The following is a 57,671-nucleotide window of genomic DNA, read 5'->3' on the forward strand; positions in this document are numbered from 1 at the left end:
AAGTAATTACGGTATCTAATTTTTCTAAAAATGAGCTGAGCAAATACACCAGCATTCCTCGGGAGGTGTTTACGGTTGTTTATCCTGGTATTGATACGAAACTATTCAAGAAGCATGACAAAGAGCAGGCCAAGCATCTGCTACAAACTGTATACCCAGGCTTACCCGAGAATTTTATCCTTTACGTAGGTAACGTAAAGCCTCATAAAAATCTTATCACCCTTCTACAGGCTTACACTTTGTTACAGCAGGAATATAAATCGCCATTTGGATTGGTAATAGTTGGAAAAAGAGAAGGTTTTATAACTGGTGATGATAAAATTGCCGCCAAGCTAAAAGAAGATGACTTTCTAAAGGATAATGTATATTTTACTGGATTTGTCGAAAATGAGTATTTGCCCTTAATTTATAATTCTGCATCTTTGTTTGTTTTTCCTTCGATTTATGAAGGTTTTGGCACGCCTCCCCTTGAAGCCATGGCGTGTGGGTGCCCTGTTATTGCATCGAATGCAGCCAGTATCCCTGAAATAAGTGGTCCTGCTGCATTGCTGTTTAATCCTACTGATGCAGTTGATCTTAAGGAGAAATTGCATGCGCTATTAACAAACAAAAATAAACTTGAGGAACTGCGCCAGAGTGGTCAGGAACACGTGCGCAAATTTCCTTGGAAGACCACAGCAGAGAAGCATATTCAGATTGTCGAAGAGTTGATAAGTTCCTGACCGGAACCTGAGTATGCTAGATTTTAAGGACACTACCAAAAGAACTTATTCAACAGAAAACAAACCTACTCCGCCACAAAACAGCTTAATGCACTGCATGGCGGCAGCAGAAACAACAAGTTAAGTGTGAAAGTAGCGATTGTACATGAATGGTTTGTAGATTATTCCGGCTCTGAAAGAGTGGTTGAACAGTTGCTGCATCTGTACCCTGATGCGAGGTTGTTTGCCGTGATCGACTTTATGCCCGAACACCTGAAGCAGCACATTCTGCACAAGGAGGTAACCACCACGTTTATACAGAAACTACCTTTTGCCCGGAAACACTATCGGAATTACCTGGCGCTCATGCCCCTGGCCATCGAGCAACTGGACCTGTCTGGGTTTGACCTGGTGCTCTCCAGCAGCCATGCCGTTGCCAAGGGCATTCTTACCCATGCGAACCAGGTCCATATCTGCTATTGCCACTCCCCCATCCGCTATGCCTGGGATTTGTATCACCAGTACCTGCAGGAGTCCGGGCTGGCAAAAGGCTTGAAAGGCTTTATCGCCAAATCGATGCTGCACTACATCCGGATGTGGGATTACACAACTGCCAATCGCGTGGATCATTTTGTGGCCAACTCAGCTTATATTGCCAGGCGCATCAAAAAAGTATACCAGCGCGATGCAGAAGTTATTTACCCACCGGTAGCAGTAGAAAGCTTTCAGGTGGAGCCGGTAAAAGAAAACTTTTACCTGACTGCCTCCCGCATGGTCCCCTATAAAAAAGTGGACCTGATCGTGGAGGCTTTTGCCGGTCAGCCCGATAAAAAGCTGGTGGTGATAGGCGAAGGACCGGATTTTAATAAGATAAAAGCCAAAGCTACTAAAAATGTTACGCTGCTGGGCTATCAGCGCTTCGACGTTCTCCGGCAGCATTTACAAAAGGCAAAAGCATTTATCTTTGCAGCCGAAGAAGACTTTGGTATTGTTCCGGTAGAAGCCCAGGCTTGCGGAACCCCGGTGATAGCCTTTGGAAGAGGTGGCGCCTGCGAAACAGTAATACATGGAAAAACAGGAATTTTGTTTAAAAATCAGACTGTTGCCGCATTAACCGATGCCTTGGAGCAGTTCGAAGCCCAGGCAGCCCGCTTTGATCCGTATGCCATCAGGGAAAATGCCGAAAGATTCAGCATTAATGTTTTTAAGGAAAACATAACAACTTATATCCAACAGAAGCTGGCTGCCACGCTTTATCCGCAGAGTGGATCTTTATATGTTCAAAAGTAAACCTGACAGAAATTCAGTCTTAAAGATGGCATTGTTCGGCTTTGTGCTGTCAATGCCTTTTGCCATTAAAATCAATTCATTATTTGTTATCCTTACCGCTGTAATCTGGCTCAGCAAACTTACCCCCGTACAGGATTTAAAGCTTGTTCTGAAGCAACGCACGTTCCTGCTGCTTTACATTTTTTATGGCCTGTATATCATCGGGCTCCTTTACAGTGCCAACACCAAAGCAGCTGGTGCTGAACTGGAACTGAAAAGTACCTTTATCCTTTTGCCGCTTGCTTTTACATCCGCCCAGCTAACACGAAGAGACTGCAACAACTACCTGAAAGCCTTTATTGCGGGTAACGTTGCAGCCTCACTGATAAGTACAGGCATGTTGCTCCATAAAATTTTTATACTGGACCAGTACCGTGCCCAGGGAAGCTTTCTGAACGTGGATTGGGTGTATTTCTCCTATTTTCTGCCCAAGCAACTCGATTTTCACTCTCCCTACTTCAGCATGTATACCATCATGAGCGCTATTATTGCGGCTTATTTTTGTGTGATGTATACCTTTGAAAAAAGCAGGCCAGCCAAAAGCATACTGTATGCCGTGCTGTTGTTTTACCTGCTGGCCTTTACGGTAATGCTTTCCTCCCGTACAGCGCTCATTGCCGGTTTGATTATCCTTACCTCCGGTTTTATGGCTTATTTGCTCTACCGCCGGAAATTCCTGCTTTCCGTAGGGGTGCTGTTTGCTGTTCTCGTAGCCTCGTATGTGGTTATTACCAACACCCCTTACCTGAAACAGAAAATAAGCGAGGGAACCGGCTTTGACCAGCGCAGGCAAATGTGGCAGGGCAGTTTTAACCTTATTTCGGAAAACCCGCTGGCCGGCGTTGGCCCCGGCGACGTGAAAGACAGGCTGACCCGGGAATATTACCGCATAGGCTATTCCGAAGGCGTAGAAAATCATCTGGACCCGCACAACCAGTACATACAGCTGTTGGTTGCGCTGGGTATTGTGGGACTTCTTGTTTTCCTGGCTTATTTGCTCCAGTTGCTCTACCTTTCCCTTACGTTAAAAATTTACCTGCTAACCGCTTTTACCCTGCTCATCATGCTGTGCAGCATGACCGAAAGTGTCCTGGGCTCGCAGAAAGGGCTGGTGTTTTTTACATTTTTTTCAGCGCTCTTTGTTTCACCCAAAAAGGATTACGTCCCTAAAACCCATGCATAGCACACAAAGCAATATCATTTAAACCTATATTTGCAGATATTTGTGTGCTGAATACCCTATGCCCAGATTATATATCAAATACATCAAGTTAGTTCACTCTGTTGGAGATATCGCTGCCGTAGTGATTTCATCCATTACTGCATTTGGTATTGTAAATGGAACTATAAGCGGTTTCTCCGGATCGGGCTATCTGAATATTTTACTCTACTCACTTGTAGCCTGGGTTGTTTGTGCCTTACTGCTGGGAACGTACAGGTATTACCGCATAGCCCGCACGCTGCAGGTCCTGCTCGATGCCGTGAAGGTAGTGCTGCTTTACGTGCTTTTACTGGAGGCTGCTTTTAACATCATCAATGTACAGATTTTTTCCAGGACTTTCCTGATCTTACATTACATCATCCTGTTGGGCCTGGTGTTGTTCTGGCGTCTTTTTGTAACCTATACCATCCGGTACTTCCGCAAAAAAGGCTACAACTCCCGCAAAGTAATTATTGTCGGCTACGGCGATGCCGGGCAGGAGCTTCGGCGCTTCTTTAACATGCACCCCGAATATGCCTACCGCTTTATCGGTTTTTTCGATGATCAGGCCGTCGGGCAGCCCCATGTGGTGGGCAAAGTTGAAGACATCGAACGGTTTGTGCTCGAGAATGAAGTAGACGAAATTTACTGCTCGCCTTATGAGTTATCCAAGGAGCAGGTTATCCGGCTGCTGGATTTCGTGGATAAAAACCTCGTCCGGATGAAGTTTCTGCCGGAACCGGGCAACTTCGAGTTCAAGAAATTTAAGATAGATTTCTACGACATGATCCCGGTGCTCATTCTCCGTTCTATTCCCCTGGATGATGCCATCAATAAAATGCTGAAGCGTATATTCGATATCGGTTTTTCACTCTTTGTGATTGTTTTCATTTTATCCTGGCTGCTTCCTGTTCTAGCCATCCTCATCAAGCTGGATTCCAAGGGGCCTGTGTTCTTTATACAGGACCGGATGGGAATGGACAATAAAGTGTTTAGGTGCTTTAAGCTCCGCTCCATGTACACTCATTCAGACAACAGCGTAAAAGGCACGGCCCGCGGAGATGCCCGGATAACCCGGATCGGCGATTTTCTTCGGAAGTCCAGCCTAGACGAGTTTCCGCAGTTCTTTAATGTTTTTTTAGGACATATGTCTATAGTAGGTCCGCGCCCGCACATGTTAAAGCTGAACGAGGAGTATGCCATGATTGTAGATAAATACATGGTACGGCATTTTATTAAACCCGGCATTACGGGCTTATCGCAGGTCAGGGGCTACCGCGGCGACACCAGCGAAGTCTACCAGATCCGGGGCAGGGTAAAACTCGACATCTTTTACCTGGAAAACTGGACCTTCCTGCTCGATCTCAAAATAATTTTCTTTACCGTTTATAACATGCTGCGGGGCGACGACAAGGCTTTTTAAAGCCCCCTCTCTCCTGTTAAAACTTCTCTCGTTCCTTCACAATGCCAGGGAGCGTAATTTCCTCCTGCTGCACAATTCGGCCTTCCCTTTGCGCTTGCAGCAGGTGCAGCGGGAATGGTGGCAGCTGCAGCAAATAGTTTATCGCCGAAAAAGTCTGCTGCCGCTGTTACCACAGCCTCTGCACATCTTCTCCTGATTCTGCAGCATTAGCTCCCGAAGCCGCCAGCTAAATTTCCTGCATTTGCGCCGATTTTGTAACTTCGCAGGCAAACTCAGAACACATGAGCAAAGAAAAACCATCTATACCAAAAGGAACACGCGACTTTGGCCCCGCCGTGGTGGTCAAGCGAAACTATATTTTCAGCGTTATCAAACGCACTTTTCAGAAATTCGGATACCTGCCCCTCGAAACGCCCGCCATGGAGCAACTGTCGGTACTGACCGGCAAGTACGGGGAAGAAGGCGACCAGCTGATGTTCAAAATCCTGAATAACGGGCTGCACGAAAAGAAGGAGGCCGAAAAGGAAAAACTGCAGGAGCACTGGAACAAGCTGCTGAGCCAGCCTTACTCAACTCCGGCCATCACCGAACGTGCCCTTCGCTACGACTTAACCGTGCCTTTTGCCCGCTTTGTGGTGATGCACCGCAACGACATTACCTTCCCGTTCAAGCGCTACCAGATACAGCCGGTGTGGCGGGCCGACCGTCCGCAGAAGGGGCGCTACCGTGAATTTTACCAGTGCGACGCCGATGTGGTAGGCACTAACTCGCTGCTGTGCGAGGCGGAGATTGTGCAGATGATCGACGAAGTGCTCACGACCCTGGGCCTGACCGACTTCACGATCAAAATAAACCACCGCGGCATATTAGCTGGCATGGCTGAATCCATCGGCGCGAAAGGAAAAGAAGGCGAGATTTGCGTAGCTATCGATAAACTGGATAAAGTTGGTCAAGCAGGCGTGCGTAAGGAATTACTAGAAAAAGGTTATTTAGATAGCCGAATTGATCAACTGTTTGAAATATTAAAAGTTTCTGGAACATTTGATGAAAAGCTCCTTTCACTGGCGAATAAAATTAAAAGTCCAATTGGTGAAATCGATGATACTTTTGAATTGAATGAACAAAAAATAACAATTAACGATTTAAACAATCCGGATAACATAACAGACTGGAAACACAAAAAAGCTATCACTGATTTAAAAGGTGTGGAAACTTACTTGAAAGGGTTTAAATTTAATCACTTTGAAAGATTAGAATTCGATCCAACCTTGGCTAGGGGCCTCTCCTACTATACCGGATGCATTTTTGAAGTAAAGGTAAACAACGTAAGCATGGGCAGCATCAGTGGTGGCGGCCGCTATGATAACCTGACGGGCATGTTCGGGCTTCCGGGCGTATCGGGCGTGGGTTTTTCGTTTGGCGTAGACCGCATTTACGATGTGCTGGAAGAGCTGCAGCTGTTCCCGGAAAGCAGCCAGGTGGGTACGCGGGTGCTGCTGGTGCAGTTCGATAAGGAGTCGGAGTTGTACGCGCTGCCGTTGTTGCAGGCTCTGCGCGATGCAGGCATTTCGGCAGAGCTTTACCCGGAAGCCACCAAACTGAAAAAGCAGATGAACTACGCCGACCAAAAGAAAATCCCGTTTGTGATTTTGATCGGGTCGGAAGAAATGGCCTCAGGTAAGCTGAAGCTGCGCAACATGCAGTCGGGCGAGCAGCAGGACATGACCTTGCCGGAAATCATCACGCAGTTACTTACACCAGAAGCCTGATGAGCACGGTACACAGCATTTCCGCAGATCACCTGAGCCTGGAGCAGCTGGAAACTATTATCAGCCAGAAATATAGCCTCGCGCTTTCGCCGGAGGCCGAAGACCGGATTGTGCGCTGCCATGTGTACCTGCACCAGAAACTAAAAGGGACCCACACCAACCTGTACGGCATCAACACCGGGTTTGGGGCGCTGTACGATACTAAAATTTCAGACAAAGACCTGGAGTTGCTGCAGCTCAACCTCCTCAAGTCGCATGCCTGCGGTACCGGCGGCGAGGTGCCGGCAGAAATAATAAAACTCATGCTGCTGCTGAAGGTACAGGCGCTGGCATACGGCCATAGCGGTGTGCAGCTGAAAACCGTGAAGCGGCTGGTCGATTTTTATAACCGCGATGTTTACCCGGTGGTGTACCAGCTTGGTTCGCTGGGCGCCAGCGGCGACCTGGTGCCGCTCGCACACCTGAGCCTCCCGCTGCTGGGCCTGGGCGAAGTGTATTTCCAGGATTTTAAGCTCGACAGCAAACACGTGCTGGAAATGTTCGGCTGGGAGCCTGTCAAGCTGATGGCAAAAGAAGGACTGGCCCTGCTCAATGGCACGCAGTTCATGACCGCCTATGGCACCTGGAGCCTGCTGAAAGCCCGTAAACTGGTAAAGCTGGCGGATGTGATCGGGGCGTTGTCGCTGGAGGCTTTCGACGGACGTTTGGAGCCTTTCAGTCCGCAGCTGCACCGTGTGCGGCCGCACCACGGCCATACCGAAACCGCCACCACCATCAGCAACCTGCTGGCAGGAAGTGAACTGATTTCCCGGGAAAAAACGCATTTGCAGGACCCTTACTCCTTCCGGTGCATACCGCAGGTGCATGGCGCCACGAAAGACGCGTTAACTTATGCCCTGGCAGCTTTTACAACAGAACTCAACGCCGTTACCGACAACCCGGTTATTTTTCCGGAGGAAGACGAGATAATTACAGGCGGTAATTTTCATGGGCAACCGCTGGCCCTGGCCCTCGATTTCCTGGCGATTGCCCTGGCGGAGCTCGGCAGTATTTCGGAGCGGCGCACGTTCCAGCTTATTTCCGGCGCCCGCGGGCTTCCCCGCTTCCTGGTAGCGGAACCGGGCCTGAATTCCGGGTTTATGATCAGCCAGTACACGGCCGCTTCTATCGTAAGCCAGAATAAGCAGCTCTGCACCCCTGCATCCGTCGACACCATACCTTCTTCCAACGGCCAGGAAGACCATGTAAGCATGGGCGCCAATGCCGCCACCAAACTCTACAAAGTGGTGCAGAACGTGGAACGGCTGCTGGCCATCGAGCTCATGAATGCGGTGCAGGCGCTGGAATTCCGCCGTCCGGCTAAAACCTCCCTGCAACTGGAGCAGCTGGTGGCGGCGTTTCGGAAAAATGTGCCCTTTGTTGCTGCAGACCGGGAACTGCACCAGGACCTGAAAACAAGCATCCGGTTTCTGAATGAGTATACGCTGTAGCTGACACTGTTATAAATACTACCATTGGCTTTCCTGCGTTTGCAGGAAAGAGGCATGCTCCTGCATGAGGAGGTGCAGTGGCTGTGGTGGCAGCTGCAGAAAACCTTTTGGCACCCAAAAATGGCAGGCTGAAGAAAGTTTCTGCCTGGCGGGAGTTGCAATCCGGCTTCCGTCATGTTTATCAAACCAACTAAACAAGTAATTTTGAAGTACCTCCTGATCCTGTTTCCGCTCCTTTACCAAACAGCAGCTCTGGCGCAGGACACCCCGCCGCGGTGTTTTAAAGCCTATGACGCGCCTGTGGGAGGTAACGAGGTAAGCGTGTTTTGTGTAGGGCAGCAGGTGTACTTCCGGGACTGTGCCGGCATAGATGCCGACAAGGAATACTACGACTACGACAGCAGCAACGGCCTCGACTTTAACACGCCCGAAGCCAGGGCAAAATCATTTACCTTTACCCGTCCCGGCACCTACACTGTTACCCAATTCGGTAACCTGGATGGCGAAAACGCCACCTACGCGCGCCAGTTTGTAGTAAAGGCCATAGCCGCACCTGCTTTTACAGCTGAAGTTTGCTCTGGTCAAACGGTAAAGGTTACGGTTACCGACCAGACCTATGCACGCTACAGCCTTTCCTTTGGCGACGGCACATCTGCGGTCGAGATAACATCCGGGCAGGAAACGCCTCACACCTACGCAATCAACGGCACCTACACCCTTACCCTGACCGGCAGGCATAATCAGGCTAACTGCGAAACAACTCCCGCAACGAAATCCATTACAACGCTTCCGGCTTTACCCGAACCGCAACTCGCAGAGCTGACGCTGGTAAGCAAAGGAACCACCGACGGAGTTGCTCAATTTGTGTTTAACCAGCTTGATCCGAACTTTACCTATTTCCTGGAAGAAATCAGCAGCAGCCAGGCGCTAATCTCCAGTGAGCCTGTCCAGGGTGTGCAGCAGGCAGGAACCATGACACTGACCAAGCAGCATCTAAACACGAACCAACCCCGCTGCTACCGTATCCGTGCTACCGATGCCTGCGGAACCGAACAAGTCAGCCCAACGGTGTGTACTGTTGTTCTCACGGCTTCAGCACTTGCTGAAGAACAGATTCTGTTAGAATGGTTAACGGCAGTTGGTGCACCAGGTAGTGCCAATCAGTTTATAGTGGAAGTGCTCGGCCTGCAAAACAATGTCATTTCAACAATTCCCGTTACCGGCAATACCTACACCCATAACCCTGCTGCTCTAAACGAACCTGTTCTGCGCTACCGCATCAAAGCCACCTCCGGCAACGGGAATTACGTATCTTATTCAAATACCGAAGTGGTGCCGCAACCTGTGCGGCTGTATGTCCCCAGTGGCTTCACGCCAAACGGCGACGGACTGAACGACGTTTTTGAAGTAAAAGGGAAATTCTACCAGGATTTCAGTATCCGGATTTACAACCACCTGGGCCAGGTGGTATACACTTCTGCCGATGCCACAACAGGCTGGGACGGAACCTACCGGGGAAAACCCTTACCGCAAGCCGCCTACGTGTACGAAATAAACGTAAAAGCAGCAGACGGCACCTCCCGTACACGCACAGGAACAGTTACGTTAATTAGATAAGGCATTTTGGTGCCATTTTGTATATTTGTTTCACAAAACAGGCTGTTGCCAAAAAACAGCCTTACATAAAACTATAGAAATCATGTTCGACATGTATGGAATGCTGGGCAAAATGAAAGAAGTCCAGGCAAAAATGAAGGAAGCGCAGGATAACCTGCAGCATATAACCGTTACCGCGGAGTCAGGTGCAGGACTGGTAAAGGCAACTGTAAACGGGCAGCGTAAATTGTTAAAAATAGAAATAGACGACTCTATTCTCAATACCAACGACCGCGACATGGTAAACGACCTGGTAGTGGCTGCCGTGAACAACGCGATGGAAAAAGCCGGCGAAAGAGCCCAGGAAGAAATGAAAAAACAAACGGAAGGCCTGCTTCCAAACATCCCCGGATTAGATTTAGGAAACTTTGGCCTATAATACCCGGCACACAGCCATTGTTATTCTTAACTGGAACGGCCTGCGTTTTCTGCAGGAGTTCCTCCCCTTGGTAGTAGCGCATAGTACCGGCTGCGAGGTGATCGTGGCCGACAATGCCTCTACCGATACCTCGGTACAATTCCTGCAGGAGCATTTCCCGACTGTGCGCATTATTCGGCACGAAACAAATTTAGGCTTCTGCGAGGGCTATAACCAGGCCCTGAAACAGGTGGAAGCTACCTATTATGTGCTGCTAAATTCGGATGTGGCAGTCACACCAAACTGGATCGGGCCTGTCGTAAGCCTGATGGATGCCGACCGCCGGATTGCTGTCAGTCAGCCTAAAATAAAGGCTCAACTCCAACCCGACTTATTCGAATACGCTGGTGCGGCCGGTGGCCTGCTCGATTCGTTGGGTTACCCCTATTGCCGCGGCCGCCTGTTCGAGCACATCGAAAAAGACACAGGGCAGTACAATGATATTAAAGAAGTTTTCTGGGCCACGGGCGCCTGCATGTTCGTCCGGGCTTCTGTGTATCATGCCTTGGGCGGACTGGAGCCTGCTTTTTTTGCGCACATGGAAGAGATAGATTTTTGCTGGCGCGCTAAAAATGCCGGGTATAAAATAATGTATAACGGCCACAGCCAGGTGTATCATGTGGGTGGCGGTACGCTGCACAAGTCCAACCCCCGTAAAACGTACCTGAATTTCCGGAACGGTCTGGCCCTGCTTTATAAAAACCTGCCCGGCTCACAGCTGGTGGCAACGCTGGTAACGCGGGTGCTGCTGGATTGGTTAGCGGCAGGACGTATGCTGGCATATGGGCAGACAAAAGATGCGCAGGCCGTGCTCAATGCACACGTCGACCTGATCCGAAACGGGCGCTACTGGCACCGGCGCAGAAAAGCGCAGCTTCACAAAGGCACTTTCCCCGATATGGTGGGCGTATTTAAAGGCAGTATTGTATGGGAATATTTTATCCGGCGGAAAAAATCTGTTCAGGAACTATAGATCCCAGATCGTGCTGCGCTCCCGTCTGAAATGTTTCTGCACATTCATCCAAAAAGCAAGCATCAGGTATATTAAAACCGGCGATCCGAACGTTAGGAAGGACAAATAAATAAAGGATAAACGGATACTGCCGGAAGCAATTCCAAACTTTTCACCGAGCATGGTGCAGACACCAAACGCCTGAGACTGAATAAAAAACTGGAGCTGTTTCATCTTGTACTTCTAATTTAACTTTAAAAATATCCGTTTTCCCGCTTACTTCAAAATTTTAAATAAAAAAGCCACACCACTACACGTAAAAAGCAACATATTCCTGTATTTTTACGGTTAATTTATAATCCGGATATGCTCTCTTACAAGAAAGAATTATACCCTTTACTTTTACTCCTGCTGGTTACGTTTTGTTTAGGCTCCGCCGGCTGCAGCTCTTCCCGCATGAGCCGCCTGGCAAAAAAACAAAAGGTTCTGGTTACTCCTAATCCGCTGACTACCAGCGGCGATCAGGTTGAATTCGAATTAAAAGCTACTGTACCTGCCCGGCTTATTCAGGAGAAGTACGCCTACAAACTTGATATTTATTACGAATACGGTGATCAGCAGCGCGAAGATATTGTCACCTATAACTTCAGGTTTGGCGAGTTTATTTACGAACGCGGTAAGCCCACCATGACCCGCCAACTGGCATTTCCGTACAGTCCGAAGAAAAATAATGGGCGGCTGATGGCACAGGGGCGTATCATTAATGCCAAAACAAAGGAAATTAAACACACTGCACCGTTACAGGTTGCCACAGGCATTGTTACTACGCCGCAGGCTGTAGTCCGCAACAACACCATTACCTTTATCCCGGATAATTATGACGCGGAAGCAAAACCTGCCCTGCTGGAATTCTTTTTTGAGCAGGACAAGGCGGAGCTGCGAAACTACGTTGGCTCTAACCTGGACATCCTGAACCAGTACATCCTGGATAATGCCGATGCCCAGCACGTAAAAGTATATGCCACCCAGTCACCCGACGAAAAAGATAAAACCCTTGCTGAAGACCGGGCCAAAGCCATTGAAGAATATTACCGCGAACGACTGGCCATGCTCGATTATACCGGCAAAAAGGTTAACATCCGGACCAGGTTTACCCGCGATATCCGGGATGTGCTGACCCAGAAAGTACAGCGTTCGGCTCTGCCGAAAGAGCAGGTAGACGAGTTGCTCAGCATTATTAACCAGGAAACCGATCCGGATAAGCTGGACAAGGCCCTGCAGAAAGCGGAAGCCTACAACTACCTGCAGTTGTACATCTATCCCAGCATGCGTGCTGCCACCGTGGAAATTAACTACCAGCTAAACCGCCGCTCCGACTATGAAATTTACCTGCTGGCCAAACGTATTGCGCAGCAAAAAGTTAAAGCTGATGAACTGACGGAAGACGAGCTGCACTATGCCGCCACCCTCACGCCGTTGCTGGCCGAAAAAAGGGAACTGTACGAAGCCGCCGTAAAATCGACAAATAAATGGCCTGCCTATTATAACCTCGGTACCGTGTATATCGAAATGGCCCAGAAAGAGTACCGCCCGGCCGTAAAGCTGGCGCTGCTGAAAAAAGCCATTCATAACCTGACCTTTGCAGGCTACCGCAACCCCAGTTCTTCTGTTTTCTACAGCCTTGCCAGCGCCTACCACCTGAGCAACCAGAAACAGGAAGCCCTCGAAAATTATAAATATGCCATCAAACTGGGCGGCAAGGAAGAAGTGCTGAACAAAATTTTTGCAGACAAGGCCGCCCTCGAAATTGAAATGGGCCTTTATAACGAAGCCATCGAAAGCCTCCGTTATGCCGGCGATAACTACCAGACCAACATGAACATGGGCCTGATTTACATGCTGAAAGAAAATTACGAAGGAGCTGCCCGTTACTACAACCGCGCCCTTACCCATAAACCCGAAGATGCACATGCCAATTACAGTATGGCAGTGGTAGGCGCCCGAAGCAATAACGAGCAAATGCTGACGGAGCACCTGCGCAAGGCGGTAAAAAGTGACCCGGAACTTATCCGGAAAGCAGTAGAGGATATCGAATTCAGGGCGTGGCACAGGAAACCATCCTTTGAGGAGGCGCTGCTCCGGTAAAGGCAGCACATAGCCGGGTGAAGCTAAATTTTTCTGTTGATGCCTTCTTTAAGGCAAGGGTGAAACGAATAAAAAAGCCCTGGCCAGCAGTTGTTCCCCCTCCTGAAAAGTATAAATAGCAGGAAGCCATTGTAAATTGCCCGAGTTATTTTAATTTTACCTGCAGAACAGAGAAATTAACATCATATATGCGAAGTATACAGTTTAGAGAAGCCCTGCGCGAAGCCATGAGCGAGGAAATGCGCCGCGACAAAAGTGTATTCCTGATGGGTGAAGAAGTGGCTGAGTACAATGGCGCTTACAAAGTGAGCCAGGGTATGTTAGACGAGTTTGGCCCGGAGCGGGTACTGGACACGCCAATTGCAGAACTTGGATTTGCCGGTATAGGCGTTGGCGCTGCCATGAACGGCCTGCGTCCCATTGTAGAGTTCATGACCTTCAACTTCTCGTTGGTGGCTATTGACCAGATTATCAACTCTGCTGCTAAAATCATGTCTATGTCAGGTGGCCAGTACAGTGCTCCGATGGTTTTCCGCGGTCCAACTGGTAGCGCCGGTATGCTGTCTTCTCAGCACTCTCAGAACTTTGAGAACTGGTTTGCCAACACGCCTGGTTTAAAGGTGGTAGTTCCGTCTAACCCTTACGATGCGAAAGGCCTGCTGAAGTCGTCTATCCGCGACAACGATCCGGTTATCTTTATGGAGTCGGAGCAGATGTATGGCGACAAAGGCGAAGTGCCTGAAGAAGAATACCTGATCCCGATTGGTGTTGCCGACATCAAACGCGAAGGTTCTGATGTAACTATCGTATCATTCGGTAAAATGATGAAAGTAGTTTTAGCTGCTGCCGAAGAACTTGCCAAAGACGGTATAAATGCTGAAGTAATTGACCTGCGTACCGTTCGTCCGATCGATTACAAAACACTGATTGAGTCGGTGAAGAAAACCAACCGCATGGTGGTAGTAGAAGAAGCCTGGCCGTTATCGTCCATCTCTTCGGAACTGGCGTACCACATCCAGAGCAACGCCTTCGATTACATGGATGCTCCGGTTAAACGCGTAACCTGCCGCGATGTGCCGCTTCCGTATGCGCCAACGCTTATCGAAGCATCGCTTCCAAACGTAGAGCGTACCATTCAGGCTGTTAAACAGGTAATGTACAAAGAAGCTTAATCAAAAGGCTTTTACATAATTAAAGATGGCGGGGCTTTTCATTTTTGGAAGTCTCGCCATCTTCATTTTCTGCGTCATCTTCCAGGTCCTCCGGGTTCTCCGACTCTATTTCTTTTACTTTCACTTTCACGGCATTATCCTTGGGCTTGATGCCCCGGTCATGTTCGCGGGAATAAACCTGCGTAAACTCTGCCCCAAACAGGAAAATAATGGAGGTGTAATACACCCACACCAGGATGAGCACCAGCGAACCGGCAGCGCCATAGGTGTCGGCCAGCGGGTCGTGCTGAAAGTAAATGTTAAGCACCGATTTCCCTATTGCAAAAAGTATAGCTGTAACGACGGCTCCTATCCATACATTTTTCCACTTTACCCTGGCATCGGGTAACACTTTAAAGATGACGGCGAAAATAAGCGAGTTAATAAGGATCGATAAAAGTATGTTGGCAACCGTCATCACATAAACGGCAATTCCGGACAATTCCGCTTTCAGGTAATTGTTTAACAAGCCCAGTATCACATCGAGCGACAAGGAAACGAGGAGCAGGAAGCCCATGCTAACTACCATCGCCAAAGAAAGGAACCGGGCCATTACCAGTTTTACCCAGCCTTTTTCCGGTTTCGCTTTCACCTCCCACATGGCGTTAATAGAATCCTGCAAAGCCACGAATACGGTTGTGGCTGTAAAAATCATGGTTGCCACTCCCACAATGGTCCCCACGGTTCCGGCATCCGACTGCCAGGCATTTTCTATGATGCTTTGTATCTGTTCGGCACTGCTGCGCCCTACAATGCCCCCCACCTGGGCAACCACCTCCCCCCGGACTGCATCCAGCCCGAACACAGAACCGGCAATCCGAATGACGATAATGAGCACTGCCGGAAGTGAAAAGATGGTATAAAACCCGATGATGGCGGCATAATCTAGGGGATTGTCGTTTATAAACTCCTTAAAGGTTTCTTTTGTAACCTGCCAGTTCGTTTTTAAGCCTTTGTACATGTTTTTCTCTTTTCCTTAGCGCCTTTGTACTGCAACTATTACAATACTAAAACTGCCTTATGATACGGAGAAAACGCTCACATGATGCTGTACACCTACACTACAGGCACAGGCCGGCCCTTTTCAGCCTCAATTTATTTGCTGCACCAGCCACCACAGCCGCTGCTGCTGGTTACAAAGCCCTGAAAGGAACCGGCGGTTGAAAAAGCTACAGCGACAGGCGGGCCAGGTAATTGCCGTATTCGCCTTCATATACCAGCTCAAAGGTGTAGCCCCCGGCTTCGGCATAATCCTGAAGGATAGCAGGATCGATAAACAACCAGTTAAACCAGCCGCTCTCGTGCCCGTTGTAGCGCATGTTGTATTTCACTTCGCCATAGTAGCCCGCATTCAGATCGAGAAGCACGCCTCCTTCCTCGTCTTCGTACATGTACAGGATGTCGGAAGATTCCAGCAGGATCTGGCCCTGCGGCTTCAGCAGTTTTTTGGCGTGCTGCAGCAACTGCGTCAGGCCATGCAAACTGCCGGCGATGCCAATGCCATTCATCAGCAGCAAAAGCGTGTCGAACTGCGGCCCCTGCAGTTTAAAAATATCTTCCTGCACTACGTGCTTCACGCCTCTTGCAGCCATGGTCTTCACAGCCCCTTCCGAAATATCGAGCGCCGTAACCGCAACACCTCTTTTCTGCAGCTCCAGGCTATGGCTACCAGCACCGGCCCCCACATCCAGCACAGCACCCCTACATTCATCCAGCGCTAGCTGCTCCAGCTCCGGCATCTCGTTCAGGTTCCGGAAAAGGTAATCCACTGCAATCACATCGTCATCTGCAATGTTACTCTCTACTATTATCTCGGCCCCGGCAGCACCCTGCAACCTGTCAGTCAGGGCGGCACCCATTGGGTCAGTTCTGTTTTCCATTGGTTTTTAGAAAAGCACAAAGTTCGGTACAAATGCGCTATTATAAAATCAGACATTTGAATAAACTTCAGACACGCCAGGCGCAACTCAAATAAAATTTTTACCGGATCAGTTGATTTTATCAAAAATATATAGTAACTACAATATTGTTAAACACCAGCAATGTTGCACGGCCAAGCTCTTTTCAAGAAACACTGCTTATGAATCTTAAACTTGAAGCCAGGTACCTGCAATTAGAAAAATCAAGAAACAAGCTCCTCAATGAGCTGTCGAAGCTGGATGACACCCTGCTGAACACCGCACCGGAACCCGGCAAATGGTCCATCAACCAGATTGTGGCTCACCTGGTACTTACAGATGAAGTGACCGTAAACTACATACAACGGAAAATGCAGCAACCCGAAAAGCTGCAAACCTCTACGCTCACCAACACCATTAAATCGCTGCTGCTAAAGTTCGTATTGAAGTCGTGGATAAAATTTAAAGCACCTGCTGTTGTAGCTGCCGTACCCGAAACAGCATCCCTTCCTGCCTTGAGCAAACAATGGGACAGTATCCGGTTCAGGCTTGAAGATGTGTTAACTGAACTCCCGGAAGCAGCCCTGGATAAATGCCCTTTCAAACATCCTGCTGCCGGTCCTTTAACCATTTTGCAAACGCTAACGTTTTTGCAGGACCACTTCCACCACCACCAGCAGCAAATACAGCAACTAAAAAAACGCCTCCTCGTGAAAGCCTGAAACAAATTTCAGCTGCTTGTTTCCTTTTTGTCTTAGGGCAGTTTACAGGCACACGGTCGCCGATCCTTCAGCTTCGCAACGGAACCGGCAGCAACACGAACTGCGATTCAAAAAACAAAAAATCAATCCGGCTCACCCCCCTTTCTCTTCACCGGGTACTTGTTAAGGAACAATGCAGGAACACACCATGCTGCCAGATAAACCAAATACAATTTTGGCAGTTTTTGCGGATTATCCGCGGCAGGCATTTCGTGTTTTTTTGACGAATTTTATTTTATCCTATTTATTTTAACCAACCCACCAACACGTCAGCAGCCTGCAACAGCATCACCAGTTCAAAACAAATTCAATTATCCAGTACAATTAATCCGCTGCACATTATTTAATAAGTGCAATTAATAAAAATTTATTATAAAAATAACAGAACCTTTATATAGTATTTTCTTCATGCAAAATTTGATATTTTTGCAATTTTTATTACTTTACAAGCTATTTTTTCAAGAATTTTAGCTCTTTGTAAAAAAAACATGAACAAGCATTCGCTTTTTAAAAATAACGCTTGTTACCTTTGCATATCACTTATAACGAAATAGTTAAACAAGGATAAATTTTTAGTTCTACGTTTTTTTCTAATCAAACCGGAACCAACAACTGCAAAAACCGGTTACAAAAGCGAAACAAAAAACTTAGAACAACCACAAAAACCCCTACTACGGCACTTCAGTTAAAACTGAAGTTTTCAACCTGACGATCAATTTTTATTCTATTATTTTTAATTGAATAATACAATTCAAAAACAAACTTTTCAACTTTTAGCCAAAAAAAGATGAACTTCAAATTTCGTAATGTTTTAACACCTTTCTTATTAGGATTAGCAGTAGTAGCTTGTGAGCAAAAAGAAATGGAGCAAATGTCTCCTAACGCAGCCATCACGGCACAGTCAACCAACGCAGCAACAACGGCCAACCTGCTTTATGAAGAGACATTTGAAGGAAGCTCTTATTTCCCGCTTTCCGGCTCTACCCTTAATAAAACCCATAATGTCGAAAACTGCGAAACAGACTGGACACTCTCCTCTGTAAGCAGCCCGGTTTTCCAGGGTTCTAAAGCTGCCCGCTTCGAGATCAGGCAAGGACAGCCGTTGGTAGGATCCGGTGAGAAAATCCGTTCTGAAGTAACGATTATCAAAGGAACAGAAGATTCCCGCTTCACCAAAGATATCTGGTACTCGTTCGCGGTGTATTTCCCTTCCGTTGGTTTTGAGTACGACGACGAAAGAGACTGCCTGAACCAGTGGTACGAAGACGGAAGCGACGAAACAACTATCCGTGCCGAGAAAGACAAAGTGTTCCTGGAAGTAACGCCAAAAGAAGGATCTTCTTCTTTAATGAAGTACGACCTGTTCGGCTCTAACTCAGGATCCAGCTCCAGCGCACTTTCTACCTTCAACAACATCCCGAAAAACCAGTGGAACGAATTTACTTTCCACTTCATCCACTCGGAAGGCTCTGACGGTCTGATTGAGGTATTCCGCAACGGGGTAAAAATCCACCACATTACCGGACGTAACATGCACCTGGAATATCCAAAATGGAAACTGGGTCTGTACAAGTCGTCATTCCTGGATGGTTCTTCCAAGCACCAGTCACGCGTGGTTTACTTCGACAATATCCGTGTAGGTAAAACTGCTGCCACTCTGGTAGACATGGTTTCAGGCGAAGCAACCGGTTCTAACACTGGCTCTACTAGCGAAACAGGAACAGGCACTACCACAGACACCAACACAGGGTCTACCACTGAAACAGAAACTGGTACTACTACTGAAACGGAAACTGGTTCTACAACCGAAACTGAAACTGGCTCGACTACCGAGACTGAAACTGGCTCGACTACCGAGACTGAAACAGAAACGACTACCGATTCCAACACTGGCTCTGAGACTGAGACAACTGTAGATTCACCTACAGATACAGACGCTGGTTCAGAAACAAAAATAAAAGGACCAAAAGGCAAAGGCCAAACCAAAGGAAAAGCTTACGGCCGAACAAATAAAGCTGCCTGATTTTTAGAGCACAGGTAAAGGTTTACCTGTGCAGCTAAGCAAAGCTTACCCACAAAAAAAGGATACCAAGCCAGGTATCCTTTTTTTGTGGGCATACTAATTCCAACTTCCCGCTCTTCAGCAACACAAACAACTGCCACCACTTTCCTGCTTTAAACCAGGCGCACCACAGCTTAAAATTAAACCCTGTATGCCGGGCAGCACAAAAGACGCAATAGCTACATCTTAGCCCCTTTTACGCCAACCACCTTTAATTCGCTCTTGTTTAATAAGCAGCAGAGGCGCTGGTAGCAGGCACAGCAGCATAAAACAGCAGAAGCCACCAACCTTAAACTGGCAGAAGATAATGCCATGTACTGTTTCAGTACCTCAACTTACCGCTGCCAGGAGAACAGATTCAGCACCTGATCCAGCAGAAGCCTCCCCTCAGGACAATCGGAAGAGTTTTCCTTTTACAGACCAATGCTACGCAAACAACATTCACCCTGCTACAGCCAATCTTACAAAAAAAATTTAGCTGCAGCTACCACCATTGCCTTTGCTCCTGCAACAACTACTTCATAGCTTCAAATTGGCCATATCTAGCACATCCTGACGTCAACCGGCAAGCGGTACACAGCACGAGAAGAACCATAGCTTGTGTCGCCACAGCGCTTCACAAGCCTGCTGCTGCACCTCCAACAGGCACCTTTATGCCGACCTGGCTATACCACACAATATCATCAGCAAACAACACCCATCCCCTACCCGGGAACCACCCACACACCCAGCTGCACACCAGATAAATCAAATACAATTTCACCCAAACACACAAACTTACTTCCGCAGGCAATTCGTGTTTTTCTGACAAATTTTATTTTTTACAATTTAAGGATAGAAAATTTTTTATTTCACAGCACACAATACACCATAACTTTATAGCGTTATGTGCAATTTAAAAATACAATAAAATAGATCTTGTTTATGGAAATTGTTATAATTTAAAAATACTGCTAAAAATATTAGAAACATTTAATATATATTTTCGCCCGATAAAAACTTGCTATTTTTGTAATTTTTTACACTAGTTACGCTAATTTTTAAAGAATTTTGCAGTTTTACGAAAAATTTATTGACAAACATTATTCTGTTTTAAATAACACTTGTCACCTTTGCATATCAACTTTAACGAAAAAGTTAAAATTGATACCAATCACAGTTTCTGTGTTTTTTTATAACGTTGTGTGAACTTTAACTTTATTACATCGGTTACACAATCAGAAAACAAAACATAGACAACCACAAAAACCCCTACTACGGCACTTCAGACAAAACTGAAGATTTCAACCTGACGATCAATTTTTATTCTATTATTTTTAATTGAATAATACAATTCAAAAACAAACTTTTCAACTTTTAGCCAAAAAAAGATGAACTTTAAATTTCGTAATGTTTTAACCCCTTTCTTATTAGGATTTGCAGTAGTTGCATGTGAGCAAAATGAAATGGAGCAAATGACTCCAAATGCAGCCATCACGGCACAGTCAACCAACGCAGCAACAACGGCCAACCTGCTTTATGAAGAGACGTTTGAAGGAAGCTCTTATTTCCCGCTTTCCGGCTCTACTCTTAACAAAACCCACAACATCGAAAACTGCGAAACAGACTGGACACTTTCCTCTGTAAGCAGCCCGGTTTTCCAGGGTTCTAAAGCTGCCCGCTTCGAGATCAGGCAAGGACAACCACTGGTAGGATCCGGTGAGAAAATCCGCTCTGAAGTAACGATTATTAAAGGAACGGAAGATTCCCGCTTCACCAAAGACATCTGGTACTCATTCGCGGTGTATTTCCCTTCTGTAGGCTTTGAGGCTGACAGTGAAAGAGACTGCCTGAACCAGTGGTATGAAGACGGAAGTGATGAGACTACAATCCGTGCACAGGATGATAAAGTGTTCCTGGAAGTAACGCCAAAAGAAGGTTCTTCTAGCCTGTTGAAATACGACCTGTTCAGCTCAAACCCAGGTTCAACTTCGCATTCTTCCTTCAATAATATCCCGAAAAACCAGTGGAACGAGTTTACTTTCCACTTTATTCACTCTGAAGGTTCTGACGGCCTGATCGAGGTATTCCGCAACGGTGTGAAAATCCACCACATTACCGGACGCAACATGCACCTGGAGTATCCAAAATGGAAAGTGGGTCTGTACAAGTCGTCATTCCTGGATGGTTCTTCCAAGCACCAGTCACGTGTGGTTTACTTTGATAACATCCGTGTAGGTAAAACTGCCGCTACCTTAGTAGATATGATTTCCGGTGAGGCTACTGGTTCTAACACTGGCTCTACTACCGAAACTGAAGTAGGTACTACAACTGATACTGAAGTAGGTACTACAACTGAAACAGAAACTGGCACAACTACCGAAACGGAAACTGGTACTACTACCGAAACAGAAACCGGTACTACTACCGAGACTGAAACAGAAGTAGGCACTACCACCGAGACGGGAACAGGTACTACGACTGAAACGGAAACTGGTACTTCTACCGGTTCAACTACAACTGGTGCTCAAGTAGTAAGCTTCACCCTGATCGATGCTTCTAAAGACAGGGAAATCATGACGATTACGAACGGCGCTGTAATTGACCTGAAAAAGCTGGATGTTGATAAAATTAATATCCGCGCTAACACAAACGGTTCTGCAGTTGTAGAATTCAAGTTGAGCGGCGAAGAAAGCGATTACAGAGTTGACGATGTAGCGCCTTATGCACTGGCTGGCGACGATAGAAACGGGAACTACTATTCCTGGTCTCCTGACGAAGGCGATTACACGCTGCAGGCTACGCCACGTGCCGGTACCAAGAAGGATATGGGAGCACCAACTGGTCCTACCTATAAAATCAACTTCAAAATTGTTGACTAATTACACCAACCTTTAAATAAAAAAAGAGGCTGCCAGAATTGGCAGCCTCTTTTTTTGCTTTTAATTGTTCTTTCGGTTGAAACAGCGATTCAGCTTGCGTTGTGTTCGGCTTATCGCAGTTCCGTGATTTTACGGATATCCATGTCGCCGTAGTCCAGGTTTTCGCCAGCCATACCCCAGATAAAGGTGTAGTTGGAAGTACCGGAACCGGAGTGGATGGACCATGGTGGCGAAATAACCGCCTGCTCGTTCTGCATCCAGATGTGGCGTGTTTCGGTTGGTTCACCCATGAAGTGGCAAACAGCCTGCTCGGCCGGCACATCAAAGTACAGGTAAACCTCCATCCTGCGGTCGTGCGCGTGCGCCGGCATGGTGTTCCATACGCTGCCGCTCTTCAGCTCCGTCATCCCCATCTGCAGCTGGCAGGTCTCGATAACGCCGGCAATCAGCAGCTTGGTAATGGTACGGGCATTGGCAGTTTCTGCCGAACCCAGCTCTACTACCTCTGCCTCGTTGCGTGTTACTTTTTTGGCAGGATAGGCATGGTGCGCAGGGGCCGAGTTGATGTAGAACTTAGCAGGAGCATCTGCACTGGCACTGGCAAAAGAAACTTCTCTTGTTCCGCGGCCCAGGTATAAGGCCTCTTTCGTATTCAGTTCATAAGTAGTGCCATCGGCCGTTACTGTACCGGCTCCGCCAATGTTTACAATGCCCATCTCCCTTCTTTCCAGAAAGAAAGAAGCTTTGAGCGGATCAATGGTTTCAAGGTTTACGGTTGTGTTAACAGGCATGGCGCCACCAGCAATGTAGCGGTCGTAATGGGTGTAGGTCAGCAGCACCTCATCAGCCCTGAATAGTTCTTCAATCAGGAAGTTTTTACGTAAAGCCGTGGTGTCCATTCGTTTGGTTTCTTCCGGACCAACGGCATAGCGCGATTCAAAACGTGTACTCATCGTTTGTGTTTATAGGTAAACAATATCTTTAACCCGCTGCAACCTGCTTTTTTCAGAAGCTGCGCAGGTGTTTCTTCCTGCATACAGCTGCAGCGGCAGTAGTTTCAGAGGTTAATTTCTTAATTTTTTCTTGAATCGCAATAATAAGTTTAGGATTTAGGCGCGCCTGACATGAACAACAGGCACTAATTTGCTCCTGCTCCGGCAGGATTACTGCCTGGTCTTCCTAAAAATTCTGCTGCAGCTGCCACCACAGCCGCTGCTCCTCAAACACCCGGATACAATACAAAAACCAGCGCTGCATCCGGCCAAAAACAGCAACGCCCTCAACCCCGGATTTACTCCGGGATTGAGGGCGTTGCCTCTACAGGTAAGCTTACAGTTTATTCTGCTTTCGCGCTGCTAGTACCGGCTGCGCCTTTTTCTTTTACGTTAGCTACAATGTACACATACTTGGCTCCGTCGGCACTGTTGGAAACAACGGTAATGGCTTTTTTCTGGGTTCCTACTCGGCCGGCGCTGTTATATTTAGCTGTAATGGAGCCTGACTTTCCGGGCATTACCGGCTCTTTTGTCCAGGCGGGCGTCGTACAGCCGCAGCTTGCCGTTACGCGCTCTATTACCAGCGGTTGCGTACCGGTGTTTGTAAACTTGAATACGTGCTCCACCACATCCCCCTGGGTAATGTCGCCGAAGTTGTATTCCGTTTCTGCAAAGGTCATAACCGGACCGGTTACTGCCTGCTCCTGTGGAGCGGTTGCAGGGGCTTTAGGAGCTACCTGGGCCATGGCGCCTCCGGCCATAACGGTAGCAAATGCGAATGAAAGTAATATCTTTTTCATGAATTTGTAGGTTTTAGGTGATTATACCCGGGCAATAATAGTTAATATATCAGTTACAACTACGAATAACATGGCCTGCCTGTTCTTAATTAACCAGTAACTGCGGGTTAAAGTTCAGCAGGAACAGCTCTTCTGAGGAGCGGGTCAGGGCGGTGTAGAGCCAGCGGGCAAATTCTTCGTTTATCATCTCCTCCTTCAGAAAACCCTGGTCCACGAACACCGCTTTCCACTGGCCACCCTGCGCTTTGTGGCAGGTAAGGGCATAGGCAAACTTCACCTGCAGCGCGTTCAGGTACGGGTTCTTTTTCAGTTCCTTGCTCCGCTCCCGCTTGTTCGGGATGTCGAGGTAATCCTGCAGCACCGCCTCGTACAGCTTCTTGTTCTGGTCAGGGGGCAAAGCAGGCGAATCGGAGGTAAGCGTATCGAGCATAATTTTTACCTCCTGCTCTTCTGCCTCCGGGTAATCCACGAACCGCAGCCGCACATCGGCAAACCGGAAGCCGTACATGTCTTCGAAGTTAATAATTTTGGTTATTTCCACAAAATCGCCGTTGGCCATAAAACCGATATCGGAATCTTTGGGCAGCCAGAAGTAGTTGTTGCGCACCACCATCAGGTAATCGCCCACGCCTATCTCGTCTTCGGCAAAAAAGATGCGCCGGCGGATGTGCTGGTTGTACAGGTTCGCCGACTTGTTGGACCTGCAAATCACAATCGTATTCTCTACCCCGAATTTATCGTAGGCATAGCGCAGCCCGTCTTCCAGCTTCTCGCCTGTCATTTTATACATGTCGCGCCAGCCACGGGTGGTCAGCTGTATCTCCAGCTTTTCCTTGCCCAGCTGGTTCCGGAGATTGGTGGCGTTCATCAGGATACCCGATGCTTCGGCCTGCCGCATCACCTGCTTCAGTTCCAGTTCATGCACATGGCACTTGAAGTTGTGTTTCAGGTAAGATGCCTCGAGCGACGGGCTCATAGCCTGGTTGACGGGTGGCAGCTGTGCCGTATCGCCAATGAGCAGCAGCTTGTTGTTCTTCTTTTCGAATACATAGCGCAGCAGATCCTGCAGCAGCCCGTTTTCGCCGAAACCGCTCTCATCCGATATCATCGATGCCTCGTCTACGATAAAAAACGTGTTATCCGACTTGTTTGGCTGCATCTTAAACGACAGGCCTTCGGAATAAGGATTGGCTGTCTGGCGGTAGATCTTTTTATGAATCGTGAAAGCAGGCTTGCCGCTGTAAGAGGCCATTACTTTGGCAGCCCGGCCCGTTGGGGCCAGCAGCACGTATTTGTAGCCAAAACGGTTGAGGATCTTCACCAGCGACGTTACGACCGTGGTTTTACCGGTACCGGCATAGCCCTTCAGCAGAAAAACAGGCCTGTCTTCTTCTTTTTCAAGAATAAATGCATCGAGTTTGGCAAAGAGCCGGGCCTGGTCTTCGGTGGGTTCAAAAGGAAAACTTGTTCGTAAGGCTTCTACCGGTCGCATCTTTTTACTTTTATATTTATTAATTCCCGCGCTCAAACATCGAGGGTAGCCATGGTAGCAGAGGCTTTGGCAATGAGTAAAGGCGGCTCCTCTCCTGCTACTACATACACTTCGGCTTCGCAAAAGTTAAGCTTCCTTCCCTGCTTCAGCACCCAACCTTTCGCCGTCAGTTTTTCGCCGACACCCGGGTGCAGGTAAGACACTTTGAGTTCGGCCGTTACCACCTGCTGCCCCTTCGGCACCAGGCTTACGGCCGCAAAGCCGGCCACGATATCGGCCAGGGTGGCAATAAGGCCGCCATGGGCAAAGCCTTTGTGCTGGCGGTGCTTTTGCTCCAAAATCAACTCCCCGGCTATGCAGCCTTCCTCAATTTTTGTAACTTGAAAGCCCAGGTGCTTCATAAACTCCTGGCGCCCGATTTTTTCGCGGATGTCTTTTTCAAAATCGGGATTCAATGTTTTTATCATGACTCTGTAAAGCTACCACCATTAAACCTTCTTCGCAAAACATGACCACATTAAACCCCAATGCCGCCATTTATGCTGAAAAAGTACGGGTGCGGGTATGCGGTATCTGTATTCAACACGAAAAACTGCTCCTGGTACGGCACCAGGCTACCATCGGCAACTCAGCCTTCTGGTCTCCCCCCGGCGGCGGACTGACTTACGACGAAACCATACAGGAGTGCCTGGTCCGGGAGTTTAAGGAAGAAACCGGTCTGGACGTACAAGTAACCCGGTTCCTGTTTGTGAACGAGTTTTTGCAGCAGCCTTTGCACGCCGTAGAGCTTTTCTTTGAAGTGCAGCTAACCGGCGGAACCCTTTCAACCGGCACCGACCCCGAAGCTGCGCCTGAGGAGCAACTCATCGAAAACGTGGCGTTTCTAAGCCGGGAAGAAATAAACCAGCTGCCTACCCAGGACAAGCACCGCATCCTGCACTACCTGTTCTCCCTCGACGACCTGCTGGGCCTGCCGCACCATTTTCTGAACCGTTGATGGTAGTGATTTTATATTTGTCTGAACCTTTGATTTACGCTGATTTAATTGATTTACTTGATTAGTTTTCAGAATCAGGATTTACAGAATTAAATTGTCTGAACACGATTAAGAAGATTAATAGATTACCAGGAGCAGAGGCAATGGTGGCTGGAGCTGCAGAGCCAGACTACCATCAGACTTGAGTGAAATATCTCACCAATTTTGAAAATTCTAAAAAATCTGTAAATCCTGATTCAGAAAAAAAAATCAAGTAAATCAATTGAATCAGCGAAAATCAAAGGTTCAGACAAATAATCCTGTTAATCCATTAATCATTCAATCGTGTTCAGACAAACATAAAATCACAAACATCATTTCATCACTACCATCAACGGTTCAGAAAAATATAACATCACAGCAATCAATTAAATCAGCGTAAATCAAAGGTTCAGACAGGAATAGCAGAGGGTGTGGTGGCAGCTGCAGAACAAAATAGCACACCTTTTTTGCCAATTGATTTAGCAAAAAAAACTCTTATTTGGCTAAAATATTTAGCACCTATATTGCCTTTGCCCCGCCAGCTGCGTATGTTTGGATATGATAAAAGCAGCTGATTTTTTAAAAGGGCGCGGTGCGCAGTTCAATCCCAACAACCCCTACCTGAAGCAGGAGTATGTGGTAGAACACATAGAGGGACTCGACGAGGAGATGCTTTCCAACTCCAGAACTGAGTTTTTCATGGAGCATCCCAAAAAGATTGTTAACAAGGTGGAGAGCCCTGACCTGGGCCTGTCGTACTCGCTCAACCCCTACCAGGGCTGTGAGCATGGCTGCATTTACTGCTATGCCCGCAACACCCACCAGTACTGGGGCTATGGAGCCGGCCTTGATTTTGAGCGCAAAATCATTGTAAAGGAAAATGCGCCGGAAGTGCTGGCGGCCCAGTTCGAAAGTCCTTCCTGGCAGGTGATGCCCCTCATGCTGGCGGGCAACACCGACTGCTACCAACCCATCGAAGCCAAAAAACAGCTCACACGCCGCATTCTGCAGGTGCTGCTGCAGTACCGCCACCCTGTGAGTATCATCACCAAAAACGCGCTCATCCTCCGCGACCTGGACCTGCTGCAGGAGTTAAATAAACTGGACCTGGTGCACATCAACATCAGCATCACGACACTCGATGAAAAGCTGCGCCAGAAACTCGAGCCACGCACGACTTCCGGGGTAAAACGGCTGCAGGTAGTAAAGACATTGGCAGATGCCGGTTTGCCTGTAAATGTGATGGTTGCCCCGGTTATTCCCGGCCTGAACGATTCGGAAATACCTGAGATTATAAAACGTGCGGCAGATGCTGGCGCCTGCAATGCTGCCTATACCATCGTGCGCCTGAACGGGAGCATTGGCCCGATTTTCGAAGACTGGATCCGGCAGGCCTACCCCGACCGGGCTGACAAAGTGCTGCACCAGGTAGCGGCCTGCCACGGCGGCAAACTCAGCGACAGCCGCTTTGGGGTGCGCATGCGGGGCGAAGGACAGTTCGCCGACATAATTGCCCGGCTCTTTAAAATCAGCAAGCAGAAGTACATGAGCGGGCGCAGCACCAAACCATTCAACTACACCCACTTCTGCACCAGGGCCGGGAAACAGTTAGGGCTATTTTAGCAGGCACGGCACCTCCACCCTTTCCTGCTGCACTTTGTAACCTCCCCTCCTAAAACCAGTACTATCCCAGTAGTCCCCCCCGGAATCAAACGATAAAAAATGAAAGCAGAAAAAGACATCGTGGTAAACAGTTGGGAAGAAGCGCAACAAGCCTTGTTTGGCCATAGCTGGAACGAAAGCATTCAACGTTACCGCTCTAACTTTATCTACAGGGGCTCCTGGAACAGCAAGTACAACCTGGATACAAGCATCAGCAGGCTCGGTCCGCAGTACGCCAGCCTGGAACAGCACGTGCTGCGAAATTTTAAAAAGTATGCCCACAGCAATGCCTCCCCCGGAAATTCCGTCTGGAACTGGCTGGCGGTGGCCCAACACCACGGGCTGCCCACCCGCCTGCTCGACTGGACTTACTCTCCGCTGGTGGCGCTGCACTTTGCTACCCTGAACCTATCCAAATACAACGAGGAAGGAACCGTGTGGTGCATCAATTATGTAAAAGCAAAAGAATTTTTACCCATGCCGCTGAAGGTGGCACTGGAGGCGGAAGGCTCCAATGTGTTCACGCCCGAAGTGCTGGAGCCTGTCTGCGAATCGTTAAAAACCCTGGCCAACCTGCAACAGGAGCCCTTCGTGCTGTTCCTCGAGCCCCCTTCGCTCGACGAGCGCATCGTGCACCAGTATGCGCTTTTCTCGCTGATGTCGGACGTGAAAGCAGAGCTAAGCGTGTGGCTGAAGGAACACGAGGAGCTCTACTTCAGGGTCATTATCCCGCCTGAACTGAAGTGGGAAATACGGGATAAACTGGACCAGGCAAACATTACAGAACGGGTGCTGATGCCCGGGCTTTCGGGACTGAGTGCGTGGCTGAAGCGGCATTATACCCATACCCACCTAAAAAATCCGGACGAAATGAATATTTAACAGGCTAATTCAAACCGGAATGCGTAAATTTAAACAGCCTAGTGCTATACCTGTTTCTATAGAGCTTACCGTTATAGTATAAAAACCAATATGTCTGAAGTACGAATCCCGTTGCGCGTAGCATCTTTCCTTGCTGATTTTAAACTGACCCGACTTACGCGCAGAACCGCGTTTGTACTTTGCCTGCTTTTGGTTGGTAGCTCCTGCCAGCAGGAGCAGCAGGCCGCCGAACAGCAACAGGTAACAGAACATCCTGCCTTCGCCTCAACCAACAGCGCCCTGGCCACACCTGTGAAGCTATCCATCGAAAAAAAGGATACCACCAATGCCGATTCCACCAAAGCAGATACTGTAACAACAGAAAATATTAGCCCGGAAGCGAACACTTCCGGTTCGGAATGGAATTATCCCGGTCCTAAACCCTTGCCAGGCGCTATACTGCCACAAAAACGTATTGTTGCTTTTTACGGGAACCTGCTCTCGAAGCGGATGGGCATTTTAGGCGAGCTTCCGCCGGACGAGATGCTGCAAAAGCTGGATAGCGAAGTAGCAGGCTGGGAAGAAGCAGACCCGGACACCCCTGTGCAGCCCGCCCTGCATGCCATTGTCGTAACAGCCCAGGGCCAGCCCGGGAGCGGCAGCAAATACCGCTTGCGCATGACCGACAAGTTTATTCATGATGTACTGGAAATTGCGAAAAAGCGCGATGCCATTGTTTTCCTGGATGTGCAGGTAGGGCAAAGCACGCTGCAGGAAGAGTTGCCGCGCTTAAAACCTTTTTTACAGCTTCCGAACGTGCACCTCGGGATAGACGCCGAATTTTCGATGAAAAACGGCGGCGTACCCGGTAAGCGTATCGGCACCTACGATGCCGCCGACATAAACTATGCGACTGGCTTGCTGGCTGATCTGGTAACAGAGCATAATATTCCGCCAAAGATCCTGGTGGTACATCGCTTTACGCAACGCATGATTACCAATGCTTCCAAAATAAAACTGGACGAGCGGGTACAGGTGGTTATGCACATGGACGGCTGGGGACATCCCGTCCTGAAGAAAGATACCTACAGAAGCTATATTGCCAAAGAGCCGGTGCAGTTTACAGGCTTTAAGCTGTTTTATAAAAACGACACCAAAAATGGCTCCCGCCTCATGACCAGGAAAGAAATCCTGGCGCTAAAGCCAAAGCCGCTGTACATTCAGTATCAGTAATAACAGTACTGAATTTGATCTGTTTTGTAAAATAAACTGGGAAAGAAGAGCAGCAGAAGCTGTGGTGGCAGGTGCAGCAGAACAAAAAAAGCTAAAGAAGCACTTGGGAAGGAAATTTGAATCAGGCAGCAGCAATTCCTTTTAAGACTGAACGGTTACAGGTTTATTCGCCCATTTTTTAAGCAAAGTAATCAACTCATTCTGTTCAAAAGGTTTGCACAAGTGGTCATTCATACCCGATTCCAGGCTTTTCCGGATATCATCTTTATAGGCATTGGCAGAAAAGGCAATAATCGGATTGTTGAAATCAGACTGGCGGAGCAGGTTGGCAGCTTCCAGCCCGTTCATGTCCGGCATCTGAACATCCATAAACACCAGGTCGAATTTATCTGATTTTGCTTTTACCAATGCTTCTTCGCCGCTTTTGGCTGTGGTAACGGTTGCTCCGTAATTTTCGAGCACATTCTCCATCAGCATCACATTCATCTCGTTATCGTCTACCACCAGTATTTTTACGCCCTCACTCAACGCAAACGAATCGTAACTTTCAGTAGTAACATCCGGGTACTCGTGCTCCTGTACGCGCTTTAGCGTTACCGAAAATGTAAAACAAGTGCCATGGAGCAGGCCCGGCAGCGGACTTGTAACTTTTATGTCGCCCTGCATCAGCTCCACCAATCGTTTACTGATAGCCAGGCCCAGCCCGAACCCACCAAATTTGCGCGTAGTGGAATGGTCGGATTGGGTAAATGACTCGAATATCAGCGCCTGCTTGCCGGCAGGAATTCCTGCACCCGTATCGGTTACTGTACAGGTAAGCTGCAACGCATCTGCTTCACCGGCAACATCACCGGCACTGAAATGAACATGCACACTACCTGATTCGGTAAACTTAATGGCATTGCTCACCAGGTTGATGAGTACCTGGCCAAAACGGGTAGGGTCACCCTTTACCAGATGCGGAACCTGTTCCTCAAAATCGTAGGAAAAAGCAAGGTTTTTACTTTGGGCCAGGAGCCGGTAAGGTTCCAGGTTGGCCGTTATATTATCCCTGAAATTATACGGGATAATTTCAATGGAGATTTTGTCCTGCTCAATCCGGTGCAGGTCAAGTATATCGCTGAGCAGTTTTGTTAAGGTAGAGCCGGAGGTTTTAATCAGGTGCACATAATTGGCCTGTACTTCATTCAGTTCGGTAGCCAGCAGCAGGTTGGTAAAACCCATGATACCGTTAAGCGGCGTCCGGATTTCATGGCTCATGCTCGACAAAAAGCTGCTCTTTGCCTCGTTGGCTGCTTCCGCCCTGTTTTTTGCCTCCTTCAGCTCGCGCTCTGTCTGTTTTAGTGCCGTAATATCTTTAGCGATGATCAGTATACCATCTATGTTCTGCCTGCTGTCCAGCAGATAAGAAAAGGAACAGGAAACAGGAATTGTCTGCCCTTGCCTGGTGCTCACCAACAGCTCCGCGTTCAGGCATTTGCCTTCGGTTTTTAACTGTTGCAGGAGCGCATCCAGCGCAGTATTGTTGGCTAATTGAAACAGCTCCGTCAGCTCAACCTCTTGCAGCTCATCTTCCTGGTATCCCAGTAAATCGGCACAGGCTTCGTTTACATTGCGGATCGTGAAATCTGTGTTCAGCACCAGCAGCATATCGACCACCCCCTGGTAAATGCTCTGCATAAAATCCCTGGACACGGTAGAACTTTTCAGTTCCTGCCCAAGCATACTGATCCCTGAGATGATGGCATCTAATTCATCACCTGTGGAAGAGGCCTCAATTTCATAGTCGAAATTCCCGTTTGCTACTTCAGCAATCAGTGTGATAATTTCCTCTATTCTTTCCTTCAGTACTTTCACGTAAAACTAAAATAAGTGTAACTGGACCAAACTACTTTTACTTCATGCTAACAGCCTTCCTGAAACCAGAAAGTCGAACTATGCTAAAAAAAGCAAAACCTGCTACGACACTAAAACTATACAATAACTACTCCTTTTCTATGGCGATGGTCGCACGCATCATTTCCATCGCAAAATTATCTTTTGCCTGATAATAACCTACTTTCGGGTAAAGTGTTGCCCCAAGTTTCCGTTTTTCAAGGGAAGCAGACACCCCCAGGTTCATTTTTTTACAGTTCAGGGCATTGGCTCTTTTTACAACCTGGTAAAGCGATTGCCTGTAAACGCCGTACTCCTTCAGGTAATCATAATCCATACCAACAAACATAGGGCTATACACCTTGTCGGCATTTTTATAGCAGAACCCGACTGAAACAGGCTTCCTGTTATCGGAAAATTCTTCTTTCAGGTAGAGCACCACAAATTCCCAGTTCCCGCTTTCGTTCATCAGGTGGAAAAGCTTTTCAGGTAGCGAAAAGTGATTGATAGCCATGTTGTTCTTCCGCACATTCTCGAAAAGGAACATGGCATGCTGTAACTCATCCTCCGGTAACTGCTCTTTTATCTGCACATCGTAGCAGTGCTCAAACCTTTTGATCTTCTGCATCAGGTGCGCTCTGCTCTTGGCAGACAGCGTTTTCTTGTATTCTTCTTCCGTTTTCCAGGATAAGTTCTCCACCACACACGACTCCGGTAAATCAATTTTGACGAAATCATGCTCGATCATAAACTCATCCATTTCCTTATCGTTGGCATCGAGGTCACGCAGCAGTATGTTACTGGCGCCATGGCGCTCCTGCTCCCTGTAAAATTCTCCTATCAACGCTTTCAGGGCTTTTTTCCAGTAAGGGCTTTCCCTGTCGAGGTACAGGTGGTTTCCTTCTGTAAACAGGCTACCCATAATAATAGCTGTGGAGGTCAGGTAATACGGGTTAAGCATACGCTCCAGCTCAATTGCTTTAGAGATCGAAGCCTCTAAAAACATGTCTTCTTTGTGCAGCCCGACAATGGCAAAAGTCATAAGGACAATTTTGCCCTGCGGGTCTTTTACCACATAATACCGGAAGTCCCAGTTGTTTTCTCTTTCTTCATTGCCCTTAAATGCCTGCTCCAGGAATTTTAGCCCGTTCCAGTCGAACATTGCGCGGTTACCCAGGCAGTGGTTCCATTCCGTTTCCGCTATATCCACGATAGTAGTGAAGCGATCAACAGTAAGCGCCTGGAGAACGGCAGGCTTCTGAACTGTTTTGGTATCAGCCAGTACCGGCATTTTAAAAGCTTTCCGGATCTTTTCATTCGTCTGGCTCGTTTCCTGCAGCGCTCCTTTAAAATGGATTTTTAACTTATCCACCAGTTCCTCTATGGCCTCGTAGGAGTTACGCAGCGATATGGTAATCCGGATACCGATGTTTTTGGCGGGCACTGCCGGAAAAGTTGCCAGGTTCACATAAATACCATCGTTTAGCAGCTCCTGAACAAGATGATTGCCCATATCCATGGTACCAGTACCAATAAAAAAGATCGGGCTTTTGCTCTCGTGCACCAGCGGCAGATCTGTTTTTTCCAGCAGGGCATTGAAATACGCGATTTTGTTCTGCAGTTCCTGCTGATAATCATAGATTTCGTCGCTCATATGGATCCTGGCAGAGGCCAGTGCAGCTCCTAAGGTAGCAGGTTCAATCTGCACGGAGAAGGTCAGGGGTCCTCCGAAATTGTTCACCTTGTTATACCACTCCTCATTCGGGAAAAGCGACAAACCGCCACAGGCCCCAAAACCTTTACCTAGGTTGGCTGTCAGTATCATTTTACGGTACAGCCCTTCCGGCATCTGGCTCATGACGTAGCCGGTGCCATGCTTGCCTGCCCAGCTCATGCCGTGGGCATCGTCCACATACAAGTGCAGCTGCTCGTATTTTTCTGCCAGGGCAATCATTTCCTGGATGGGAGCAAAATCGCCATACATCGAATACACCCCGTCGGCCATATACCAGATCCTTTCGTATTTGCTTCTTACCTTCAGGATGCGATCTTCGAGCATTTCGAGGTTATTGTGCCGGATCATTTCGACAGTTATCCCTTGGCTCAAAAGTTTCTTCACGGCCTCCTGCACACTGGCATGCACCTGGTGGTCCAGGATAACCAGGTCCGACTGACGGATAATGCTTGGAATGGTAGTTAAATGCGAGAGGGTACAGTTTTTGGAAATAACAACAGGCGCATTATACATCGCCTGAATTCTTTCCTCGAGTTCACGGTACAGCGGGTTCGAAACATAGGTTCTGGACATCGGGAACTGGGTTCCGTACCGCTCTATGGCTTCTATGGCACCACGCTTTACTTCCGGATGATGCTCCAGCCCAAGGTACCCGCAGGTACCGAAGTGCAACACCTTACGTCCTTTTAAGGTAAGTGTCTGCCCATCCAAAGCATCATCTTCTGCGTGCAGGTGAATAATACCCTTCTTCTTAGATACAGATAGCACAGAATCTACCGTATCCAGGATATTATTATGCCTTATTTTTGCCATTTTGTTTTATATTTGTCAGTGTTCTATTCAACAAACATAGCGTAAATAAATTCATTTTTATATGGAAGATAATGGTAAAAAAAACACTGTTAAATCGAAAGAAACGAAATATTCAATTACTTTCATAGAAAATGATATTGCGCAATGTATTTATAAGGAGATTGAGGAGGTAGATCTGAATAATGCCAAAATTAATGTTAAAGACCGGGTAGAATTTTTTGATGGTGTAGCCTATCCCTGCCTGTTCGATATCACTAAAATCAAGCATTCCACCAAAGAAGCCCGCGACTACCTGGCTAACGAAGGAAGTGAGTTGATAGTAGCCAGTGCCATTGTCGTAAATTCTCCTGTTATTAAAATGATGGCGAATTTTTACATCACGGTAAACAAACCCCAAATTCCTACCCGCATGTTCACCGACAGGGAGAGTGCGATGGAATGGCTCAGCCAGTTTAAGAAGAAAGCCTGACCTGCTACCACTGCTTCACAACGCCGCCAGGGCAACAGTTCTTTTTCACACAGATTTACCTGTCCTTTCAGGAATCCCCCTTCCCTTTATTTGCACATCAGCTTCTTTTACTTTTACTTTACATATTACTGGAACAGGTTCCTTTCTATATGGCAAAGCAAGATTCCCGGATACCGAAAACAGCAAAACCTATCCGCAAATCGACTCTACGAAAATCCGGGAGAAAAAAGAAAAGGACGCGAAGCCTCTGGCCGCTGGCCCTCTTCTTCTTTTTTGCTGTGCTGGCCATTGCCACTTACGGAATCTACCGAAAGCTAAACCCGGTGTGGTACAACATCGACAAGCGCGAATTCCCGATCTCCGGCATCGACGTTTCCAAACACTCCGGTAAAATAGACTGGCTGAAAGTGAGCCGGCAGCAGATCGATTTCGCTTATATCAAATCCACAGAAGGCGTCAGCTACCTCGACCCGAAATACAAGGTAAACTACGAGGGGGCAAAGGAGCATGGGCTGAAAACGGGCGTCTACCATTTCTTCCGCTTCAACAAGCCGGGCAAAGAGCAGGCAGATAACTTTCTGAAGCATTCTTCGATCCGGGAAGAGGACCTGCCGCCGGTGATCGACGTGGAAGATTGGGGCAACAAAAACCACAGGAAAACCCGCCTCGAAATTACCGGGGAGATCCGGCAGTTTATTGAGCTGGTAGAAAAGCGCACCGGTCGCGAGGTCGTGATCTACACCAACGAGAGCTCCTACAAAAGCTACATAGAGGGCCACTTCGACAGCAACCTGATCTGGATCTGCACCTTCCGGAAAAAGCCGCTGCTGGAGCAGGATATGTGGGTGTTCTGGCAGCACGCCCACGACAAGCGCCTGGACGGCGTGGAAGGCTATGTAGACTGGAACACCTTTAACGGGGGGGCGGAAGACTGGATGCACTTTGCCCGCAAGCAGGTTCCGGGCTTGTAACAGCCGTTGTTATACTGCTGCAGCTGCCACCACAACCACTGCTCCTTTGACTGAACTGTGATTCAGGTGATGTGATGCTTCACCTGATTTAAAAAATGCTGGAAAGCCATCTCCCACACCCAACTTCCTGCGTCACCAAATCCTGTTAGTCCTGTACATCAGAAAAACCAGCGGAATCAGTGGCTCAGAAGGCAACTGCACCTGCCACTACAGCCACTGCACAGGCTGCTGCTCCCCTTTTTCCGGTAGCAGGATTTCCAACGCTTCAGGACCGCCGCTTTTATTGTTCTAAACATTTGTTACTCAGCAAATAATCCCTTACTTTCGAGAATTATCATATATAAATAAAAAATTTACATATAAACACATCCAGATAACCGTATATGAAAAACACTTTACAGTTGTTATACAAACGTTTGTTCCTGAACCGCAGAAGCAACCAGTGCCTGGCACTGCTGCTTCTGCTGGCTTCAACAACCGCTGCGCTGGCACAGCAACCGGTGGTGAAGGTGGATTTTAACCAGTATGGCCGACAGGAGGCAGAGGTGCATGAGCAGGGGTACGAACCCTGGACATTTCCTGCCTCCAGCTCCGTTAGCCGTACCTTTGGCGCCGTTACCATAACCTTTAAAGCCGCGGGCTCATCTACCTTCAGCACCGACTGGTACAAAGCCGGCATACAGGCTCCTTACTACGCCCGGCTCGTCAACGACGGGCTTAGCGCCGAAAAGGTTGAAATGCACATCAGTGGGTTGCCCGAAGGAACGCATACGCTCCTCAGTTTCCACAACACCTTCGCCAACCCGCTTACGAACACCTTCAGCCCCATCGATATTTCCGTGGACGGCACACAGGTAGTGAACAACCTGGTACCCAGCAACCGCGTCAGCACCACATCGGAAGCAGCTACCGCTTACCTGACCTTTACGGCCCGTGCCGGCCAGGATGTGGTGGTGCTGTTTTCGCCGGAAATGTCTTCTACTGCCAACCTGAAGCAGGTAACCATCAGCGGCTTTGAACTAAACACGCCCAATGCACAGCACCAGTCCCGCCTGCCCCTGCCAGCCGACGGCGACGAACATGCCGATGCCGATGCAAAAAACATCACCCTGAAATGGACTGCAGCCACCGGCGCCGTGTCGCATGATGTGTATTTCGGTACTGAAGCTGCCACCATTGCCACTGCCGATCGCAGCTCCGGCCTGTACCGCGGAAACCAGGCTGCCACAGAGCACCAGGTAAACGGCCTCTACAGCATGGAAACCTACTACTGGCGTGTAGATGAGGTGGATGCCGCAGGCAACATTACGAAAGGCAACGTCTGGTACTTCCGGCCCCGCCAGCTGGCGTTTGCCGGTGCCGAAGGCTATGGCCGCTATGCCCGCGGCGGCCGCGGTGGCAAGGTAGTGGAAGTGACCAACCTCAACGACAGCGGACCGGGCAGCCTGCGCGAAGCCGTAACCAATGACATTGGCCCGCGCACCATTGTGTTTGCAGTTTCGGGCATTATCGAGCTGCAGTCGCGCCTGGTGCTCAACCAGCCTTACGTAACCGTAGCCGGACAAACGGCTCCGGGTAAAGGCATCACCATCCGCAGCGCCCCCTTCGGCGTTACCGGAAACGATGCCGTGCTCCGCCACCTGCGGGTGCGGCTGGGCGCCGGCACTACCTACGACGGCATGGGCCTGACTGGCGCCGACCACAGCATCATCGACCACAGCTCCATCTCCTGGACCATCGACGAGGCTTTCAGCTCGCGGGGCGGGAAAAACATCACGCTGCAGCGCACGCTCATTTCGGAGGCGCTCAATATTGCCGGGCACAAGAACTACCCCGCCGGAAGCCAGCATGGCTATGCGGCCACCATCGGGGGCGATATCGGCAGCTTCCACCATAACCTGCTGGCCCATTGCTATGGCCGTAACTGGAGCCTGGGCGGCGGCCTGGACGGCAACGGCGCCTATGCCGGCAGGCTCGACATCCGCAACAACGTGGTGTACAACTGGGGCGCCCGCACCACCGACGGCGGCGCCCATGAGGTGAACTTCGTGAACAATTACTACAAACCCGGATCTGCCTCTACCTACTTCTACGCCCTGAACGCACAGCACGAGGCAGTAGGCACCGGCACGCAACGCTACTTCTTTGACGGCAACGTGATGCCGGGCCGTTTCGACGAGAGCAACCAGGCTGCCGGCCGCCGCATCAGCGGCTCCGCCTCCTACGAAACGTTTGTAAATCAGCCTTTCTTCCCCTCCTATGTTACCACCCAGTCGGCAGGCGATGCCTACAAGCTGGTGCTGTCGGATGTGGGATGTACGCAGCCGGTGTTCGACGACCACGACATCCGCATCATCACCGAAACCCTGGGCGGAACCTTTACCTACCGGGGCAGCGTGAGCGGCAAAGCGGGTCTGCCGGACTCGCACCTGGATGTGGGCGGCTACGAAGATTACCCGCTAGTGCAGCGTCCGGCCACCTGGGACAGCGACCACGACGGCCTGCCCGACTGGTGGGAAAATGCGCACGGCCTCAATCCGAACTCCGGCCAGGGCGACTTCTCCGACGCCAACGCCGACCCCGACCGCGACGGCTACACGCAACTCGATAACTACCTCGGCTGGATGGCTGCCCCGCACTTTGCCACTACCCAGGGGCAGCAACTGGTGGTAGACCTGCAGAAGCTCTCCCGCGGCTTTACGGACCAGCCCACCTACACCGTATCGGGAGCAGAAAACGGCACCGTAACCGTAGAACCCAACAGCAGCGTGGCCTTGTTTACCTCCGCCAACCCCGGCCTGGCCTCTTTCCGCTTCACCGTTACCGACGCCTCCGGCAGCTCCATGACACGTACAGTGGGCATTTACGCAGCTGGAAATCCGCTGGGGCTGGAAGAAGAGCTAAGGCCGTTCCAGGTGCAGTGCTACCCAAACCCTGCTTCGGGGAACGAACTGGCTGTTGCCGTATTTATGGAGAAAGCTGCTCCTGCCTCCATTACAGTTACCAATGTGCTGGGCAGCCAGGTGCTGCTGAAAGAGTGCCGGTTTGCAGCTGCTGAAAACAAAATTACGCTGGATGTTTCAGGCCTTTCAACAGGTTTGTATTTTGTTACGGTTACAACCCCGGATAAGCAACTGACGGTGAAAGTGCTGAAAAAGTAACAGCAGAAAACGCGCAACCTGCACAGACTGGTAAAAAGCGGCTGTACCGATTACCCGGACAGCCGCTTTTTGCTTGTATTTACTGAAGTATTTGAGCCAAGGCGGCAGGCGTGTTTACAACCCTCCGGTAATTGTATTCATCAGGCGGTAGATCAGTTCCGGCATCAGGCTGGAAGCGATACCGCTCAGCAGCGACTGGCTCATGTGGTGGAAAACCGACCGCTGGTAAACGCGTTCCTTTTTAATTTCCCCCTCCCTGAAATTTCCCCAGTGGGTCGGGTTGTTGGATTTGATGACCAGGGTGTTCAGGAGCCAGGTTCCGGCATGCAGCATAAAGCCCGGGTTGCCGGGGTCCTGCTTGCTCAGGAGCTGGATTTTCAGTTTGCTGTAGGGGAAGTGCAGCCTGCCGGTGGCCAGGTGCTCCGTTGCTTCTACCGAAAAAGAAGCCTCGAAAATCTGGCCGCGCTCCACCCGGATAAACATCATGGGTGCGATTAAGGGGTTGAAAGCCGTAAAATCCATGGGCGCCAGCGTGCCTTCGTAGGTGTACAGGCTTTCGGGGTGGTCCAGGTAAAACAGGAAACGGACCTTCAGGATACTTTTGCCCATAAACAGTGCAGCGGCATCGGCGGTAATTTTGTTATTCTGCCGGATGAGCGAAGAGTCGTTGGTTACGTTCAGCAACTTCAGCTGCATCTCTTCGAGCAGGAGCACTCCCGGCTCCCGGGCATTAACGGCAATCACCGGGTGGACGAGCTTCCCGTTTTCCAGTTCCACGGTATCTATCCTGATGTACAGGCCTGCCTGCAGAAGCCGCTGCTGCAGGGTAGGCGGTTTTCTTTCGGGGTTGATGCCGATGCGGTTGTCGCGGTAAATTTCCACTTCCGGACGCTCAATCTGCATTTTCTGCACGACCAGGCGCTGGTTGTTAAACAGCGCCCGGAAACTCATGCCCTGCAGCCTGATAGCCGGCACCACCATATCGATCCGGTCCTCGGCAAATTCCAGTTTTTCGGCATACTCGGCTTTGGAGTAAAGGGGCTGGTAACGCAGGCTGTCGATGGCGAGGGTGTGGTTGTGCAGCGAAGACCGTATCTCTTTTATGTGCAGGGCATACAAACTGTCGGCGGAAATGTGGGTGTAATCGCGCACGACGATGCCAAACGCATCAAAGTCAAAAATATTCAGCGGTTCGGTAGCATCCAGCGAGACCAGCCGCAGCTGCTCTATGGCAACGGCAATACGCGGTATGGTGTGGCTTTGGCGGGTGGTATCTTTCAGGAGGTGGATGCTGAAGGTGCCTTCTGTCACGCGCAGGCGCTCTACCCGGAACACATCCACCCGCTGGTCTACCTGTTCCATCACCTGGTTATTTGCTGCGCCTCCTTCAGCAGCCTTCGGCTTCCGGGCCTGCACGTTCTGGTCCTGCAGCACTTCCACTTCGGGCGCCGTCAGCAGCATTTCCTCGATGGTATACTGCCCGGTGGCATAGGCCCGGATCAGGTCCAGGCCGGTAACACGGAGGCGCTTCGACCGGATGTCGAAGAGGTTGCGGCTGGCTTTTGCCGGGCTTTCTTTTTTCAGACGTTCGTTTACCTCTTTGTCGGAATTAACGGTGAAGGTACGGGCGTCAAGCTCCTGGCTCCGGCTGGAATAATGCACACTGTCAAGCTTAATGGTGTAGAGGCTGTCGGCGGATAGGAAGGTGTAGTCCTCGGCTGTCAGGCGCACCTCCTGCACCGGCAGCGCCTCTTCCAGGTTGGCCACACTGGCAGGTGTCAGGTGAAGTTCTGAGACCGTGGCAGAAACACGCTCCAGCACATGCACGTCGGTTATGTCAGCACGCTTTTCGCGCAGCATAAACGTGCCGTCCTCCAGCCGCAGGGTAGTTACCGTGACCGGATTCAGCAGTCCGAAAAGTCCGTTGGCATAATCTTCTGCCTGGTCGGGGGGCGCTGCCGCGATGTTGCGGTCCAGCATCATTTCAAGGTCGGGCTGCCGGATGACCACCTGGTCGGCCGACAGCCTGCCGGTGTTCAGGGCTTTTACCAAGTCTACACCCGTCGCCCTGACAGAGGAAGCGGAAATATCGTAGCGGTTGCGGCTGGCCTGGTCTTGCTGCATCAGCCGTGCCCTTGCTTCCCGGCCGGAGTTTACGGCCAGCGACTGCGCACTGAGCACCTGCTCCCGGGTAGAATACCGCAGGCTGCCCAAGGAAAAATCGTAGGTATTGTCGGGCTTGTGGTAGGTGTAGTGGCGGGCGGAGAGCACCAGCTCGTCCAGCGGCAGCGTTGCCTCCGGATGATACACAAAGGCAGAATCTACGGTGAGGCCGGTAGCTGCCAGGGAAGCGTGCTCTAGTTGTTGCAGGAGCTGCACATGCCGGTCTTTGATGTGGTGTGTGAGCGAAGCGCCTGTAACGTTTATATTCCCGATCTCAAGCGCCGAAAAAATATCTGAAACGTGCCGGTAAATTTCCTGCAGGTCCGGCCCCTCCCCCTGCTTTGGCACCTGCCGGTCGGTATGCACCCCTACAGCCGGATTAGCGACCACCACACTCCCAATCGAGAGCCGGGACGTCTGCAGCGCCTTCAGCAGCTCCAGGTTGCGGAAGCGCAGCTGCGGAATGCTGATGTCGTAAAACGTACGCTGTGCCTTGCCCACCCTTTTCAGGCTGTCGTTTTTGTTCCAGTCGCCTTCCATCCTGACATTTGTGGCCTGCAGGTAATTACCGGTGGTAGACAGCTCTGTTTTTTCTGCCTTCAGCACATAAGGTTTGTTAAGGGGAGTATAGGTGTATTCTGCCGCTGTTACAACAGCCTCTGCTGCAAATAACTTTTCTTTCGGGCGGAACAGAGACACGGAATCGAGCTGTACATCCTGCAGGGCAAGGGAAGCTTTTTTAAGCTGGTGAATGGTGTACACTTCCTCCTGCTGCCGGCGGTACCGGAAGCCTGCATCTGCCAAACGGAACTCCTCCATCCCCACCGCCTTCAGGTAAGGCGACAGCTTTGCATACAGCTCCTGCAGCCCCTGAAAACCGCCGGAACCGGGCACGGTGGTGTCTTCGAGCATCTCCAGCATGGGCTGCTGCACCAGGAAGCGGTCCAGTTGCAGCGCTTTGGTGCGCCAGACTTCCGGCAGGTCCAGGCCCGTGATCTGCAGCAGGGGCACCCGCAGCTGGTATAACATGCGGCTTGCTTTTTCCGGGTCCAGCGCCCGGTTCGACTTTGCGCTGGACTGCACCTCCACCGCCTCAGCCTTCAGTTCCTCCCGGCGGGTGGAATAGGAAAACAGCCCTACCCGCACCTTGTACACGCTGTCGGGCGCCTGGTAGGCGTACTGTTGCGCCTCCAGCTCCAGGTCGTCCACCGCTGCCAGTTGCGAAAAATCGGGTTGCTGCAGGTCGTCCAGCAGCAGGTCGTGTACCCGCAGGGTGAGCTTCGGCACCTGGTGCACCGGCCTCTCCTCCGTCCCCTGCACCAGGTAGCGGTAGCTTCCCTCCTGCAGGCGAAGTTCCCCGATACGGAGCGATTTTAGTCTGCTGCCGCTGCCACCATTCCCGCTGCTCCTGTCTGCACCGGCTGTAACTTTCGTATGCGTGACAGCAGGCTTTCGGGCTGTTACCGTGCCTATGTTTAACCTGTTCCGCAAAAGTAAATCGAGCACCCGGATGCCTTCAAAAGAGATTTTCGGCGACTTCAGTTCAAAAAGACTGCCTGCTGCCTGGCCTGACTTTTGTTGCTGCCGGAACGCAGCCGTATCGGGGTACAGGTGCACCTCGTGCAGGGTAACACTAACGGTAAAAGGCTTCAGCTGCACCTCGCCAAGCTCCAGGTGGTAGCGTCCGTTGGTTTGCTGCGCTACCTGCTTTTTCAGATACCCCTCCACCAGCGGCTCAGCCCAGAAAAACAACACCACCAGCGCTACCAGCAACAGGCCGGCCAGGCTGACAAGTACAATACCTGCCGCTTTCAGAATTCCGGAACCTGTACCGTTTTTTTTAGCGGGTTGTGCCATAGGTTTTAGTTGACGCGGGGAAACAGCGAATCACTGTGTTATACCACTGAGATGTATTACGGACTTTGGCGCTTTGGGATATTCCAAAGCGGTTTCCTTGCCTGCCTGCCGAGCCGTTGTGCTTATCCTTACACGGTTTCAGCATTTTGCAAGAGAAGGCAGTTCTGTAGGGACAAGCCGCGACTCAATGCCGTCTGCTTAGGGACTTTCAAATTCCAGGTGTAGTTTTCTTTAAGTTGACGGCATTAGGTCGCGACCCAATTCCTTAAGTTGATGGCATTGGATCCCGACCTGTCCAATCGGCTGCGATCAAATCCTGCAGGCGCTATTGTTCAGGTAAAGAAATGGCGAAATGTAGAACGGCAGGAATTGCCGGTGCACGATCAGGACAAGTCGCGACTTGTCCCTACAAGAGAACAATTGCACAGCGGCTGTGATGGCAGGCGCTGCAGAATAAATCCAGGCAATATTTCCTGGAAAAAAAATTCCTGCAGCGGCCCCTCCTACTTCCGCGACTGTTCAAAGGAGAGGTTCCTGGCAAAAAAGTCGAGCATCGTGGTGCGGATGCGTTCGGCTACGCGGTTGGTGTGGTTGCCCTGGTACTCTTCGTACTCGTGTTTGATGCCGTAGAGGTCGAGTACCTTGTCGAGCTCCCTGATGCTGGCGGCAATGCTGCGGTCCTGGTGGCCGGCATCGAAGGCCAGCGCGTTGAGCTTCCGGATGTTGTAAATGTGTTGGTCGATGGTTACCAGCGGGCGGTTAGCCGACCATTTGGTCAGCACCGAGGGCTGTACCTGCCCGTTTTCCACCGGAAGGTCGAGGTAAAAAGGCGGCTTTACAGGATTAGGCGACCAGGCAGCTGCCGAGGCAAAGATGATCCTGGTAAAGAAATCGGCTTTCTCCAGGTCGGCCTGCGTTTGCACGGCTTCTACGCGGGCCCGGGCGGCGCTGTCCTGGGGCATAAAGCTCTGGGGTTCCAGGCAGCAGGGGCTCAGCAGGTAGAGGGCCGAAAACACCTCCGGGAACTTCTGCCCGATGCGCATGGCCCCGTAGCCGCCCATGGAATGCCCGGCCAGTCCGCGGCTACCGGCTTTTGGGATGGTGCGGTAGTGGCTGTCGATGTAGGCCACGAGCTCTTTGGCGATGTAGTCTTCCCAGTTGCCGGTAGTGGCGGAGTTGGAATACATGCTGCCCTGGAAACGGGTGTAGGCATTGGGCGTGACCACAATCATCTCAGGCTTGTTGCCTTCGGAAAAAGCTTTGTTCAGTTCGTTGGGCAGGCTCATCCAGTGTTTCTCCAGCCCAAAGGTTTTAGCATCGGAATCGGTGTAGCCATGCAGCAGGTACACGACTGGGTACCGCCGCTTCTTCTCCTTGCCATAGCCGGGCGGCAGGTACACCGACACCTCCCGGTCCGGCGAGTCGCCCGCCAGGTTTCCTTCCAGCGCCTTGCCATGCACCTTAATGCGTTCGATGGTGCCTTGCTTCTGGGCGAATGCAGGAAGTGCTGTGAGTATGGTGAGTGCTGCAGTAAGGGATAGCAGGAGGCGGAGTTTTTTCATGGCGTTTTGGTAAGGGTTTGGAGGGGGAAGTTACGGATTTTTGGAGAAGAAAACCCGGTAGGTTGAATACGGGGTGCGTTAAAAACCCGGTAGGTCTTTGGAGACCTACCGGGTTTGGTGTCGAATGTCAGCCAGATTTAATCCGGGGATCGAAGAAAAAATCTTCCACGGCTTTGATCTTTAGTTGAGCGAAATCCGGATGGCGTGTGTTCAGGATGAAATTATGCTCTTCCGGAATAATGGCAGAAGGCACGCGCAAAACTGCCGATTCGCCTCGTTCGTACCAGGCGTTGCCCAATTCCTGACAGACAGGGTAATCTTTTGTTTCCTGCCAATTTGCAGGTAAGGAATCAGCAGCAACAACTTCTACAGGCAATTCATCCGGAACAGCGATGACTACTGTTTTAAAAACATCGCTCAAACCTTCGCCACTTCGGTGTACTACATTCTCTAGGCAGGCAAGCGCCCTGCTTTCAGCCGTATAGATCACAAAATTTCCTTTCCGGTTCCAGCGGGCACGCAGGCCGGAGGCCACCAGTTCGCCGGCATACTTTGCAAGGCAAATTCTGTAAACATCCATTTAAGCCAGGTCGCCGAAAGCAATTCGTTCGAGTTCTTCCATCACCAGGTCAATACCACCGCTGGTTTCCAGCAGGGAGAGCGGTGCCTGTCCATCCAGGCCATAGGCAGGTTTCTCCAGCCAGCGGCGAAAGGCATCCGGAGCACCAAACACGTCATTGCCTTTGAGCTGTAAGGCCAGTAGTTTCAGGGTTTGCTCGCTCTGTGCCGGATTAAGTTTCTTCCTGCTCTGCCGGTAGTTCTGCAGTGTTTTGGCAGAGGTATGCAGCAGGCTCGCCAGTTGGTTCAGGTGCAACTGCAACCGCTCCGCCACACCGAATGCTACACCAGCCTTTATCCCCTCCCGCGCTGTCATCACCAGCTTAAACGGCTCCAGTACTACAGTTTCCAAATCCAGAAGCTCGGCACCAGCGCTTCGGGCGGCAGTTTTCCTTTTTTTGGGCGTCTGGTTTTGCGGTGTGGTGGTAGCGGGCATAGTGGATAGCGTTGTTACTCCAATGTACGAAAATTTTCAAAGATTGCCGGAAAATTTTCTGGTAAGCAAATTAAGCTGGTGTGTTGGAGGGAGTGGCTGAAATGAGGGAAACCCGGTAGGTCTTTGGAGACCTACCGGGTTTGGGTGGAAAGATGTTTGGAGGGTTTAAAGGGAAGAGAATTATATCTTGTACCAGATATAACTTAATTATGAGAATATTGATTTAAACTTTATATATTGAGACTTGAATCTTTATATCTGCATGAAGCTTATAACATGTCTTTACCCACTAACATTCGAAGAGAGCACATTCTTAATGCTATAAAAAAAATTGATATAGAAGGAATACCTCCTCAAGCACACTCTTCAACTTATGATGTTGATTTTAATGGTAAGAAGTACCCACCAAAACTTGTGGTATCTTATGCTAACATCTATGCCAATGGAGATAAACTTGATAGGAAAACATTTGACGGTGGCTTAAATACAGAATGCTTTGAGATGTTAGAGGAAAACGGTTTTACAATAGTCAAAAAAGACTCCTCCTTTTGGGAGATTCTTCGCAATTTTCTGAGACAAGCACAGTCTTCAGATTTAAAAACTAAGTCATATCCAAAATCATTTAACGACTTAAGTGTACAGGTAAGCTTTGGTCAAGGCAATCAGGCACGTGTTCCTTGGATAGCTTTTTTGAGGGAAGGACAGGCCGTATCGAATGGTATTTACCCTGTATTCCTTTATTATAGACACGAAAATTTATTGGTTTTAGCATATGGCCTAAGTGACACCAAGGAACCTAAATTCAAGTGGAACTTGGGCTCAGAAACTAAAACCATTGATAGTCTTTTTAAAGAAAGATTTCAAAATAAACCAGACCGTTATGGTGAGTCTTATGTATATAGTTATTACTCAATTGATAGTAATAGTTTTGACTTTGGATTAAGCAAAGCAGAAATAGACAATGATTTATTGACATTAATAAACCTGTATAAAGAACTACCACTGGAGACCAGTAAAAGACAATTAAATTTCGTATCAGAATCAAAGTCAATACTAAATAAGGCTTTTGATTTTAAAATATTTAAGACTCATACAGAAATAGCTAGATTATCTTTTTCTGAGAAGCTTATTATCCGCTTTATTTCCTCCCTCTGTACTAAACCGTTTGTAATTCTTACCGGTCTTTCAGGTTCAGGAAAAACCAAACTGGCACAAGCTTTCGCACATTGGATTAGTGAAGATGCCAACCAAATCTGTATTGTACCAGTCGGAGCAGACTGGACAAATCGAGAACCCTTACTTGGATATCCAAATGCGTTAGAACCTGAAAGATATGCTGTTCCAGAAAACGGAGCATTAAAGTTACTGATAGAGGCTAACAAACCAGAGAATGCAGATAAGCCTTATTTTTTAATTTTAGATGAAATGAACCTCAGCCATGTAGAAAGATACTTTGCAGACTTTCTTAGTGCTATGGAGTCTGGTGAAGCTATTCCACTTCATGCAAATGATAAGAATCTGGAAGAGGTTCCTCCTAGAATTTTTTTACCAGCAAATGTTTTTATTATTGGCACTGTCAATATCGACGAGACAACCTATATGTTCAGTCCTAAAGTGCTGGATAGAGCAAACGCTATAGAATTCAGAGTTACGCTTGATGAAATGTCAGCTTACTTTGCTGAGCCTGCTAAAGTGGATTTTGATTTATTAGTTCATCGGGGGGCTAACATGGCTACAGACTTTTTAAGGGTAGCAAAATCAACCGGTTCAGGTTATTCTGATGCAGCGAAATTGAGTTCAACTATGCTGGATTTTTTTAGAGAATTAAAGAAAGTCGGAGCCGAATTCGGCTACAGAACTGCATCAGAAATAAACAGGTTTGCTGAGACTGTAAAGACAATAAATCCAGATTGGTCTACTGATGAGATAGTGGATGCTGCAGTAATGCAAAAACTGTTACCCAAAATACATGGCTCCAGACGCAAAATTGAGGCAAGCCTGAAAGCCCTTGCTACACTCTGTGTGGTTCGAAGTGAAGACGCAGTAGCTGTACTTAATAATTCGGAAGAATTTAATTTTGATGATACTTCTAAAGTAAAATTTCCTCTCTCGCTGGAGAAAATTTATCGCATGCATAAAGCTGTTGTTCAGGACGGATTTACCAGTTTTGCAGAAGCTTAATATCCCAGGATATGGCTGATTTGAAAGAAACCGTAAAAGTATCTTTGTCTGACGGAAGCAAAATAGATTTCACAATTTTTGCCGAGTCGAACAAGAAACATTCGCTACAGTTAATAGATGAGTCCGAAGCAGCTGACTTTGGCGAGGCGCCGCTACAGTTACTGGAAGGTTTTGGCTATGAGTATGTAGTTTCCGGAGAATATAAACTAAAGGAAATACCTAAAGTTGTTAATTCATCAAGAGTAAATGAATCTACTGGTCGGATAACACCCAATATTTATGTAGGGACTTTGATGCTTGATGTGTTAGATAAAACTACATCAGAACTTAAAGGTACTTTTCCCCTGGAAGTAAGATCTGTAAAGACAACATATCGCCAAGATTACAGGTTTATGCTGGAAGATATCACGGAGAGATGTACAGACCTTCTGATGCAGCATTCATCACCGGTAACACAAAACTACACTATAAATTTTAACAATAACCCTCAAACTCTTTATCAACGTTTTGCATTTGTTAACTCTGTTATTGGTTCATCAGATTTTAAAGAGGCCGTCCATCGAATAGTTTCATTTCCTGTAACCCTATGGGCTGAGAAAGAAGAAGTAAGAGATATCAGAAGAGCCAGACGAATGGGTAATGCAATAATAAAACAATTTGCATCTGGTCCAGACAGAATTAAAGTTCCTGAGCAACATCGTTTACAAAATAGGTTTGCTTCCATTCCGGCGCAGTTAACAGTTAAAAGTAAACATGAAACAGTAGATACACCTGAAAACAGATTTATAAAGCATGCACTTACAACTTTCTCTCAATTTTGTGCGGATATCCGCTCCCATCTTAAACCAGGTGACAGGGCATTTAGGGAAGCTGTCCTATTAGAAGAAGTTTTAGAGAACCTGCTTAGCCACTCTTTTTTTAAAGATATATCACCTCCCTCTTCCCTGGCACTGAACAGTCCTGTTTTACAGCGGAAAGAAGGATACCGTGAGGTATTACGCGTATGGCTAATGTTTGACCTTGCAGCTAAACTGGTTTGGAGTGGTGGTGAAGATGTGTATAGTGCCGGTAAAAGAGATGTAGCTGTTTTATATGAATACTGGCTGTTCTTTACTCTTTTGGATTTATTCAAAGAACTTTTTCATATTAATTCAGCAGCCATAGGTGCTTTAATAGAGCCGACATCCGACGGCTTAGGATTGAAACTTAAATCCGGCAAATACATTCCGCTTGAAGGTGTTTATGAAACCGGAAGCAGAAAACTAAATATCAGATTCAGCTTCAACCGCACCTTTACTGGTGAGCACAAATATCCTTCCGGAGGGAGTTGGACAAAAGATATGCGACCAGATTATACATTAAGTATTTGGCCAATAGGAATTACTGCATCTGAAGCTGAAGAACAGGAGCTAATCGTTCATATTCATTTCGACGCGAAGTATAAAATTTCAGATCTTAATGAAATTCTGGGAGAAGAAGATGAAGATCTGGAGGAAGAAAAAAGGGAGCAAAAGAAAGGAAATTATAAACGTGCCGATCTCTTTAAAATGCATGCATACAGAGATGCAATAAGAAGGACTGGAGGTGCTTATATTCTCTATCCCGGATCACAAAGTTATAACAGAACAGGCTTTCACGAATTAATACCTGGCCTTGGTGCATTTCCTATCAAACCATCCAGAACAGACAATGGCATCCCAGAGCTAAAAGAATTCATACACGAAATTATTAACCATTTTCTCGACAGATCATCACAACGTGAAAGAGCATCCTATCACATTTATGATATCCACCGAAATCAGAATGATGATATACTGCATGAACCTCTCCCTGAATTTTATGGACAAGACAGAGCACTTCCGCCAGATGAAACAAACGTACTGATTGGCTACTATAAAGATGCAACACATCTTGAATGGATTAAGAAAGAAGGGTTGTATAATGCAAGAATGGATAGTAACCGAGGCTCTTTACAATTAGGACCTGCAGAAGCCGGTGCAAGATACTTGTTACTCCACACCAAAGGCCAATTAGTCTCGGGTGAAATCTGGCGCATTAAGGGAAAAGGACCACGTGTATTTTCAAAACAAAAGATGACAGCAAGAAACTACATTAATCAAACTCAAGATTTTTATCTGGTGTACGAAGTTGAAAAGGTAGGTAGTGCTGAGTTTGTGAATGCAGAATGGGATATAAGAAAACTAGAAGAACATAAATCTGGAAGAGGCTCAGCCTTACCATTTGCAGTATCCCTTACTGAACTGATGCAAGCTAAAGTTTGAATTGAACGAAGTCTTTAAAGGCGGGTACAGAGACCTGTAACAAAAAAGCTACATCCTTCCGTCCCTAAACCTCTCTCGGGCTTACCAGAAATTAACAAAAGTGCAGCAGGCTCAAAAGACCTCGCAGTGTGCGAAGCTCCTGCGAGTGTCTGTTCCGCAGCAGAGGCTATGGTAGCAAGAGCAGAGTAGTTTATTCGGTTTCAATTTTACGCGGCAGGTTTAAGCAGCTGCTCGATATCCGACACATCAACGCGTTGTTTTGCCTGCCACAAATCGTACTGCTTTTGCAGGTTAATCCACAAGTCGGGGCTGGTACCGAAAGCGGCGGAGAGTTTCCAGGCCATTTCCGCACTGATACCGGCATGGCCGTTAAGTATCTGCGAAAGCACCTTACGGCTAATGCGAATCTTTTCTGCAATCTGGGTAACAGATAAGCCGGTGGCATCAGTGTAATTCCTCAAAATTTTGCCTGGGTGGGCGGGATTGTGCATGATCATGGGAGCATTGAGTTACGTTTAACTTAATAATAGTCTATGTAGTTCACATCCAGCACCTCTATGTTTTTGCCGATAAACCTGAAGGTTATTCTCCAGTTCTCGCTGACTTTCACTGCCCAATGTCCTTTCAGGTTGCCTTTGAGCTGATGCAGCGCGTATCCTGGAACATTAACGTCCTGAATACTAACGGCTGCGTTAAGTAAAGTAAGTATCTCGTTTATCCTGTCCAGGTGCATAGGGTTTAGTTTGGAGCCGTCTCCCTTTAAGAAAAACCGCTAAAACCCCATGAGCTTAAAACTAACTATCTTTCTACAACTATAACATATTACTTTAAAAGTAACAATGGGTTTTCAGGTTTTAGTTGACGGGTACAGAGACCTGTAGCAACAAAGCTACAGGCTTCCGTCCCTACACCTCTCTCAGGCTTACCAGAAAATAATAAAAGTGCAGCAGGCTCAAAAGACCTCGCAGTGTGCGCACCTGCCCCGAAGAATTTCGGGGGCTCCTGCGAGTGTCTGGCCAGCAGCAGTGGCTATGGTGACAGCAGCAGAAAAGTTTTGCGACCGGAAATGAACCGGAAAACGCCGGCTTTGCTGGCACCAAACGCTCGCAGGTCCCCGAAATTCTTCGGGATCTTCGACCTGAAGACGCTGCGAGGTTTTTGGAGACACCGCTCCGGGTATTTTCAGCTTTTGTTTCCGCGCCTACACCACCTCAAAGGTACTCTCGTTAATGCCCAGTTTGTTTTTGGAGTGCAGCTCCACCGGGAAACCCCACAGGTAGCGGATGTATTCGAGCGTGGACTTGGTTTCTTCCGGGTCCAGTTTGCGGTCTTTCTGCATGAAGTGCGTCAGGTGCATGCGGTTGGAGTTGTGCAGGTCTATTTTGGTGACCTGTATGTTGGGGATGTGGTAGAAGCGGTCGTACTGCTGGCTGAGCTGCTCGCGCAGTTTGCGGTAGCCGCGCTCGTTGTGGATGGCCCCGATCTCGTACTCCTTCTCGTGCTCATCGTCGATGATGGTGAAGAGCTTCATGTCGCGCATCACCTTGGGCGAAAGGTACTGCAGGATAAAACTGTCGTCGCGGAAGTTCTCCATCACGTAATGCACCTGCTCCAGCCAGTCCTTGCCGATCAGGTCGGGGAACCACTGCCGGTCCTCCTCCGTCGGGTTTTCGCAGATGCGCTTGATGTCCATGAAAATGTTGAAGCCCAGCGTGTAGGGGTTCAGGCCGGAGTAAAACTTGCTGTTGTAGTCGGGCTGGTAGAGCACGGCGCTGTGGTTTTTGATAAACTCGAGCATGAAGCCGTCGTTCACGTAGCCTTCGTCGTAGAGTTTGTTCACGATGTGGTAATGCACAAAGGTCGCAAAGCCTTCGTTCATCACCTTAGTAGCCGACTGCGGGTAAAAGTACTGCGACACCTTCCGCACGATCCGGATGATTTCGCGCTTCCAGTCGGGCAGCTTCGGCGAATTTTTCTCGATGAAATAGAGGATGTTTTCTTCCGGCTCTTTCGGGTAGCGCTGGTGCTCGTCGCGCAGGGCCGCCTCTTTCAGTTTGCCGCCACCCGACGGAATGGTGCGCCACAGCTCGTTGTAGTTTTCGCGCTTCGCCGACACCAGTTTTCGCAGCCGCTCATTTTCTTCGAGTGCCGATTTTTTGGTAGGCTTCTTATACTTGTCGATGCCGTGGTTCATGAGCGCATGGCAGGCATCGAGCACGTTCTCCACTTCCTCCTCGCCATACTCCTCCTCGCACTTCAGAATATAGTCGCGGGCAAACACCATGTAATCTACGATCGATTCGGCGGCCGTCCAGTCCGTGAACATGTAGTTGTTGGCGAAGAACGCGTTGTGGCCCTGGCAGGCGTGGGCGATCACGAGCAGCATCATACAGGTAGAGTTGTTCTCCATGTTGTAGCTGATGCAGGGGTTGGAGTTGATCACCATCTCGTACGAAAGCCCCATGCGGCCCTTGGTGTAGTTGTTCTGGTTCATCACGAAGTCCTTGCCGAACTTCCAGTGCGGGTAAGACGTGGGCAGCCCGATCAGCGAATAAGCATCGATCATCTGCTCCGACGTCACGATCTCGATCTGGTTGGGGTAGGTTTTCAGCTTGAGGTAGTCCCGCCCGATGCGGCTGATAATTTCGTCGGCGGCCTCCAGTGTTTCGTAGTCCCAGTTCGGGTTACAAAACATCGCTCTGTATTTCTCTATATCCATCATTGCCTTCGTATTTTCTGGTGATTTCAGATAATAATGCCCGGAGCCTGCCACAAGCCCCTAAAATAATTTCAGCACCAGCCACCATTGCCTCCGCTCCTGGTGCCACGTAGTTTCGTAGGGACAGGTCGCGACCTGTCCAATCGTTCCCGATCCACAGCAGCCGATCCAATCGTTCCCAGTCCAAATAAGTAGATTCGATTATTCCTGAACCATTGCGGCCTTCACCTACTTCATTACCTGTGCATGATTGGTTCGCAGCCGATTGGACAGGTCGCGACCTGTCCCTACATTATTTCTTTCGCCCCCTGCAACTCCCAAACTCTCTAACTCCCAAACTTCCTAACTTCCCACCGTCTCGCTTTTCTTCCGGAACAGCCCCTGGAACACCGGCCAGATTTCGTAGACCTGGAAGAGGTGCCGGATGGCGAATGTTTCGTCGTTGGCCAGCTGGCGGTAGGCCTGCCAGAGGTCGCTCTCGCGGCTTTTGTTGTTGATCTCGATGTAGGCCATGTACTGCACTTCGGGCAGGATGGTGTCCTGCAGGATGCGGCGGCAGTCCATCGCGTCCTGCTTCGACCACACATCGCCATCCGAAGCCTGGCAGCAGTACACGTTCCAGCCTTCGGCGTAGCGTTCGTGTATGATCTTATCCATCAGCTGCAGCGAGGGCGCCACAATGGTACCGCCGCTTTCCTTCGAGTTGAAAAATTCTTCCTCGTCTACTTCTTTGGCTTCGGTGTGGTGGCGGATAAACACCAGTTCCACGTTCTCGTACTGGCGCGTCAGGAAGATGTAGAGCAGCGTGAAGAAGCGTTTGGCCACGTCTTTTTCGTGGTAGCCCATGGAGGCCGACACGTCCATGATGCAGAACATCACGGCGGAGGTAATGGGCTTGGGCACCCGCTCGAAATTGTTGTAGCGCAGGTCCAGGTCTTCGAAAAACGGGATGGTCTGGGCCTGCCGGCTCACCTTCTCGATCTCCTCCTGCAGCGCTTCCTTTTCTTTCTTTTTGGTAGTGGCGGCCAGCTGCTCGTTTAGTTTCTGCAGCTTCTTGTCGAACACGCCTTTCAGCGCCAGCTGACGGCCCAGCGACTGCTGGTAACTGGTTTTGATGTTGAGCCGGGAAGGCACGCTGTCGCGCACGTAACCGGCCCGTTTCATCTCGAAGCTCTCCGTGTTTTCCATCAGCTTCTTGACCATGTTAGGCAGCGCCAGGTCTTCGAAGAAGTACTTCATAAACTCCTCTCGCGAGAGTACCACCGTAAACTCATCCTCAGTGGTACCGGGACTGTTGGAGCCCTTGCCGCCGCCACTGCCGCCCCCGCCTTCCTTGGGTTTGGGCAGACGGTCGCCTTCGTTAAAGCGGTCGTTTCCGGGCTTCACGATCTGGCGGGTACCGGTCCTGGAATCGTGCCGGAAGCTGGGTTCGGTAATGCCGCGCACCGGCACTTTCACACTCCCCCCCGCGTCGGCATCCTTAATGCTTTCCTGGCTGATAATATCCGGTATCGCCTTTCTGATCTGGCTTTCCACCCGCTTCAGGAACTTCTGCCGGTTACCCGTCGACTTCCCTTTGTCGTTCTTTCTTCTGTCGATGATACTGCTCATGGGAGTTTGGAAGTTAGAAAGTTAAAAAGTTAGAAAGTTTGGGAGTTGAGAAATTTGAAAATCTGGAAGTTAGAAACTGGTAAAAATGAAACCGGAATTCTGTAATTTCTAAAATTCAGCAAATCCTCATTCAGACGACAATAATCATCTGACTCTTAACTTTCTAACTTTCTAACTTCCAAACTTTCTAACTCTCTAGGCCATCGTTTTTCTTACGCGCATAAACCAGTCTACCAGGATTCGGATTTGCTTGTCGGTGTAGCCACGTTCGCGCATCCTCCTGGTGAAGTCCATGTGTTTCTTTTCGTCCTCCTCGTTCGATTTGGCGGTGAAGGAAACAACTGGCAACAGATCTTCGGTGTTGGTGAAAATCTTTTTCTCGATTACGTTTTTGATCTTCTCGTACGAATCCCAGCGCGGGCTCTTGCCGCCGTTGTTGGCTTTGTAGCGCAGCGTGAAATTGGTTACCTCCGACCTGAAATCTTTCGGGTTGGCAATGCCTGCCGGCTTCTCGATTTTCTCGAGCTCTTCGTTCAGAATGCGGCGGTCGAAAATCTCTCCTGAATCCGGATCGCGGTAGTCGTTGTTCTGAATCCAGTGGTCGGCGTAGATCACGTACTTCTCAAAAATATTCTGACCGTACGAGCTGTACGACTCGATATAAGCTTTCTGAATTTCGTCGGAAATAAAGGACGCGTACTTGCTGGCCAGCACCGATTTGATCAGGGTCAGGTACTTGGTTTCGGTTTCGGGCGGAAGCATCATTTTAATTACTTCCTGCTCCAGCACATACAGCAGGTGAACCGGGTTCGCCGCAATTTCCTCGCTGTCGTAGTTAAACACCTTGGACAGGATCTTAAAGGCAAAGCGGGTAGAGATACCCTGCATCCCTTCGTTGATACCGGCATCGTCGCGGTACTCCTGGATGGACTTGGCATTCGGATCGGTTTCCTTCAGCGTTTCGCCGTTGTACACCCGCATCTTGGAATAGATGCTGGAGTTTTCCGGCTCTTTGAGGCGCGACATCACCGAAAACTCGGCCAGCAGCTCGATGGTTTTCGGGGCGCAGGGAGCAGCCCGCAGCGAACTTTCGCGGATCAGCTTTTCGTAGATTTTTATTTCTTCGCTCACGCGCAGGCAGTACGGCACCTGCACTTTGTAAATACGGTCCAGGAAGGCCTCGTTCTTTTTATCGTTCAGGAACTTGGCCCACTCGCTCTCGTTCGAGTGCGCCAGGATAATGCCGTCGAACGGAATGGCGCCAATCGGCTCCGTACCTTTGTAGTTCTTTTCCTGGGTGGCGGTCAGCAGCGGGTTGAGCACTTTGATAGGCGCTTTAAACATCTCCACGAACTCCATCAGGCCCTGGTTGGCCAGGCAGAGGCCGCCTGTATAGGAGTAGGCATCCGGGTCGCTCTGCTGGTATTCAGCCAGCTTCCGGATGTCTACTTTACCTACCAGTGTAGAGATGTCCTGGTTGTTTTCGTCGCCAGGTTCTGTTTTGGAAATGGCAATCTGGTCCTGGATAGAAGGGTGCAGCCGGATAACTTTGAACCGGTTGATATCGCCGTCAAATTCCCGGAGCCGTTTGGAGGCCCAGGGGCTCATGCAGCCGGGCACGTAGCGGGCCGGAATCCCGTATTCCGCTTCCAGCTCGTCTGCATAATCGGCAAACAGCCCCAGCGGACTCTCGAACACCGGGCTGATCTGATCGTTGGCTTTGAGCACGTAAATAGGAAACTCCTGCATTAAGTGCTTCAGCTTTTCGGCCAGCGAACTTTTACCGCCGCCCACCGGCCCCATCAGGTACAGAATCTGTTTCTTTTCTTCCAGCCCCTGAGCCGAGTGGCGGAAGTAGGAAACAATCTGTTCGATGGTGCTTTCCATGCCGTAGAAGTCCTTGAAGGCCGGATAGATTTTCACCTTTTTATTAGAGAAGATCCTGCTCAGCACGGGGTCCTGCCGGGTATCCAGAATTTCAGGATCCCCAATTGCATCCAGTATTCTTTCGGCAGGCTTTGCGTACATTTTCGGATCTTTTTTACATTCCTCCAGGTAGGCAGCTACTGTCATTTCATTGATAGAGGAACTGTAATTGGTCTTTATTTTTTCTAAGATACCCATAACAACACATTTTAAAACCTATATAATTTAGTGATTTTTAACCTTATATGAAAATCACTTTTTAACCAAATGCAGGAGCAGTATCTCGTCGTTTCTTTCCGGGGCTTTCCGCTACTCCTCAATAATCGATCTGAAAAACCCTGTTTCACTAACAAACATTTGTTAGGTTTAGCTACACTCCCAGAAAATACCTTGCCAGTTTTGGCTATATGCCAGCCTTTAAATAAAAGTATTTTTAAAAGAGCGTATTTAACTTTGTACACACTGCAGGAACGGGTGACGGCTTCGCCTGCCCGAAAATAACAGCGGCTTATCAGAGGTGGTCCGGGTAAGTTTTCCGGTTTAGGAGGAAAGGTCCGGAACTACATGAGGGGTAAGCGGCTCTTGCCCACGGATGCATGACTCTGATGTCAGTTTTTCCCGCTGTTCCATCGCCGGAACAGCGTCAGTTGGTGGATTCTGTTAAGATAACGTGTCGGGCAGCTCGTGCCTGTTACGGGTTGGAAGATTTGGCCCGCCTGCGTTGTCTGATCTTTTTTCTCTCTGAAACCATCCGGATGCAGGGGCTATTCCTGTAACAGAACGGTTGAATTAAAAATTCAATATTGATAATGTTTTTTTGAAATTATTTTACAGAAATATTATAAGACATTTAGTATCAAGCTTTTCCTTTCCTAAGTTCCAGCACGGTAATCTCCGGCCAGATGCCAACCCGCCCCGCAAAACCAATAAAACCAAAGCCACGGTTCACATAAAGCTGTCTGTTGTTATGGTAAGCCAGGCCTGCCCAGTTTTCATACCGGTACTGCACCGGGCTCCATTTCCCCAGTGGCGTTTCCACCCCGAACTGCATCCCGTGCGTATGCCCCGACAAGGTCAGGTGTACGTGGGTGGGGTGCTGTTTTACAACCTCCGTCCAGTGCGAAGGGTCGTGCGAGAGGAGGACCTTAAACGCTTTTTTGTCTACTCCTTTCAGGGCATTATCCAAATTCCCTTTTACGATAAAGCCCCTCCCCCAGTTTTCCACGCCAAGCAGCACGAGTTCTTCGCCTCCTTTTTTAAGGACCACATGTTCATCCAGCAGCAAGCGGTAGCCCATTTCCGCATGGTGACGCTTCAGCTTTTCCAGGTTCTCCTCCCGGGCGGCGTCGCTGGG

General features: G+C 49.1%; 41 protein-coding genes and 1 pseudogene (2 of these 42 cut by a window edge). 23 read left to right on the forward strand and 19 right to left on the reverse strand.

Translation table 11 applies throughout. The features are described 5' to 3' along the window. The 9 genes from DCW36_RS13105 to DCW36_RS13145 form a co-directional block, all read left to right on the forward strand. On the forward strand, positions 1–722 hold the 3' portion of the coding sequence (locus DCW36_RS13105) for a glycosyltransferase family 4 protein (protein WP_205702929.1). Its footprint begins 397 nt before the window's first position; only the last 722 of its 1,119 coding nucleotides appear in the window; the start codon falls outside the window, past its left edge; the stop codon is at positions 720–722. A gap of 126 nt (positions 723–848) precedes the next feature. Next, entirely contained in the window at positions 849–1,991 is a 1,143-nt protein-coding gene (locus DCW36_RS13110; protein WP_114778936.1) for a glycosyltransferase family 4 protein, read from the forward strand. A 25-nt stretch (positions 1,992–2,016) separates the two neighbouring features. Next, positions 2,017–3,213, forward strand: coding sequence for an O-antigen ligase family protein (locus DCW36_RS13115; protein ID WP_164891128.1), 1,197 nt, complete (start codon positions 2,017–2,019; stop codon positions 3,211–3,213). Positions 3,214–3,271: 58 nt separating this feature from the next. Further along, positions 3,272–4,654 carry an undecaprenyl-phosphate glucose phosphotransferase gene (locus DCW36_RS13120; RefSeq protein ID WP_114778940.1) on the forward strand — a complete coding sequence of 461 codons (1,383 nt, stop codon included), beginning with the start codon at positions 3,272–3,274 and terminating at the stop codon, positions 4,652–4,654. Between the two features lie 281 nt (positions 4,655–4,935). Continuing rightward, complete coding sequence (hisS, locus tag DCW36_RS13125; RefSeq protein ID WP_114778942.1) at positions 4,936–6,423, forward strand: histidine--tRNA ligase; 1,488 nt, start codon at positions 4,936–4,938, stop codon at positions 6,421–6,423. Then, the gene (gene hutH / locus DCW36_RS13130) at positions 6,423–7,913 is read left to right on the forward strand and encodes a histidine ammonia-lyase (RefSeq protein WP_114778944.1); all 1,491 of its coding nucleotides are present in this window, start codon (positions 6,423–6,425) and stop codon (positions 7,911–7,913) included. Before hisS ends, hutH begins: the two co-directional genes overlap by 1 nt. A gap of 204 nt (positions 7,914–8,117) precedes the next feature. Beyond that, positions 8,118–9,530, forward strand: a complete 1,413-nt coding sequence (locus DCW36_RS13135) for a T9SS type B sorting domain-containing protein (protein ID WP_164891129.1) — start codon at positions 8,118–8,120, stop codon at positions 9,528–9,530. Between the two features lie 82 nt (positions 9,531–9,612). Beyond that, the gene (locus tag DCW36_RS13140) at positions 9,613–9,948 is read left to right on the forward strand and encodes a YbaB/EbfC family nucleoid-associated protein (RefSeq protein ID WP_114778961.1); all 336 of its coding nucleotides are present in this window, start codon (positions 9,613–9,615) and stop codon (positions 9,946–9,948) included. Next, entirely contained in the window at positions 9,938–10,960 is a 1,023-nt protein-coding gene (locus DCW36_RS13145; protein ID WP_114778963.1) for a glycosyltransferase family 2 protein, read from the forward strand. The genes DCW36_RS13140 and DCW36_RS13145 overlap by 11 nt, the downstream gene beginning before the upstream one ends. On the opposite strand, the gene DCW36_RS13150 is transcribed toward DCW36_RS13145, so the two are convergent. Continuing rightward, positions 10,955–11,173 carry a PspC domain-containing protein gene (locus DCW36_RS13150; protein ID WP_114778965.1) on the reverse strand — a complete coding sequence of 73 codons (219 nt, stop codon included), beginning with the start codon at positions 11,171–11,173 and terminating at the stop codon, positions 10,955–10,957. The genes DCW36_RS13145 and DCW36_RS13150 overlap by 6 nt on opposite strands. Positions 11,174–11,395: 222 nt before the next feature. On the opposite strand from DCW36_RS13150, the gene DCW36_RS13155 reads away from it, so the two are divergent. Together DCW36_RS13155 and DCW36_RS13160 are read left to right on the forward strand one after the other, a co-directional pair. Beyond that, entirely contained in the window at positions 11,396–13,084 is a 1,689-nt protein-coding gene (locus DCW36_RS13155) for a tetratricopeptide repeat protein (protein WP_164891130.1), read from the forward strand. Between the two features lie 188 nt (positions 13,085–13,272). Beyond that, positions 13,273–14,256, forward strand: a complete 984-nt coding sequence (locus DCW36_RS13160) for a pyruvate dehydrogenase complex E1 component subunit beta (RefSeq protein ID WP_114778969.1) — start codon at positions 13,273–13,275, stop codon at positions 14,254–14,256. A 19-nt stretch (positions 14,257–14,275) separates the two neighbouring features. Here DCW36_RS13160 and DCW36_RS13165 read toward each other — a convergent pair whose 3' ends face one another. Both DCW36_RS13165 and DCW36_RS13170 read right to left on the reverse strand, forming a co-directional pair. Continuing rightward, on the reverse strand, positions 14,276–15,256 hold the full coding sequence (locus DCW36_RS13165) for a YihY/virulence factor BrkB family protein (RefSeq protein WP_114778971.1): 981 nt from the start codon (positions 15,254–15,256) through the stop codon (positions 14,276–14,278). A gap of 208 nt (positions 15,257–15,464) precedes the next feature. Next, complete coding sequence (locus DCW36_RS13170; protein ID WP_114778973.1) at positions 15,465–16,175, reverse strand: class I SAM-dependent methyltransferase; 711 nt, start codon at positions 16,173–16,175, stop codon at positions 15,465–15,467. Between the two features lie 200 nt (positions 16,176–16,375). Between DCW36_RS13170 and DCW36_RS13175 the strand changes: the two genes are divergently transcribed. The 3 genes from DCW36_RS13175 to DCW36_RS13185 all read left to right on the forward strand — a co-directional run bounded on the left by DCW36_RS13175 (position 16,376) and on the right by DCW36_RS13185 (position 21,877). Beyond that, positions 16,376–16,915 carry a DinB family protein gene (locus DCW36_RS13175; RefSeq protein WP_114778975.1) on the forward strand — a complete coding sequence of 180 codons (540 nt, stop codon included), beginning with the start codon at positions 16,376–16,378 and terminating at the stop codon, positions 16,913–16,915. Positions 16,916–17,825: 910 nt separating this feature from the next. After that, on the forward strand, positions 17,826–18,977 hold the full coding sequence (locus DCW36_RS13180) for a heparin lyase I family protein (RefSeq protein WP_164891131.1): 1,152 nt from the start codon (positions 17,826–17,828) through the stop codon (positions 18,975–18,977). 1,493 nt (positions 18,978–20,470) lie between these two features. Next, complete coding sequence (locus DCW36_RS13185) at positions 20,471–21,877, forward strand: polysaccharide lyase (RefSeq protein WP_164891132.1); 1,407 nt, start codon at positions 20,471–20,473, stop codon at positions 21,875–21,877. Positions 21,878–21,987: 110 nt separating this feature from the next. Here DCW36_RS13185 and kduI read toward each other — a convergent pair whose 3' ends face one another. The 4 genes from kduI to DCW36_RS13205 form a co-directional block, all read right to left on the reverse strand. Beyond that, positions 21,988–22,830, reverse strand: a complete 843-nt coding sequence (gene kduI / locus DCW36_RS13190) for a 5-dehydro-4-deoxy-D-glucuronate isomerase (protein WP_114778981.1) — start codon at positions 22,828–22,830, stop codon at positions 21,988–21,990. Between the two features lie 383 nt (positions 22,831–23,213). Continuing rightward, complete coding sequence (locus DCW36_RS13195) at positions 23,214–23,672, reverse strand: DUF1573 domain-containing protein (protein WP_114778983.1); 459 nt, start codon at positions 23,670–23,672, stop codon at positions 23,214–23,216. An 85-nt stretch (positions 23,673–23,757) separates the two neighbouring features. Continuing rightward, positions 23,758–25,164 (reverse strand): ATP-dependent DNA helicase, encoded by a 1,407-nt coding sequence (locus DCW36_RS13200; protein ID WP_114779248.1) that lies wholly within the window; start codon positions 25,162–25,164, stop codon positions 23,758–23,760. 32 nt (positions 25,165–25,196) lie between these two features. Beyond that, positions 25,197–25,631: a PaaI family thioesterase gene (locus tag DCW36_RS13205; RefSeq protein WP_114778985.1), complete on the reverse strand. Its 435-nt coding sequence runs from the start codon at positions 25,629–25,631 to the stop codon at positions 25,197–25,199. A gap of 41 nt (positions 25,632–25,672) precedes the next feature. Between DCW36_RS13205 and DCW36_RS13210 the strand changes: the two genes are divergently transcribed. The 4 genes from DCW36_RS13210 to DCW36_RS13225 all read left to right on the forward strand — a co-directional run bounded on the left by DCW36_RS13210 (position 25,673) and on the right by DCW36_RS13225 (position 29,938). Further along, positions 25,673–26,161 carry an NUDIX domain-containing protein gene (locus tag DCW36_RS13210; protein ID WP_114778987.1) on the forward strand — a complete coding sequence of 163 codons (489 nt, stop codon included), beginning with the start codon at positions 25,673–25,675 and terminating at the stop codon, positions 26,159–26,161. Positions 26,162–26,740: 579 nt separating this feature from the next. Beyond that, positions 26,741–27,805 (forward strand): PA0069 family radical SAM protein, encoded by a 1,065-nt coding sequence (locus tag DCW36_RS13215; protein ID WP_114778989.1) that lies wholly within the window; start codon positions 26,741–26,743, stop codon positions 27,803–27,805. Positions 27,806–27,904: 99 nt separating this feature from the next. Beyond that, entirely contained in the window at positions 27,905–28,726 is an 822-nt protein-coding gene (locus DCW36_RS13220; protein WP_114778991.1) for an FRG domain-containing protein, read from the forward strand. A 90-nt stretch (positions 28,727–28,816) separates the two neighbouring features. Then, entirely contained in the window at positions 28,817–29,938 is a 1,122-nt protein-coding gene (locus DCW36_RS13225; RefSeq protein WP_114778993.1) for a hypothetical protein, read from the forward strand. 141 nt (positions 29,939–30,079) lie between these two features. On the opposite strand, the gene DCW36_RS13230 is transcribed toward DCW36_RS13225, so the two are convergent. After that, on the reverse strand, positions 30,080–31,795 hold the full coding sequence (locus tag DCW36_RS13230) for a PAS domain-containing sensor histidine kinase (protein ID WP_114778995.1): 1,716 nt from the start codon (positions 31,793–31,795) through the stop codon (positions 30,080–30,082). Positions 31,796–31,922: 127 nt separating this feature from the next. After that, on the reverse strand, positions 31,923–34,361 hold the full coding sequence (locus DCW36_RS13235) for a bifunctional aminotransferase class I/II-fold pyridoxal phosphate-dependent enzyme/GNAT family N-acetyltransferase (RefSeq protein ID WP_114778998.1): 2,439 nt from the start codon (positions 34,359–34,361) through the stop codon (positions 31,923–31,925). 61 nt (positions 34,362–34,422) lie between these two features. On the opposite strand from DCW36_RS13235, the gene DCW36_RS13240 reads away from it, so the two are divergent. The 3 genes from DCW36_RS13240 to DCW36_RS13250 all read left to right on the forward strand — a co-directional run bounded on the left by DCW36_RS13240 (position 34,423) and on the right by DCW36_RS13250 (position 38,962). Next, positions 34,423–34,830 (forward strand): DUF7793 family protein, encoded by a 408-nt coding sequence (locus tag DCW36_RS13240; RefSeq protein WP_114779000.1) that lies wholly within the window; start codon positions 34,423–34,425, stop codon positions 34,828–34,830. A 149-nt stretch (positions 34,831–34,979) separates the two neighbouring features. Then, positions 34,980–35,801: a glycoside hydrolase family 25 protein gene (locus DCW36_RS13245; RefSeq protein WP_114779002.1), complete on the forward strand. Its 822-nt coding sequence runs from the start codon at positions 34,980–34,982 to the stop codon at positions 35,799–35,801. Between the two features lie 383 nt (positions 35,802–36,184). Beyond that, positions 36,185–38,962: a T9SS type A sorting domain-containing protein gene (locus DCW36_RS13250; protein WP_114779004.1), complete on the forward strand. Its 2,778-nt coding sequence runs from the start codon at positions 36,185–36,187 to the stop codon at positions 38,960–38,962. A 114-nt stretch (positions 38,963–39,076) separates the two neighbouring features. On the opposite strand, the gene DCW36_RS13255 is transcribed toward DCW36_RS13250, so the two are convergent. The 4 genes from DCW36_RS13255 to parS all read right to left on the reverse strand — a co-directional run bounded on the left by DCW36_RS13255 (position 39,077) and on the right by parS (position 45,598). After that, positions 39,077–42,982, reverse strand: coding sequence for a hypothetical protein (locus DCW36_RS13255; RefSeq protein WP_114779006.1), 3,906 nt, complete (start codon positions 42,980–42,982; stop codon positions 39,077–39,079). 503 nt (positions 42,983–43,485) lie between these two features. After that, positions 43,486–44,544, reverse strand: coding sequence for an alpha/beta hydrolase (locus tag DCW36_RS13260; RefSeq protein WP_114779008.1), 1,059 nt, complete (start codon positions 44,542–44,544; stop codon positions 43,486–43,488). Positions 44,545–44,671: 127 nt separating this feature from the next. Beyond that, the gene (locus DCW36_RS13265; RefSeq protein WP_114779011.1) at positions 44,672–45,124 is read right to left on the reverse strand and encodes an RES family NAD+ phosphorylase; all 453 of its coding nucleotides are present in this window, start codon (positions 45,122–45,124) and stop codon (positions 44,672–44,674) included. Then, positions 45,125–45,598, reverse strand: coding sequence for a type II RES/Xre toxin-antitoxin system antitoxin (gene parS, locus DCW36_RS13270; RefSeq protein ID WP_114779013.1), 474 nt, complete (start codon positions 45,596–45,598; stop codon positions 45,125–45,127). 237 nt (positions 45,599–45,835) lie between these two features. On the opposite strand from parS, the gene DCW36_RS13275 reads away from it, so the two are divergent. Both DCW36_RS13275 and DCW36_RS13280 read left to right on the forward strand, forming a co-directional pair. After that, positions 45,836–47,779 (forward strand): McrB family protein, encoded by a 1,944-nt coding sequence (locus tag DCW36_RS13275; protein ID WP_240676172.1) that lies wholly within the window; start codon positions 45,836–45,838, stop codon positions 47,777–47,779. 11 nt (positions 47,780–47,790) lie between these two features. Beyond that, complete coding sequence (locus tag DCW36_RS13280; protein ID WP_114779017.1) at positions 47,791–50,061, forward strand: DUF2357 domain-containing protein; 2,271 nt, start codon at positions 47,791–47,793, stop codon at positions 50,059–50,061. Between the two features lie 206 nt (positions 50,062–50,267). On the opposite strand, the gene DCW36_RS13285 is transcribed toward DCW36_RS13280, so the two are convergent. The 6 genes and pseudogenes from DCW36_RS13285 to DCW36_RS13310 form a co-directional block, all read right to left on the reverse strand. Beyond that, complete coding sequence (locus DCW36_RS13285) at positions 50,268–50,558, reverse strand: HigA family addiction module antitoxin (RefSeq protein ID WP_114779019.1); 291 nt, start codon at positions 50,556–50,558, stop codon at positions 50,268–50,270. Between the two features lie 23 nt (positions 50,559–50,581). Continuing rightward, positions 50,582–50,821: pseudogene (locus DCW36_RS13290) on the reverse strand (type II toxin-antitoxin system RelE/ParE family toxin); the annotation flags it as partial. 441 nt (positions 50,822–51,262) lie between these two features. After that, positions 51,263–52,783 carry a SpoVR family protein gene (locus DCW36_RS13295; protein ID WP_114779023.1) on the reverse strand — a complete coding sequence of 507 codons (1,521 nt, stop codon included), beginning with the start codon at positions 52,781–52,783 and terminating at the stop codon, positions 51,263–51,265. A gap of 339 nt (positions 52,784–53,122) precedes the next feature. Continuing rightward, positions 53,123–54,391: a YeaH/YhbH family protein gene (locus DCW36_RS13300; protein ID WP_114779025.1), complete on the reverse strand. Its 1,269-nt coding sequence runs from the start codon at positions 54,389–54,391 to the stop codon at positions 53,123–53,125. 195 nt (positions 54,392–54,586) lie between these two features. Then, positions 54,587–56,515, reverse strand: coding sequence for a PrkA family serine protein kinase (locus DCW36_RS13305; RefSeq protein WP_114779027.1), 1,929 nt, complete (start codon positions 56,513–56,515; stop codon positions 54,587–54,589). A gap of 658 nt (positions 56,516–57,173) precedes the next feature. Continuing rightward, positions 57,174–57,671, reverse strand: partial view of a metallophosphoesterase gene (locus tag DCW36_RS13310; RefSeq protein ID WP_114779029.1) — the 3' portion only. The gene runs 759 nt beyond the window's last position; the window shows 498 of its 1,257 coding nt (coding positions 760–1,257); its start codon lies beyond the right edge, outside the window; the stop codon is at positions 57,174–57,176.

The sequence above is a fragment of the Botryobacter ruber genome (genome assembly GCF_003347595.2).
Classification (GTDB): Bacteria; Bacteroidota; Bacteroidia; order Cytophagales; family Hymenobacteraceae; genus Pontibacter; species Pontibacter ruber_A.

Excerpts from the sequence above, each read along its gene's own strand:
- DCW36_RS13170 (WP_114778973.1), bottom strand. The coding sequence starts at position 16,175 with ATGGAAAACAGAACTGACCCAATGGGTGCCGCCCTGACTGACAGGTTG.
- DCW36_RS13235 (WP_114778998.1), bottom strand. The coding sequence starts at position 34,361 with ATGGCAAAAATAAGGCATAATAATATCCTGGATACGGTAGATTCTGTG.
- DCW36_RS13175 (WP_114778975.1), top strand. The coding sequence starts at position 16,376 with ATGAATCTTAAACTTGAAGCCAGGTACCTGCAATTAGAAAAATCAAGA.
- DCW36_RS13220 (WP_114778991.1), top strand. The coding sequence starts at position 27,905 with ATGAAAGCAGAAAAAGACATCGTGGTAAACAGTTGGGAAGAAGCGCAA.
- kduI (WP_114778981.1), bottom strand. The coding sequence starts at position 22,830 with ATGAGTACACGTTTTGAATCGCGCTATGCCGTTGGTCCGGAAGAAACC.
- DCW36_RS13255 (WP_114779006.1), bottom strand. The coding sequence starts at position 42,982 with ATGGCACAACCCGCTAAAAAAAACGGTACAGGTTCCGGAATTCTGAAA.
- DCW36_RS13280 (WP_114779017.1), top strand. The coding sequence starts at position 47,791 with ATGGCTGATTTGAAAGAAACCGTAAAAGTATCTTTGTCTGACGGAAGC.
- DCW36_RS13150 (WP_114778965.1), bottom strand. The coding sequence starts at position 11,173 with ATGAAACAGCTCCAGTTTTTTATTCAGTCTCAGGCGTTTGGTGTCTGC.
- DCW36_RS13115 (WP_164891128.1), top strand. The coding sequence starts at position 2,017 with ATGGCATTGTTCGGCTTTGTGCTGTCAATGCCTTTTGCCATTAAAATC.
- DCW36_RS13250 (WP_114779004.1), top strand. The coding sequence starts at position 36,185 with ATGAAAAACACTTTACAGTTGTTATACAAACGTTTGTTCCTGAACCGC.
- DCW36_RS13210 (WP_114778987.1), top strand. The coding sequence starts at position 25,673 with ATGACCACATTAAACCCCAATGCCGCCATTTATGCTGAAAAAGTACGG.
- DCW36_RS13305 (WP_114779027.1), bottom strand. The coding sequence starts at position 56,515 with ATGGGTATCTTAGAAAAAATAAAGACCAATTACAGTTCCTCTATCAAT.
- DCW36_RS13165 (WP_114778971.1), bottom strand. The coding sequence starts at position 15,256 with ATGTACAAAGGCTTAAAAACGAACTGGCAGGTTACAAAAGAAACCTTT.
- DCW36_RS13155 (WP_164891130.1), top strand. The coding sequence starts at position 11,396 with ATGAGCCGCCTGGCAAAAAAACAAAAGGTTCTGGTTACTCCTAATCCG.
- DCW36_RS13120 (WP_114778940.1), top strand. The coding sequence starts at position 3,272 with ATGCCCAGATTATATATCAAATACATCAAGTTAGTTCACTCTGTTGGA.
- DCW36_RS13265 (WP_114779011.1), bottom strand. The coding sequence starts at position 45,124 with ATGGATGTTTACAGAATTTGCCTTGCAAAGTATGCCGGCGAACTGGTG.
- DCW36_RS13180 (WP_164891131.1), top strand. The coding sequence starts at position 17,826 with ATGTCTCCTAACGCAGCCATCACGGCACAGTCAACCAACGCAGCAACA.
- DCW36_RS13195 (WP_114778983.1), bottom strand. The coding sequence starts at position 23,672 with ATGAAAAAGATATTACTTTCATTCGCATTTGCTACCGTTATGGCCGGA.
- DCW36_RS13185 (WP_164891132.1), top strand. The coding sequence starts at position 20,471 with ATGACTCCAAATGCAGCCATCACGGCACAGTCAACCAACGCAGCAACA.
- parS (WP_114779013.1), bottom strand. The coding sequence starts at position 45,598 with ATGCCCGCTACCACCACACCGCAAAACCAGACGCCCAAAAAAAGGAAA.
- DCW36_RS13300 (WP_114779025.1), bottom strand. The coding sequence starts at position 54,391 with ATGAGCAGTATCATCGACAGAAGAAAGAACGACAAAGGGAAGTCGACG.
- DCW36_RS13285 (WP_114779019.1), bottom strand. The coding sequence starts at position 50,558 with ATGATCATGCACAATCCCGCCCACCCAGGCAAAATTTTGAGGAATTAC.
- DCW36_RS13205 (WP_114778985.1), bottom strand. The coding sequence starts at position 25,631 with ATGATAAAAACATTGAATCCCGATTTTGAAAAAGACATCCGCGAAAAA.
- DCW36_RS13260 (WP_114779008.1), bottom strand. The coding sequence starts at position 44,544 with ATGAAAAAACTCCGCCTCCTGCTATCCCTTACTGCAGCACTCACCATA.
- hutH (WP_114778944.1), top strand. The coding sequence starts at position 6,423 with ATGAGCACGGTACACAGCATTTCCGCAGATCACCTGAGCCTGGAGCAG.
- DCW36_RS13200 (WP_114779248.1), bottom strand. The coding sequence starts at position 25,164 with ATGCGACCGGTAGAAGCCTTACGAACAAGTTTTCCTTTTGAACCCACC.
- DCW36_RS13160 (WP_114778969.1), top strand. The coding sequence starts at position 13,273 with ATGCGAAGTATACAGTTTAGAGAAGCCCTGCGCGAAGCCATGAGCGAG.
- DCW36_RS13215 (WP_114778989.1), top strand. The coding sequence starts at position 26,741 with ATGATAAAAGCAGCTGATTTTTTAAAAGGGCGCGGTGCGCAGTTCAAT.
- DCW36_RS13245 (WP_114779002.1), top strand. The coding sequence starts at position 34,980 with ATGGCAAAGCAAGATTCCCGGATACCGAAAACAGCAAAACCTATCCGC.
- DCW36_RS13295 (WP_114779023.1), bottom strand. The coding sequence starts at position 52,783 with ATGATGGATATAGAGAAATACAGAGCGATGTTTTGTAACCCGAACTGG.
- DCW36_RS13240 (WP_114779000.1), top strand. The coding sequence starts at position 34,423 with ATGGAAGATAATGGTAAAAAAAACACTGTTAAATCGAAAGAAACGAAA.
- DCW36_RS13225 (WP_114778993.1), top strand. The coding sequence starts at position 28,817 with ATGTCTGAAGTACGAATCCCGTTGCGCGTAGCATCTTTCCTTGCTGAT.
- DCW36_RS13140 (WP_114778961.1), top strand. The coding sequence starts at position 9,613 with ATGTTCGACATGTATGGAATGCTGGGCAAAATGAAAGAAGTCCAGGCA.
- hisS (WP_114778942.1), top strand. The coding sequence starts at position 4,936 with ATGAGCAAAGAAAAACCATCTATACCAAAAGGAACACGCGACTTTGGC.